This window comes from Sphingobium sp. CECT 9361, from assembly GCF_918741285.1.
Taxonomy (GTDB): domain Bacteria; phylum Pseudomonadota; class Alphaproteobacteria; order Sphingomonadales; family Sphingomonadaceae; genus Sphingobium.
In genome coordinates this window covers 108,852-165,760 of sequence record NZ_CAKKNC010000008.1, presented here as the reverse complement: position 1 = coordinate 165,760, position 56,909 = coordinate 108,852, and the positions used below count along the sequence as shown (strand labels likewise).

Sequence of the window (56,909 nt, the reverse complement as noted above, 5' to 3'; positions counted from 1 at the left end):
CGTTTCGTTCAGAGAGTTCACCCAGCGCCCCTCGCAACCAGGCCATCCACCCTAAGGGAAGACAAGCCAACTTGCGAAATAAATCACCCGCAGCTCGCCTTGGCAAGCATTAATTATGCATAAAACTCTATATGAGAGAATTTTATGGCAATATTCCGATTTTTCGCTCCATCTTAAGCGATGACAGATGAGCCTATTAGAGCAGTCATGTCCGGCAAAAGAAACGTTACGGGCTGGGCTGTTCTTATCTAGCCCTGCAGCTAAGCGTGTGCATGCGCCGATTTTGGCCGGTCACCAATATTGTTGTGCTACGTTACGGGGACGGAATGGCTTTGCAACAGTGTCGAAATAGGGAGGCTCGGCCATTCAGGGCACGGAAGCATCGACAGCCTGATGGTCAGAACCGGCGCAGCCCGCATATCTTGCCATTATGTCCACTGAAACCATCGACTGCTGCGCGCTCTGAAAGCCAATTTGGTCGCCCGGCATGCGCTTGGCTCGCCGGCCGCGACACAATTGCCGCTATCCGGCCAAGCGAAACCGCAAGGTCTATTTCGCCGGCAAGTACGCCATCTAGGGACGGAGCAACATCGTCGAACGCATGTAGCCCGACCCGTTTGTCTACTTCCCGGACAATGTCGAAAGATAAGCAACAATGTCAGCGCGCTGTGGCGCGACAGGGATCGCAATCACCATCCGAGTACCCGGCACGAGCTTGTTGGGCGCCGTAAGGAACGTGTCCAAGCTAGCCTTTGACCACACGATTGGCGCTTTCTTCATCGCGGGGGAATAAGGAAAGTCGCTCTGACTTCCGGCTTTCCGTCCTACAACCCCCAAAAGATTGGGTCCTATGGTGCCCTTCTTCCCCGGCTCTACCACATGACATATCGAACAGCGTTGCTTGAACAGAGCCGCACCCTTTGCAGCGTCCTGAGCTGAAGCCGCGGTAATCGTGCAGGCGACCGCAGTCATTGCCAACGCAGCTTTAAGAACGATCATGTGACACTCCCAATTTATGCTCTGGCATACCGAATTTAAGCCTTGGTTATCCGTGGCGAGAGATTCTCGTCAGCATTTCGGCCATGCTTCTCCGCCTCTCGATACAATCATCAAGATGAATATCAACTGTCGGACGATTCTACGATCACGGAAAAAGACACGCCGCACCCTGAAATAAATCAGGAGGGCCTTAGGCTCAATTAGGCGCCTTTGACGTATCCACCTTCTCTACCCATTCTGGATAGAAGCTCGGCTCGCGATTCGACCAGCCGGCAGCCGTAGCTGCTGCTTCGCTAATCGACTGCAGCAATACTCGGCGCTTTTCAGGATGAAGATGCGGTAGGCTGGCCGCCGCGCAAAATGCCCCAGGCAACCATGGACGCGCACCTGCGCCGATCAGGCGCTCGTACAGAAAACGATAAGCCGAAAAGCTGATCAAACGGTCCTGCCCAAGATCGAACGCAGACACTGTGACGAGGGGTACCATGAAAGGTTCGACCTGATCCAGGCCACTATCGTCAGGAACCATCGATTTGATCTGGTCCAACCGATCGTAGATACGCACCTGTGCCCGGATACTCGCCGCTTCGACGACATCACGCGACCACAATTCCATAGCGTCGCGACGGTGCAAGCCAACGTCCAGGGAACGACGGATATAGCGCTGGGTGGAGGAAGGAAAACTTGCGAACTCGCGCATTTCAGCAAGGGCCATTTGCCCATCAGCGGGTTTTGCATTCGTATTCATGTGCATGCCTCCAACCAGTTTAGGCCCAGACAAGCAGATCATGCGCCTCCCATAGTTACCGAAGGCTTAAGCGCATGTTCCACCGACATTCATATCCGAACATTCTTTTATGGCCGGATGGTGGCAAGGGATCAGATTTTGAATGTCGGCGCAACAAAATAATGCTGCAGTGCAGCAATGTGCAATTAGCGGTTGGCACTCTTATCGGTATCTTCTGGAAAGCCCGATGAAGGAACTGGGTCGCCCTTGTCACTGGGATGAGTTATCGACGGCGCATCCGATGCGTCCATGGAATCCTCAAGGGTCTCATCGAGATTTTCCTCGGTGGTCATCGGCCGATCCTGCGTATCGCTGGCGCGATCCTTGCCGTGATCCTCATCGGCATGAACATTTGGGGTTACCGTTGTCATAGCGCTCTCCTTATTCTGACCGGACAACGAATAGGCGCACCGGCTGTTCCCCCACTTTATCGACCAACTTGCGCGGCATTTCGACGGGCGCCCAGTTGAACCCACGACACGTTAAGGCTTGGCCACTAAGACAATGCTCATGACACCTTATCCTGATGAGGACGAACGGGGCATTTCGCCGATCGTCGCACTCTATTCCATTCTCGGCTTTTGGCTGTTCTATATCGGCTTGGTGACGCTCCGGTCCTTCGTTATGGGATTCGAGGCTCAAGGGGCGATGGCGGGACGCCGGATCATCGTCACCGTGATAGGAATCGTGGTGACCTGGGGACTCTATCTGGTCATCCGGCGGTTTGACACGGCGACATTGACCAAGCGGACTTTGGTCGCGTTCGGGGCTGCCATACCCTGCTCGATATTGATCGCGCTAGCCAATTACTACGTATTTTATTTCTACGATCCGGCAGGCATTTTCCCAGACCTGGCCAAAGAAAAGATTCATTCCGAACAAGGCTACGCGCTGAAGGAAATCGCGGAATTCGCCATTGGCCGCTATTTCTTTCTGTCGGCATGGGCCGCACTCTACCTGGCTTTCTCCTATGCGGCTGAAGTGCGCCGCGTGGAGCGCAGGGCCGCACGGCTTGAAAAGACCGCGCAGCAGGCCGAGCTTCGTTCCTTGCGCTATCAGGTAAATCCGCACTTCCTGTTCAACACGCTCAATTCACTGTCCAGCCTGGTGATGAAGGACCGACGCGATGAAGCCGAGCAGATGATCATGTCGCTCTCTAACTTCTACCGTGCCAGCCTGACTGGCGATCCGCTGGAAGATGTGCCGCTGTCCGAGGAAGTGCAGTTGCAAAAGCTGTACCTCGATATCGAAGCGGTGCGGTTCCCTGACAGATTGCGTACGCTGATCGATATTCCGCCGCATGTCATGAATTGCTGCGTCCCCGGTCTCATTCTGCAGCCACTAGTGGAAAATGCTATAAAATATGGCGTCTCGCGCACGTCCCGCCCAGTGACCATTGCCATTTTCGCACGAGAGGAAGACAATATGCTCATGGTCAGCGTCCGCAACGATGGCGATGTCCTTCCGGAGGATCATGATCGCGGCAGCGGTATCGGTCTTGCTAACGTTCGCGATCGCCTTTCGGCACGCTTCGGCGCGAACGGGCGGATCAATGCTCGCACACAAGAGGGCGGCGGCTTTCTGGTGGAGTTGACGCTCCCCATCGTACGACGCGCCTGCTGAAAGCGAGAGAAAGAAACCATGCAGATCCGGACCATGATCGTCGACGATGAGCCGCTGGCCATCGAACGCTTGCAGATGCTGTGCGCGCGCGAACCGAGAATCTCACTCGTAGGCACTGCCGGCGATGGAGAGGCAGCACTGCGCATGGTGGAGGGGTTGCAGCCCGATCTGCTCATGCTCGACATTGCCATGCCTTTGCTGGACGGCATCGGCGTCGCGCGCGCTGTGGGCAAGCTGGGCTTCCGCCCCGCGGTTATCTTCGTGACTGCATTCGAGGGATTTGCGGTCGAGGCTTTCGATCTTGCCGCCATCGATTATCTGTTGAAGCCAGTTGCCCATGACCGACTTGTTCGCGCCATCGATCGCGTAGAAAGCGTGCTGACGGCAGCACACGACGCCCCTGCCCCGCCATCGGACGTCGACCAGGGTGATAGCTGGGCCGAGGAATTCTGGGTTCCACATCGGTCCGAGTTAATCCGCATCGGTACCGACCAGATCGACCGCATCGAAGCCGAGCGCGACTATATGAGGCTGCATGTTGGGGCGCGGAGCTACCTATTGCACCAGACCATCACATCGCTGGAGCGGCGGCTGGACCCGGCACAGTTCATTCGTCTGCACCGTTCCCACATCGTCCGCCGCGAACATATCGACAAGTTGCGCCATGACGGCAGTGGCGTGTGGTTCGCTTGCCTTGCGCAAGGCGACGATATCCGGATCGGTCGCACCTATCTGGCCAACGCAAAGGCGATAGCGCGTTAAGCGCTGAATAAAATTTGGCCGTTTTGCTGGCTTCTGGAGCATTGTCATCAAACTGCAACGCAACTGTCACAATGGCGCGATGATCCGTCGCTAGGGCGCTGCCACGAGAAGGTCGCACCGGGGATTCGCGGCATCGTCTTTTGTGGAGGCTCCAAGTGAAGCAAATCGTTCGTCTCGCCGTTTCGGCGTTTGCGCTGTCGGCTACTCTGTCGGCATGTCAGGACAAGGCGGGAGGCGAGTCAGCCGGCCGCGATCAGATCCGCGCTGTGGGCTCGTCGACCGTCTATCCCTTCGCTACCGCCGTTGCCGAACAGTTCGTCAATGCAAACCCCGGCATGAAATCGCCAATCATCGAATCGACCGGTACAGGCGGCGGCATGAAGCTGTTCTGCGCCGGCGTCGGCTCGCAGTTCCCCGACATCGAAAACGCATCGCGCCGGATGAAGAAGTCCGAATTCGAAATGTGCGAGAAAAACGGCGTCAAGGAAATCGTCGAAATCCAGATCGGCGTCGATGGCCTGGCCTTTGCTGAATCGAAAAAAGGTCCCGGCCTGAAGTTGACGCCGGAGACCGTTTACAAGGCGCTGGCTGCCAATCCTTTCGGCAAGGGTCCGAACACGGCGCAGACGTGGAAGGATGTCGACCCGGCCCTTCCCGCCATCGCCATCTCCGTCTTCGGCCCGCCCTCGACCAGCGGAACACGCGATTCCCTCGCCGAGTTAATCTTGGAAAAGGGTTGCCAGTCGGACCCCGCCATGAAGGCGCTCAAAGACAGCAACGAAGACCAGTATAAGGCAGCCTGCACCAAGGTTCGCGAAGACGGCAAATATGTCGACTCCGGTGAGAACGACAATTTGATCGTACAGAAGCTGGGTGCCAATCCCAACGCAGTGGGCGTGTTCGGCTATAGCTTCCTCGAAGAAAATCTGAACTCGCTGAACGACATTCCGCTGAACGGCGTCGATGCCACTTATGACAATGTCGCGAGCGGTAAATATCCCGGCGCGCGTCCGCTCTACATCTACGTCAAGAAGGCGCATATTCAGGCGATACCCGGTCTGAAGGCCTATCTCGACACCTTCGCTGCCTCGTGGAACCCAGGTGGCCTGCTTGCCAAGCGCGGCATGGTTGCTGCGACAGATGCGGTTCGCAGCGCTGCTGCCGAAACCGTCAAGTCGTTGCCGGTGCTGAACGGCGCAGACCTGAAATAAGATCGTGACAGGTCCCGCCATTCTTTTGCTGCTGCTCGGCCTGGGCGTAGCGGCCTGGGTCAGCGCCCGTGCGCGCGCCACGCGATTGCAGACCGCCGCCAATGCGGGGCCAGCACGCGGCGCGATGCATAGCTTACCAAGCTACCATGGTTGGTATGTTGCGCTGTGGACATTGGTCCCCGCGCTGCTGTTTCTGGCCGTGTGGACCAATGTCATGCCGGGCCTCGTCACGGAGTCCGTGCTGGCCGACCCGGCCGCACAAAGCTTGCCGAGCGACAGCTTCGGACGGGGCGCGATCCTGAGCGAAGCGCGTAACATCGCCAGCGGCAAGCAGGCGATGGCTTTCAACCCGGCGGCTCAAGCCTTGGTAGAACCCTATCGGGCAGCGACCAGCAAGTTCGGGACCGGCGGCGTCGTTCTCGCGCTGATACTGGCCTTCGCTGGCGGCGCTTTTGCCTTCACTCGCATCCGCCCCGATTTCCGCGCGCGGACACGGGTCGAACGGCTGGTCATGGCGCTGCTGCTCGGCGCGTCGCTCCTTGCGATCGTCACCACGGTGGGCATCGTGGCTTCACTGTTGTGGGAATCGCTGCGCTTCTTCTCGATGGTCAATCCGTTCGAGTTCCTGTTCGGCACGAAATGGTCGCCGCAATCCGCCGCCATGGGCTTTGGCAATGAAGGCGCCTTCGGTGCGGTCCCGCTGTTCTGGGGAACGATCTTCATCGGCGCCATCATCGCAATGGTCGTCGCAATCCCACTGGGCCTGATGAGCGCGATCTACCTGACGCAATATGCGCGGCCCAACACCCGCAAGTGGATGAAGCCGATCCTTGAGGTACTCGCGGGCGTCCCGACGGTGGTTTACGGTTATTTTGCCGCGCTCACCATAGCTCCTGCCCTGCGCGACTTTGCGGTGGCCGTCGGGATCAGCGGCGCATCTTCCGAAAGCGCGCTTGCCGCGGGGTTGGTGATGGGCGTGATGATCATCCCCTTCGTCTCTTCCATGGCAGACGACAGCATTGCAGCGGTGCCTCAGGCCATGCGTGACGGATCGCTGGCGATGGGCGCGACCACCAGCGAGACGATCAAGCGCGTGCTGATCCCCGCAGCGCTACCCGGTGTCGTCGGCGGCGTATTGCTGGCGGTCAGCCGTGCAATTGGGGAGACCATGATCGTGGTGATGGCCGCTGGCCTTGCCGCTAACATGACCCTCAATCCCTTTTCCAGCGTGACGACAGTTACGACCCAGATCGTCCAGTTGCTCACGGGCGATCAGGAATTCGACAGCGCCAAAACCCTTGCGGCGTTCGCCCTCGGGCTGGTGCTCTTCATCGTCACGTTGCTGCTCAACATCGTCGCCCTTCGCGTCGTAAAGAAATATCGGGAGGCCTACGAATGAACGCGCCTTCGACTACACTCGCCAGCCCCACGCGCAACCCCACCGACTGGAAGGGCGCCGCGATGCAGAAGCGGATTGCTGCGCGCTATGCAGCAGAACGCCGGTTCCGCCTGCTGGGTATGGGCGCGGTATTGCTGTCAGCCGGGTTTCTGGCGTTCCTGCTGTTCACCATGATCGGCAATGGCGCGCGCGGCTTCACGCGCACCGAAATCGCTCTGCAGATCGATTTCCAGACAGCGCCAATCCTTATCGATCCCGCTACGGTCAATGCGCAGTCACTGGCAGGCGCAAACCTGCAGGCCATCACGGCGCAGGCCGCCGATAAGGCCCTCGGCGCAGGGGGCGATGCATTGATCTCACCCAATGCCTGGCTGACCGTCCGCGACGCGATTCTGGACAATCCGAAGGTCCTTTCGCAGAAAATCACGCTGTCCCTCCCGGCCTCCACCGGTATCGATCTGGCAGCCAAGGGCGATGCCAGCGAAACCGATGAAGCGGCCTATGCGCGGCTGCAGCAATCGGGCGTCGTATCCACTGGCTTCAACAGTGCCTTCCTCTCCGCCAGCGATGCAACCGATCCCACACAGGTCGGCATCTGGGGTGCGTTCAAGGGGTCATTGTTGACGATGCTCGTCACGCTGCTGCTGAGCTTCCCAATCGGTGTCGCTACGGCACTGTATCTGGAAGAATATGCGCCTAAAGCGTGGTGGACGGACATCATCGAAGTATCGATCAACAACCTTGCAGCCGTGCCGTCGATCATATTCGGTCTGTTGGGTCTGGCGATTTTCCTTAACCTGCTGGACTTCCCCCGCTCTGCCGCGCTGGTCGGCGGTATGACGCTGGCGCTGATGACCATGCCGGTCATCGTGATCGCCGGGCGCAACGCGATCAAGGCTGTGCCGCCTTCCATTCGTGATGCCGCGCTGGGTGTCGGCGCATCCCCGGTGCAAGTCGTATTTCACCATGTCCTCCCGCTCGCGCTCCCCGGCATCCTGACCGGCACGATCATTGGCATGGCCCGCGCGCTCGGGGAAACTGCGCCGCTGCTGATGATCGGCATGCGCGCCTTCATCGCAACCCCACCGGGCGGCATAACGGACCCCGCGACTGTCCTTCCCGTACAGATTTTCCTGTGGTCAGACGAAGTTAGCAAGGGTTTCATTGAAAAGACATCGGCAGCGATCATAGTGCTGCTGGCTTTCCTGTTGGCGATGAACGGTCTCGCCATCTATCTTCGCAACAAATTTGAGAAGCGCTGGTAATATGCTGACTGAAGAACAACAGGCGCTAAAGCCCAATAATCCGAAGATGACGGCGCGTGACGTCAACGTCTTTTACGGGGCCAAGCAAGCCATCAACAAGGTGTCGATCGACGTCGACATGGACAATGTAACGGCCTTCATCGGCCCGTCCGGTTGCGGCAAATCGACATTCCTACGGACCCTGAACCGCATGAACGACACCGTCGCCAGCGCCCGAGTCGAGGGGGAAATCACGCTGGATGGCGAGAACATCTACGCCCCTTCGATGGACGTGGTGCAGCTTCGCGCGCGGGTTGGCATGGTCTTCCAGAAGCCCAATCCGTTTCCGAAATCGATCTACGAAAACATTGCCTATGGCCCGCGCATCCATGGCCTTGCCAGCGCGAAAGCCGATATGGACGTGATCGTTGAAAAGTCGCTGCGCCGGGCGGGTCTCTGGGAAGAGGTCAAGGATCGGCTTAACGAAAGCGGCACAGCCCTATCCGGTGGCCAGCAGCAGCGCCTTTGCATCGGCCGCGCGATTGCCGTGGAACCGGAAGTCATCCTGATGGACGAGCCTTGCTCGGCACTCGACCCCATCGCAACGGCGAAGATCGAGGAACTGATCCACGAGCTGCGGGGTCGCTATGCGATCGTGATCGTGACGCATAACATGCAGCAAGCGGCGCGCGTGTCGCAGCGAACGGCGTTCTTCCATCTGGGAACGCTGGTAGAATATGGCGTAACATCCGACATCTTCACTAATCCGAAGGCAGATCGGACACGGGATTATATCACCGGCCGCTACGGCTGACCGGGGGAGAGAGAATAATGGTTGAACATACGGTCAAGGCTTTCGATCAAGATATCGATACGCTCCGCGGCTTGATCGCGGAAATGGGCGGACGCGCGGAAGCGAGCCTCGACAACGCGATGATGGCGCTGCTCCGCCGTGACAAGAATATGGCGCGTCAGGTCGTGCTGGACGATCCAAAGATCGACGCGCTGGAGGAACAAGTCGAGCGACTGGTGGTGCAGACCATCGCCCTGCGCGCGCCGATGGCGAACGATCTACGCGAAGTGGTCGCGGCGCTGAAGATCGCGGGCGTCGTCGAACGGATCGGCGATTACGGCAAGAACATCGCCAAGCGCGTGCCGCTGATCGTCGAAAATCGGAAGCTGGAACTGATGTCGCTGCTCCCATCGATGGGGCAAATCGCCGGCGAAATGGTGCACGATGCACTTAACGCCTTTGCTGCGCGCGATGCTGATCTTGCGATTGCCGTCATCGAGCGCGACAAGGTAGTAGACGATTTCTACAATAGCATTTTCCGCACGCTGCTAACCTATATGGCCGAAAATCCAAAGATGATTTCGGAAAGTGCGCATCTGCTGTTCGTAGCCAAGAACATCGAACGGATCGGCGACCACGCGACCAATGTCGCGGAGATGGTCTATTATGCGGCAACCGGCCAGTATCTGCCCGACCGCGAGCGCGGCGAAGCCCCCGAAGACGCGGGCAAATAAGGACAACTGCCATGGCGCGAGCCAAAATGCTGCTGGTTGAAGACGACGCGGCCCTTGCCGAACTTCTGATCTGGCATTTCAAACGCGAAGACTTTGATGTCGCGCACACCGTTGACGGCGAAGAAGCGCTCATCATGGCGCAGGAAGAAACGCCTGATATCGTCCTCCTTGACTGGATGGTCGAAAGCCTGTCCGGCATCGAAGTCTGCCGCCGCCTTCGCCGCATGAACGGTACGGCCAATGTACCGATCATCATGCTCACCGCACGCGGAGAGGAAGAGGATCGCGTGCGTGGTTTGGAAACCGGTGCCGACGATTATGTAACGAAGCCCTTCTCGCCCCGCGAGCTGGTCGCGCGTGTCGGCGCGGTATTGCGTCGCGTGCGCCCTGCACTGGCGGGCGAAACCTTGTCCTTCGCGGATATCGAGATGGACACGGTCGGCCACAAGGTCCGTCGCGCCGGTCAGACCGTTTCGCTTGGCCCCACGGAATTTCGGCTACTCAAGCATTTTCTGGAGCATCCGGGCTGGGTCTTCTCGCGCGAGCGATTGCTCGACAGCGTCTGGGGACAGGACAGCGATATCGAACTGCGTACGGTTGACGTACATATCCGTCGTCTCCGCAAGGCAATCAATGGCGAGAGCCATCGCGATATCATCCGCACGGTACGCTCGGCGGGCTATGCGCTGGACACAGACGGCCCCAACTGATCCGCGATTGAACCGCTAACGGAACGAATTTTCGTTTCGTGCGTCCTTATTTCATGCGCCTGCCCAAGCGGCAGGTCCAAGAGGGGCGAGGACTTCAATTGCGTACTATGTCATGGTGGGCGAAGGGCCTGCTCATTATTGGCACATTTGCGATTATATTGCTCATCGCACTGGCCGCCTTCCCTTGGGGAGTCCTGCGCGAAACCATAGAACACCGTTTATCTAAACGGTTGGGCCGACCTGCCCAAATCGCCGTAATGGAGCGTGCTGACCGCTTCTCCTTCCATCCCGAAGTTATCGCCCGTGGCATCACCATACCCCAGCCTGCATGGGCCGGAAAAGGCGATCTCGCCCGAGTGGCGCAAGCACGGTTGCAGTTCAACGCACTCTCCCTTCTGACCGGAAAAATGTCGGTCGAGGCGTTCGATGTGGACGGCATGACGCTGACGCTCATTCGCGACAAAAACGGCCGCGAGAGCTGGAACGATGGTGACACATCGGACGGCGACGGGCAGCGCCCCCAGTTCTCGCGCCTTAAAATCGCCAATAGCCGCGTCCTGTATCGCGATGCAAAACGCGGCCGCAGCTTCGACCTGAAAGTCGAAGCCGATGTACGCCGCGGTCTCGCCATGCGGGGCACTGGGCAGTTAAAGGGCAATCCCGTCGCCGTGTCCGTCGATGGCGGCCCCATTGCGGGCGACGCCGCCAACAAGACATGGCCCTTCCGTGCGCAGATAAAGGGCCAGACGGTCGGTGCCACCTTTGAAGGGACAATGGATCGCCCTCTCGACGTCGGCCACCTGACTGCCAGCGCCACGGCTTACGCCAACGATCTGGCGTTGCTGGATGTCATCATCGAGGCCGGGTTGCCGGGAACCCAGCCTGTGAAACTTGCCGCCAAAGTCCGCCGCGACACGCCCGACTGGAAGATCGCCAATTTGCGTGGAACGATCGGACGATCCGATATCGCAGGCAATGCGACGATCAAAAAGCGCGACGGTCGAACACGGATCGACGGCGAAGTAACCTCACGGCAATTTGATTTCGATGACCTGGCAAGCGTCGCTGGAAAGGCGCGCGGCAGGGCCATGGAAGCAAGGTTCGGTGACCGGCTTGTGCCTGCTACTGCCATCGATCTAAAGAACGTTGGCAAGACCGATGGAAAGCTACGGCTAACCGTCGGGAAATTGCTATGGCCTGGATCTTCCCCCTTTCGCAGCCTGCGTGCCACCCTGATGCTCGAGAGATCGCATCTCGTTATGGACCCGTTGGAATTGGGCCTGACGCGCGGCCGGTTCGCGGGCCGCTTGTCGATCGATCAACGTCAAGGCAAATCCATCGCGTCGTCCCCTATGTTGAATATCGCGATGAATGTGCGCGATGCCCGGCTGATAGACTTTTTCCCTCATGCGCAAATCGACGGACGACTTGAAGGAAAACTGCGCCTGGCCGGGCGTGGACGCACCATCCGTGGCGCCATTGCACGATCCAACGGCGTGGTCGCCCTCGTCGCGCGGGATGGCAAGATCCCTGCACGCACAGCGTCTCTGCTCGGTCAGGACGTAGGCCGTGGCATATTGACGGGGAAAGACGAAATGGCGTCCCTTCGCTGCATCATTGCACGGCTGGATGTGCGGAATGGGGTCATGCGTACCAATCCCGTCCTGATCGACACGACACGCGCACTTACAAAGGCGAATGGTACAATCACACTGAATGATGAACGAATGGCGCTGGCGCTTACCGGCGCACCAAAGACGCGAAGTATATTGCGGCTGGACGGATCGGTTCCAATACTGGGAACGATCAAGCAGCCCAGCATAGTGGTACCGAAGGAAACAAAGTCGGTCGGCAACGTGGTAAAAATGGTTGGCCGGGCCATCGCCGGAAAGCAGGGACCGACAGCATCGGACACCGATTGCCGTGCCATGGCCGCAAACGTCTTGCGCTAAAAATCGAGTTCCGCGCGTAGGCTCACCGTGTCTATACCGTAGTCGGCGCGTGTGTCGGCCAGAATGGCTGCGTCGGCATAGTCCAGATGAGCGTAATTCATGTTGAAGCGCAGATAGTTGATCGGAGCCCAGACGAGTGCGGCGATGTAAGCATTCTGCGTTCCGCCAACTATCGCGCCGTCATTCAGATCGAGATAATCATACCGTAAAGTAAGCTGTACAGCGCCCAGCCCGCCCGCCGTTACAGGGTTCTTTGGATCGGTCCGGCCGAAAATGCCGTCGGCCAGCGGTCGGCTGTCTCCTTTGGTCAGGAAATACCCCACTTCGGCATAGGCGCCGAAAAACTGCGGATCGGAAAGCCCCGACCGGACGCTGCGTAGCCAATGGCCTTCGCCTGCGAAGCTGAAACGCCCCTGGCTACCCGCCACTTCGAAACCGTAATGCCGCTCGCCCGTGGCGTTGATGGCGGGCGTCGAGAGGAAGCGGCTGTTCGAACTGTGGATATAGGGGCGCTGGCGATAACGGACCGGGGCAGCGGCCAGGCGGTTAAAATCGCGCCAATGGTACGAACCGCCAAAGTGAAGTTGCATATCGCCGACCTTCGGCATGACCACGATGCGACCGTCCAGTCCGATGCTGTTGTTTTCGTCGCCTCCAGTCACACCGTCGCTGCTGTTGGTGAGCGAGTCAGCGCTGTCCGAAAAGATACCCCCCTGCACCAGCACCGCTTTGCCACGATACTGCGCCGAAAGGCCGAGGCGCCGCTCAAACGCGAAAGCATCGGTAAAAGCCGCACGTTCCATGACCGAGCCGGTAGTGTCCCCGGTTAACTCGTCGAGAGACTGGAACTCGTTCTGATTACCCAAGGTGATCAGCCATTTGCCACGCTCATAGGTTATGAAGGTGTCGACCAGATCGATGCTGTTATCGGATAATTCGGTTTCCAGCTTATACCCAAAACCACCGCCAAGAGTGCCTTCGCCGCCCAGCCGCAGGCGCCGCAGCTCGTTGGAATATCCTTTGGAAAGATCGGCCACATCCTTAGGCACCGATAGATAGCTGGCATCATACTGGATGCGCCCTTTGACCTTGAAACTCGCGCTACCCAAGCTGAACTGCGGCGACCCTTTCCACTTGATGGTAGTGGTCGGCTTGGCTGGTGCGGCCGCAACGACGTTGACTGGCGCGGAAGTCGCCGACGGTGCCAATTGCGTCGCAACCTGCTGCTGCGTGCTGTCGAGCCGTGCTTCGAGGCGTTCGACCTGTGCCTTCAATGCCGACAGTTGCGCGCGCAAATCCGCCGCCTCCTGCGCAGTGAGCGCCTGAGCCGATGCAATGCTCGGCATTGCAACAATTACGAGCGCGGAAGCGACAGTCCAGGGTCGATAGGTCATCGGAACTCCGTGATTCCCCGCAGGGTCGCTTGTGTGATTGATCGAGCGAGCGGCAGTTATGACAATTATGTTTCAATTGCGCGGACTTTTTGTTGCTGTTTTGCGACAAAATGACGAGTCCGTATTAGCGTATTGTGATGGTAATACAGTTGGTGTAATTGATCTTTCGAATTTCAGGAGAGCGCAATGTACAGCGAGAGTGACCTACAAGCGGCTGTGGAAGCGGGCGCCATCAGCCAAGAGGCAGCCGACGCATTGCGCAGCCATGCGGCCGATAGGCGCGCCAGTCCCTTGGTGGACGAAGAACATTTTCGTTTGCTAACAGGATTTAACGACATCTTCGTGGCAATTGCCAGTGTCATTCTGCTGGTTGCGGTAGGCTGGCTCGGACAGGATATCAGCGGCGGCCTGGACTCAGGTAAACCGACGGTTCTTGCCGGGATACTTGTTACGCTGGCATCGTGGGGACTGGCCGAGTATTTTACCCGCGTGCGCCGTATGGCGCTGCCCAGCATATTACTTTTGCTCAGCTTTGCCGGCGGCTTTGCCTTCACCTTGTTCGCCGCCGCATTTCGATTGTTTCCAGATGCAGGATCGCGGATCGGTGCCCTCATCACAGCAGGCATCGCGCTGGCCACTGCCGTGGCGATCTGGGTGCATTGGCGACGGTTCATGGTGCCGATCACGGTGGCAGCGGGTGCCGCCGCAATGGCGGGCGTTGCCATTACCCTGACGCTTTCAGCGTTTCCTGACATCGGGGACACCATTTTCTGGGTCGTGATGGCGGCAGGCGTTGCAATCTTCGCTTTCGCCATGTGGTGGGACATGAGCGATCGCGCCCGCACTACGCGTCGGTCGGACGTGGCGTTCTGGCTGCATCTGGCGGCTGCACCGATGATCGCCCACAGCCTGTTCCGCTTGCTTGGTGTGCTAAGCGGCACAGTTACGCCAGGTACGGCGGTCGCCGTTATTGGCCTGTACATCCTGTTCGGACTGGTCGCGCTGGCGATCGACCGTCGCGCCTTGCTGGTGTCGAGCCTCGCTTATGTGCTCTGGGCCTTGAGCGCTCTATTTCGGCAGGCGGGCGCAGTGGAAACATCCTTTGCGCTCACTGCCTTGGTCATCGGGTCGGCCCTACTCCTGCTATCGGCATTCTGGCACAAAGCGCGCAAGCTGGTTGTCGAAGGATTGCCGCAGGACATAAGCGGTCGCCTGCCGTATCTCGACCGCGATGTCGTGACCGTCTGAATGCCACCTGCCTTCCCGCTTCCGGCGGGAAGGAAAGGCTATTCCTCGACCAACTTCATCAGTTTGCGTTCGACCGGGGCAAGCACCGGACCAAGATCCGCACCGCGCTTGAGCACAGCGCCCGCTTCCCCGATCAGCGCCCACATGCCTTGACGGTTACGGAGCGAAGGCCGCTTTTCTATCCGATATTCCGGTCGCTCCGCCGCACGGCGAAAAGCGGAAAAGACCGCCGCATCCTTCCCCATATCGATGGCATAGTCCCGCCAATGCCCAGCCGACACCATACGACCGTAAAGGTCCATAATCCGCGTCAATTCCTGTCGGTCGAACAATGTTTGCGTGGGTAATCCACCCTGCCGGAACGGCGTGACATTACCGGGATGAAACGTGCTGCTCATCAGGCGCAGCCACGCTCCTGCACAGCATCATCCGAATCCGGCTTGCCCTTGCCCTGCTCCGCAATCAGCGCCGCCAGACGCTTTTGCAGTTGCTCGATCTCGCACTGCATCAGTTCCAGCTTTTGCGTCGCGGGATCGAAATTATCGCTGCAAGGGGTACCGTAAGGCAGAAAATCCCGCTGATAGGCAGTGACGTCGACCAGCATCTGTCGTGCGGGAATGCCCACCATAGTGGCAGCCTCGGGCACATTCTTCGTAACCACCGCATTGGCGCCGATCCGCGCACGCGGCCCGACTGTAACCGGCCCAAGCACCTGCGCGCCCGATCCGATGATGGTGCCATTCCCGATGGTCGGGTGCCGCTTGCCCGCGATGCCGTTCGCCGGGTCCGTGCCACCCAGCGTCACATTCTGGTAAATGGTGACATCGTCGCCGATCTCGGCAGTTTCACCGATAACGGTAAAACCGTGATCGATGAACAGATTTTTGCCGATCTGTGCGCCGGGGTGAATGTCGTTCGCGGTGAGGAAACGCGACATATGATTGACGGCGCGCGCAAGAAAAAATAGCTCAGCTCGGTACAGCCGATGTGCGATACGGTGAAACGCCAGCGACCAGACACCGGGATACAGAAGAATTTCTGCACGCGACCGGGGGGCAGGATCACGGGACTTCACCGAATCCAAATACGTAATGAGACGATTGAGCATAGAACGCCCTTCAACCTGAACCGATATACAGAATAGGCGTTCTTGTTGCGATATTCCAGATGCAGACCGTTTTTGCCTTCGCCAGACCCAAGAGAAACTTGTTTGGCGATCCGATAAAAGCAAAGCAATGCGGTAGACAATAACGGCATGAGGGGCATGAATGATCGATTCGATCCTGGCAATGGGGGCTACCCACGCGGACGCCATTTGGCCGTTCGTACTCGTCGGCTTTTTCGCGCAGATGGTGGATGGCGCCCTAGGCATGGCCTATGGCGTGATTTCCAGCACCTTGCTGCTCGCCCTCGGTGTCCCCCCTGCGGCAGCATCTGCTGGCGTCCACGCGGCTGAAACCTGCACCACCGGCGTTTCAGCGATCAGCCACATTGCCCATCGCAATGTCGATTGGAGCCTGTTTCGCCGTCTGGTCGTTCCCGGCGTGATCGGGGGCGTGCTAGGTGCCTATGTTCTTTCAAACATCGACGGCAACGTCATCAAGCCATTCATTCAAGTCTATCTTCTGTCCATTGGGGTCTATCTCATTTGGCGGTCTCGTCATGTATTGCCCCAGCACAGCAATCCGAAAATCGTAGCTCCGCTGGGTCTCGTTGGCGGGTTTCTGGATGCGAGCGGCGGCGGAGGCTGGGGTCCGGTGGTAACCTCCAACCTTCTCATTCAGGGGTCCAGCCCGCGTCACACCATTGGCACAGTGAACAGCGTCGAGTTTATTCTGACACTCAGCATCTCGATCACCTTCTTCCTTAACGTCGGTTGGGAGGCCTTCACTGTCGCGACATCTGGCCTGCTGATCGGCGGCGTAGTGGCTGCGCCTTTGGGCGCAATGTTGGCGCGACATGTGGCTCCCAAGATATTGATGACTTCGGTTGGCATCATTCTGACGCTCACGTCGTTGTTCGGCATTGCCAAGTGGCTTGGATATATCGGCTAGAGCGATTATATTTCCCTCGTCAATCGAGGGAGCCAATCATATGTCGAGCTACATGCCGACTCTGAAGCAACTGCAATATCTGGTATCGCTCAAGGAACAGGGGCATTTCGGCAAAGCCGCCGATGCCTGTTTCGTGACCCAATCGACATTATCGGCTGGCATCCGCGAACTGGAATCGCTGATCGGTGTGACACTGGTCGAGCGTACCCGGCGTGTGGTGCGATTTACGGCTTTGGGCGACCGCATCGTGGAAAAGGCACATCGCGTCCTACGCGAAGCCGAGGAACTCGCCGGTATCGCTCAGGCCGCCGGCAAGCCGCTATGCGGCGAATTGCGGATGAGCGTCATCCCTACCATTGCACCTTTTCTGCTCCCGCAACTGCTGCCGAAGCTACGCGCTGACAAGCCCGAACTCAAACTTTATCTGCGCGAAGAGACGAGCGGCCAGGCGATCGAATCCCTTCGCCATGGCCAGGTCGATTGCGTGCTGCTCGCCTTGCCCTATGCGACCGGTGACGTGGATAGCGAGATACTGTTCGCCGATCGCCTGTTCGTGGCTTTCCCAAAGGACGATCCACGCGATCCGCCCGAGCATATCGACGCAGACATGATCGACGAAGCGCGACTGCTGTTGCTGGAAGACGGCCATTGCTTGAAGGATCACGCCCTCTCCGCTTGCAATCGCCCCGAACTCCGCGCGGAAGCCACGATGATGGGCACTTCGCTCCACACGTTGGTGCAGATGGTGGATAATGGGCTGGGCCTGACCATGCTGCCGGAAATGGCGATCACCGGCGGAATATTGGAGAATACGCAGATCGTCGCGCGACCGCTCAACACCGACAATGCGCAGCGTCAGATCGCCCTTGTGTGGCGCAAGAACAGTCCGCGCGACAAGGAGTTTCGGATGCTCGCCGAGATACTGCGCGAAGCCGCTAAAGCGCCGCGCAGGCTACGAAGCAAAGTCCCCGCTTAAGGTGTCGGCGATAGCCATTCTGATGCTTTGGCATCGTCCTCCGCCTTCGCTTCGACCCAGCTTTCGCGCCCGTCCGCAAAGCTTTCCTTTTTCCAGAACGGGGCGTGGCTCTTGAGCCAGTCGATCAGGAAGGCGCAGCTTTCCAGCGCAGCCTTCCGATGGCGCGACGCCGTTCCCACAAAAACGATGCGGTCGCCGGGCCGTAAGGTGCCAACGCGATGGACGATGCGGATACCCAACAGGGGCCAGCGCGCCATTGCGTCCGCTGCGATCCGCTCGACCTGCATCTGGGTCATGGCCGGATAATGATCGAGATGGAGCGTAAGCAAGTCCCCCTCCCCCCGCACAATCCCGGTAAAGCTAGCCACCGCCCCGCCGCCCAGTGCTTCCAGCGCCGACAACTCGACGGCGGCATCGAAATCGTCGGTCCGGACGGAAGCGGTGATGCTCATCCCCCGGTTACGGGCGGGAACAGCGCCAGTTCCCGTGCATCGCCAATCACCGTGTCGAGCGGCACGAACCGCTGATCGAGCGCCGCTCGCAACCGCGTCGGCTGGCCCAAGGCTTGCGCGTAGCCACCGCCGCGCGCCGCCAGGCTTTCGATCAATGCTGCGATGCTAGTGTCACGCGCAGGAGTGTCGATCCGCTCGCCATCGCGACCGATGCCATCGCGCACCCAGGCGAAATACAGTATGTCCAAGCCCGCCACCGTCGGATCAGTCCATATGCTTCAGGCCGACGCGCAAATAATCCCAACCCGTCACCGCGGTCAGGATCGCGGCGGCCCACAGGGTTGCGATGCCGGTCCATTGAATGAAGGGATAGGCCGGCAATGCACCGGCAAGGATCAACGCGCCGAAACATATAAGCTGAAACGTCGTCTTCCATTTCGCTAATTGCGAAACCGGGACGGACACTTGCAACCCCGCCAGAAACTCGCGCAATCCAGACACGGCGATTTCGCGCAGCAGGATCACCAAAGCCGCAATGATGTGAATACCCGTGATGTCCCGCGTCGCAACCAGCATCAGGATAACTGCTGCGATCATGATCTTGTCGGCGATCGGATCGAGAAAAATACCCAGTCGGGAGACCGCGCCGTTGGCGCGCGCCAGATAACCGTCGAAATAATCGGTAATGCCCATCAGGCAATATAAGGCAAAGGCGAAGGCATATCCTGCCTGCCATTGCGGCCACCACAACAGGCCGACCAGCAACGGCACGGCGAAAATGCGCGAAAGCGTCAACAGATTGGGCAGCGTTAGCATGTCACTCCGCCTGCCACAGCCGTCTCCCGGTGACAAGCGGTCGTGGCGTAACTTCAGCGCGGACCCATCATATCGCCCTTGTAACAAGGTTCGACTTATCGCAGCGAAGCAGACGAGGTTGGACAGCGGCATTGGCAGCGGCTAGACCCCGCCTCAATTAGCGCAACAGCGAGAAGTCATCGCCTTTATGCAAGCCTCGGTCAGGCTCCTTACCAAGCGGCGGTTCCTTCCGCTGTTCGTCACACAGCTTTTGGGCGCCTTTAACGACAATCTGTTCAAGAACGCGATGGTCCTGTTCGTGGTCTATTCCGTCTATAATGACGAGAAGGCCGAGACGTGGTTCAGCGCCATCGCGACCGGCATATTCATCCTCCCCTTCTTCCTGTTGTCCGCCTTGTCAGGGCAGCTTGCCGATCAGCGGGATAAGGCCCGCATCATTCGCATCGTCAAAGCTGCGGAAATCGGCATCATGACTGTGGGTGCGATCGGACTGGCGCTCGCATGGATGGGCATAACGATACACAGCATCGCCATTCCGCTGATGCTGCTGGCTCTGTTCGCTATGGGGATTCACTCGACATTCTTCGGACCGATCAAATATGCCATCCTGCCCCAACATCTGCACGACGATGAAGTGCTGGGCGGCACCGGTCTGGTCGAAGCCGGAACCTACATCGCCATTCTTGCCGGCACCATTTTGGCCGGTCTCATTTCGGTCGAAGTCGCTGCGGCTGTCGTCATTATGACAGCAATAGTGGGCTATTTAACAGGTCGAGAAGTGCCGCCCGCGCCACCGATGGGACGCTGCGATCCAGTGGATTATCACTTCATCCGCGCATCGATCAAACTGGTGAAAGGCACGATGCACGTTCCGCGCCTGTATCTTGCGATCTTATCGATCAGCTTCTTCTGGACCATCGGGTCTATCCTTTTCATTCAGTTTCCGCCGCTGGTCAAAAATGTACTCACCGCCGACAAAGCGGTCGCCAGCCTGTTCCTTGCTATTTTCTCCATCGGCATTGCAATCGGCTCGGTCGCGATCAATCGCTTGCTCAAGGGCGATGTCTCGGCCAAATATGCGCCTGCTTCCGTAATCGGAATGGGCGTTTGCTTGATGGGCTTCCACTTCGTGTGCGCCAATTGGGCTGGTGCGACCGACGGGCAATTGCTGTCGCTGGCGGATTTTCTCAAACACCCGGATGCCTGGGAACTGACAGGCGCGCTGTTGGGGGTGGCGACGTTCGGCGGCATGTTCGTTGTGCCGCTCTATGCGTTTTTGACGACGACCGTTGAAAAGTGCGAAGCCGCGCGCACCATCGCCGCAAACAACATCGTGAATTCTGGCGCCATGGTGATTGGATCGTTGGTGGCAGTGGGCCTGACGATGCTGGGGTTGGCGCCCGTCAACCAGTTGCTTCTTGCTGCTGCCTTATGCCCCATCTCGGCATGGCTTGCCTGGCGGCTGCACAGTGCCTGCCGCGATGGGCAGTGCATAGTCCACTAAGTTCTACGCTATGAAGCTGTAGAAAGCGGTAAAGAACGCCGCAAAGCTCAGGCCAAACAGTTTCCAGTCCTGATCGTCGGATTTCACCGGCAGATCATGCTTCGGCATGACCAGCACATGCGGCGGAAGACTGGCCCGAAATGGATGTCGGGCAGATTCGGTAGTCAGGACAAGGGCGCGACGTTTTCTCATGATGCGATGTTAACGCATCATTTACCTTTTAGCCCATGGTTAAAGAGGGTTAACATTTGCTCGTCCCGGTCTGGCACAACCGATACCTACCGCCTCCTAGAAGCGATCCTCAAATAGCGCGACGATTGGGTAGATATTCTCGACCTGACTGCGGTGGATATGCATTTCCACATCGTAGCGGTGCTGAAGCAAAGTGATCTGGTTGCGATCCCGCTCGATAAGCTTCGCCACCGTGACCACCTGTTTACCATCGTTCGTGTTCAGCGCGACGAAAACATCGCCCCCGATCGCAGCAGGCCTGACCTTGTCGATCAACACCATCTCACCTGCGCGAAAGCGCGGCTCCATGGCGTCGCCCGGCATATACGCCGCGAAGAAACGCTCTTTATCCATCACCGCCAATTGCGGAATCTGCTGCGTCTTGCTGTCTTCAAGATTGGCGGCGTAAAATTCGAAATCCGCCGGAACGGTCATTTGCGCATCTGCAGATGCGTCCGCAAGCATACCCAAGGCGAACACTGAAATGGTCGCCGAAGGTTGCGCTATGAAGGGCTGTCGCATGTCAGCCACACGCGGCGCAACATCGTCTAGATCGGGCGTGGGAAACACGGCACGGATTTTCGCTAGCGTCCGGGTCGACAAAGTGTAATTGACGGTTGGCTGAGGATAAATCCGTGTCAATGTGGACGGCGAAAGCCCCGCTTTCCGCGCGATTTCCGTAACGGACCATCCCGTTGCGCTGACGATGCGGCCTATCAGCTCCCGCGCTTTTTCCTGTTCGACATCCTGCATATCCAAAACCGGCTCTGTTTCAGCAGATGCCGTGCCCTTCCTTTCGCGTTGAGATATCGAAAATGCTATCATCGATAAATTAGCCTCCAAAATGCACATTTCGATATGTGAAAAGTGCCATTATGTCTCAGGATGAACCATTTTATACGATTGAAAATAAGCATATTTTTTTCCGTAACGCATCACAGCATAGTTGCATCCAAAATGAATGCAAATAAAATTGCTTTTCCGCAAGTCTCCGCTCAATAAAGAAGCGGCGCAATAAAAGGATCCGCTTGCGCACTTTCGACAGCCGGAGACCATGGAATGAAACATGATTTCGAGGCTTGGAAAGGCCACGAAGATCCGTTGGACTGGCCGAAATCGGAAAGCGATTCCACGGATATAGTCATTCAGCGCCTATCGCGCCTTGCGGGACCGGCGGCTCTGATTGTGGGATATCTTGCCACTTATGCGCTGTGGCGCTACTTTTTCACATAAAGTAGCGCATCGTCTGCTTTAACATTTTCATATAGCTACCCGATATTTTATAAAGGCTTGGTACCAGCCTTCATCCGCGGAGCCACGCTTACCATGACACCGCACGCAGTGCCATGCTCCGCCATGCGCCTTAACGGCTTAAACGCACAGCCAATCGCCTCCCGCTACTGCCCATCGCGCAATAGGATGTGCACAAAGGCATAGACCATGCCGTTTTTTGTACGCGCCTTAGGCCTTGGCTGGTGCCTCGATCACCCGGATATTGAGTTCACGCAGTTGCTTTAGCGCGGCGGGGCTCGGCGCCCCCATCAACAAATCCTCCGCGCGCTGGTTCATCGGGAACAGTGTAACTTCACGCAAGTTCTGCGCACCCACCAGAAGCATCACAATGCGATCCACACCCGCAGCCATGCCACCATGCGGCGGTGCGCCATACTGAAACGCGCGATATAGACCGCCGAAACGGTCTTCGACATCCGCTTGCGAAAGGCCCACGAGTTCGAACGCTTTCACCATCAGTTCTGGCGACTGGTTACGAATCGACCCCGATGCAATCTCATATCCGTTGCAGACCATATCGTACTGATACGCCTTGATCGTCACCGGGTCCTGCCCGTTCAACGCCTCCAGTCCCCCTTGCGGCATCGAGAACGGATTGTGCGCAAATTCGATCTTCTTTTCGTCCTCGTCATATTCGTAGAACGGAAAATCAACGATCCAGCACAATTCGAAGCGATCCTTGTCGATCAGGTCGAGTTGCTCACCCACACGGATACGCGCCAGCCCGGCCAGCTTCGCCGCTTGGCTTTCCTTGCCGGCTGCAAAGAACACGCCGTCATTAGGGCCAAGGCCCAGCGCCGCAATCAACTTCGCGGTTGCTTCCTCCCCATGGTTCTTGGCGATGGGGCCGCCCGGCACGCCGTCCTTGATGTTGATATAGCCCAGCCCGGAATAGCCTTCGCCCCGCGCCCAGTTATTCATATCGTCAAAGAACTTGCGACTGCCAGCACCGGCACCCGGTGCAGGGATCGCGCGGATCACGTTGCCACTCTCGACCAGTGACGCAAAGATGCCGAATCCCGACCCATGGAAATGCTCGGTCACATCGGTAATTTCGATGGGGTTGCGCAGATCGGGCTTGTCGCTGCCATATTTCAGCATCGCTTCGGCGTGTGGAATGCGCGGGAAGCTGCCCGCAGGCGTCACCGGCTTGCCCTCGGCAAATGCCTCGAACACCTGCGCGATGACAGGCTCCATCGTGTTCCACACATCTTCCTGCGTGACGAAGCTCATTTCCAGATCGAGCTGGTAGAACTCGCCCGGCAAGCGGTCGGCGCGCGGATCTTCGTCGCGGAAACACGGCGCAATCTGGAAATAACGGTCGAACCCCGCCACCATCAGCAATTGCTTATACTGCTGCGGCGCCTGCGGCAGCGCGTAGAATTTGCCGGGATGAATGCGGCTAGGCACCAGGAAATCGCGTGCGCCTTCCGGGCTGCTCGCGGTCAGGATAGGTGTCGAATATTCGGTAAATCCTGCGCCTTCCATCCGGCGGCGCATGTCGGACACGATTTTCGTGCGCGTCACAATATTGGCGTGCAGCTTTTCCCGGCGCAGATCGAGGAAGCGATACCGCAAACGGATATCCTCGGGATATTCCTGCTCACCCGCTACCGGCAGCGGCAATTCCTGCGCGGCGGATTGAACCGTCACACTATCCGCCACCACTTCGATGGCGCCGGTCGCAAGGTTCGCGTTGGTCGCTTCAGTCCCACGGCTCACAACCGTGCCGTCAATCGTCACAACCGATTCGAGCCGCAGCCCCTCCAGCACCCGCAACGGATCGCTGTCCGCCCGCGCGACAATCTGCGTCAGGCCATAATGATCGCGCAGATCGACGAACAGCACGCCACCATGGTCGCGCTTGCGATGCACCCAGCCGGACAGGCGAACGGTCGCGCCCACGTCGCTTTCGCGGAGGGCGGCGCAGGTGTGGGTGCGATAAACGTGCATGGCTTCGATTTCTTTCAACGCTTTAGAGCAAACCAACGATCTAAAGTGATCGATCCAATGGAATTGGACAACAACCACTCTAGGCAAATGACAAACCCGTGGATCGGGGCTATGGCCGAATATGTCGATACCGACGCGCCCGCCAGGGAGCGGGCCAGCCCATAATAAGATCGAAGACCATATGCAAATTCATCCGCTGATAAGCGACAGTAAGACCCTCGCCGAATTTTGTGAACGCATCGCCAAATCGCCCTATATCGCCGTCGATACGGAGTTCATGCGCGAAAACAGCTATTGGCCCGACCTGTGCCTGCTGCAAGTCGCCGACCCGCATGAGGCCGCCGCGATCGACCCAAAGGCTCCCGGCCTCGACATGACCCCATTGCTCGACCTCATGGTCGACAATCAGGACGTACTGAAGATTTTCCATGCCGGCGGGCAGGATCTGGAAATCATTCACAACATGACCGGCAAGACGCCCTATCCCATGTTCGATACGCAGATAGCGGCCATGGCGTTGGGTCTGGGCGAACAGATCGGTTACGGCAATCTGGTCGATGCATGGCTCGGCATCACGCTCGACAAGGGCGCCCGCTTCACCGACTGGGCACGCCGCCCGCTCGACAAGCGGCAGATCGACTACGCCATCGGCGACGTCACCTACCTCATTCAGATTTTTCCAATGATGCTGGCGGACCTGAAAAAGACCGGGCGCGGCGGCTGGCTCGATCAGGAAATGGAGCGGATCAGCGACCCCTCCAACTATGTGAATGAGCCGTCCGAATCCTGGAAGCGCGTTCGCATCGCCAGCCGCAAGGCCGACGTACTGGGTCGTCTCAAGGCGCTTGCCGCGTGGCGAGAGATCGAAGCGCAGGACAAGAACCTGCCCCGCGGCCGCATCGTCAAGGATGAGACGCTGGCCGACATCGCCTCGCATCCCCCACGCAGTCAGGACGATTTGGTCAAGGTGCGCGGACTATCTGCGGGCTGGAAGAACAACGACATCGGCACCCGCATGATGCAGGCGCTGGCCAATGCCAAGCCGCTCGACCGCGACGAGATGCCCGAACGCGATCCCAAAAAGCCGGGTCTCGGCAAAGACGGTGCGCTGGTCGCCGATCTGCTCAAGCTGCTGCTCAAGATTCGCTCGCGCGAGATCAACGTCGCTTCTCGCCTGCTGGCGCGAACGGACGATCTGGATGCACTGGCTGCGGGCGAACGCGACGGGCTCTCCATTTTGGAAGGCTGGCGCTACGAGCAATTCGGCCGCGATGCTGTCGATCTGGTTGAAGGGCGCGTTGCGTTTGCGGTGAAGAACGGCCGGCTAAAAATGACTCGCACCCTCGCCTCGGTAGAAACGCCGCCAACCGAACTGGCCACACCTCAGGCCGTCCTGTCCGAGCCCCCGACCGAAGAGGATTGAACGATGCGCAGTAAAGCTCTTCTGATCCTGATGGCATTGGCTCCGACGGCCTGCATGACCGCCCCCATGACGCCTCAGGTTGCAAGCGGCAGCACTACCTGCACAAACGAAGGCCTTGATCGCTTCATCGGCCAGAGGGCTTCCGCCGAACTCGGCGCAGAAGCCATGAAAACGTCCAGAGCCCGCACCATGCGTTGGGGTGCCCCCGGTATGGCCATGACGATGGACTATCGCGAAGACCGCCTGACAGTGAGCTACGATGAGGCGATGTTGGTCACCTCGGCGCGGTGCGGTTGAGGATAGCCTGAACCTGCTCCATATCCAATCAGCAGGTGCGCTAACCGCTTAGCAGGCGCTCTCCAAACGCTTGCATCCGTTCATCTTGTAAAACGGAAACTGCGCTGCCATTTCCCCGCCGTTCGATACTGCAAGAGGATAAATCATGACCGCCACTACCGCAGGAGCCACTGAGACCCACGCATTCGAAGCGGACGTATCGAAGCTGCTCCACATGATGGTTCATTCCGTTTATTCTGATCGGGACGTCTTCCTGCGCGAGTTGATCTCCAACGCCGCGGATGCCTGCGAGAAGCTGCGCTATGAGGGAATTGCCAATCCTTCCCTGCTGGGCGACGATCCGCAGCCGCGCATTGCGCTCATTCTGGACGCCGATCAGGGCCGCCTTATCATCGAGGACAACGGCATCGGCATGACCGCCGCCGACATGGGCGAGACGCTGGGAACCATCGCCCGCTCTGGGACCAAGGCGTTCATGGACCGGATCGCGGGCGACGCTGGCAAGGAAGGCTCGCAGCTAATCGGACAATTCGGTGTCGGTTTCTACTCTGCCTTCATGGTGGCGCGCGAGGTAGAGGTTTTCTCCCGGCGCGCAGGCACGGATGAGGCCGCACGCTGGAGTTCGGACGGCCAGGGCACCTACACTATCGCACCAGCCGATCTGGCGGACACTCCGGCACGGGGTACGCGCGTTGTCCTCCACCTTCTGGACGATGCCAAATCCTATGCTGAACGCCACACCGTCGAACGGATCGTCAAGGCGCAGTCAGGCCATGTGCCGGTGCCCATCACCTTGTTCGAAAAGTCCGATGCGGAAGGTGCATCCATCGCAGACGGCGCGGCGCTCTGGCTGAAGCCAAAGTCGGAAATCAGCGAAGAGGACTATAAAGATTTCTACCGCAGCGTGGCGGGCCAATATGACGCCCCCGCCCTGACCATTCATTATCGCGCGGAGGGACGCTATGAATATTCCGTCCTGATCTTCATCCCCGAAAACAAACCATTCGACCTGTTCGATCCGGATCGCAAGGGCCATATCAAGCTCTATGTGCGCCGGGTGTTCATCACCGACGAAGCGCAAATCCTGCCCCGTTACCTGCGGTTCGTGAGAGGCCTTGTCGATTCTTCCGATCTGCCCCTCAACATGTCGCGCGAGATGATTCAGGACAGCCCCGTGCTGGCGGCGATCCAGAAAGGCGTGGCCGGCCGCGTGCTGACCGAACTGCAGAAGCTCGCCGACAGCGACGCAGACGCCTATCTCAAGCTCTGGGAGACGTTCGGCGCGGTCATCAAGGAAGGGTTGTACGAGGATTTCGAGCGGCGCGACGCTCTCCTCTCCCTTGCCCGCTTCAAGACCACGACATCGGGAGACGGCTGGCGGTCGCTCAAGGACTATGTCGCGGACATAAAGGACAATCAGACTGCCATCTATTATGCGACCGGCAGCGATCTCGACCGGCTGGCCACTTCGCCGCAGATCGAAGGGTTCCGCGCGCGTGGAATAGAAGTGCTGCTCCTCCCCGATCAGGTCGACAATTTCTGGACCACAATGGGCGTCGATCATGAAGGCAAGCCCTTCAAGTCGGTGACGCAGGGCGCAGCGGACCTCAGTCTGATCCCCTTGGGCGACGATGCGGAAAAGCCCGTCCCGGCAGACAGCGGGGCGGTGAATGACTTCCTTACCTTCGCCAAGACGGCATTGGAAGGCGCCGTGTCAGATGTGCGCGCATCCGAGCGGCTCACCACCAGCGCCGTGTGCCTTGTCGCACCCGAGAGCGGCATGGACCGGCATCTTGAGAAACTGCTCGCCAGCGCTGGGCAACTGACGCAGACCGCCCTTCCCGTCCTGGAGCTCAATGCCGGTCATGCACTTATCCGCAAACTGGCGGCAATTGACGATGGAGATGTGCTTAAGGCGGACCTAGCCCATCTGCTGCTGGATCAGGCCCGAATCGCGGACGGAGAGCAGCCTCGGGATGCACAGGCCTTTGCGGAGCGGCTGGATCGACTCATGAGCCGAGCTGTCGAATAGACCTCAAGCGCCTCGCTGGAGAAAATACGCGGCCTGTGCGCCCTAGCTTGCTTGACGCGACATATGTCAAACTCTCTTGTCTGTCGCATTCCCAACCATGACAATGCGGTGTAAGGAACAATTGACAGGTTCGAGAGTCGTAATCGAGCGTTGTCCGCATAACGCGATATAATTCGTGATAGGAGCTAGGGAATGCAGCGTATTTCTTCGAAAGGATTTGGCCGCATGTCGCTGGGCTTGGCCGTCTCGGCCCTTGCCTTGACCGCATGTTCGGAAAAAAGCAGCACGTCCGAAACGGCACAAACCGCGCCGACGGAAACCGCTGCACCCGCCGCCAATACGGCTGCACCAACTGCCGCGCCTGCAGCAGCCGGGAAACCGGATGCCAGCAATGTCGATACGCTCAGCGGAGCGAAGTTCGCTGATTTCACTGGCGACGCTGCCAAGGGGGAAAAGGACTTCGCCACCTGCAAAACCTGCCATGCTATCGAAGAGGGCGTGAACAAGATCGGGCCATCTCTCCACGGTGTCGTCGGTCGGGCCGCCGGGTCGATTGCCGGATTCAATTATACGCCCGCCAATAAGGATAGCGGTATTACCTGGAGCAAAGAAAAGCTGTTCCAGTATCTGGAAAATCCCCAGCGCGTAGTTCCGGGCACGAAGATGGCTTTCGCGGGTTTCAGCGATCCGCAAAAGCGCGCAGATGTTATTGCCTATCTGGCCGCCAATTAAGCCAGACACACCCATTTTACGGAAAGCCCGGTAGTGATGCCGGGCTTTTTTGTGTTCATCTCCGCCGACGCAGATCGGCAAGGTGAACGGGAAAAGAGAGCAGCAACGCAGCGGAAACCCAGTACCACGGCATGTCGGTCAGGGCGAAACGCACCGCCAGCAGCATCAGCACGCCCGGTGCAAGGCGCAGTATTGCGCTGGACACATCCCAGCCGCTCCGGGCCACGAGCCATATCCCCTCGATAACGATGATGAAAAGAACGATATCTACGGCATGGCCGCTCGCAAACAGCTCTTTCACCGCGCAGCGATCATCCGAACGGCCCGTTCAGCCGCACGATCGTCATGTTGAGATAGCCCGCAAACGTCACCCAGCAGATATAAGGCACAAGCAACAACGCTGCGGCCATCGATCGCGGCCAGGTAAACAGGATCAGCGATCCAACCGACAGCCACAGCAGCATCACTTCGAACAGTGCCCAATCGGGACGATGTAGCCGGAAGAACAACAGGCTCCACAAGATATTGAGAAAGCCGTTCAACGCGAACAGGCCGATCAACTTGTCGGCTTCGTCCCGCGTACGTGTCGCATGCCATCCCGTGACCGCTGCAAGCGCAGTCAGCGAATAGATGATCGTCCAGCCAATTCCATATGCCGCATCCGGTGGCGCCCACCGGGGCATGACCAAACTACGATACCAGGGGCCGATGTCTGTGATCGTCGCGCCTAAAGCAGCCACAGCGATGGCAATGCACGCGGCAATCAGGATCGGAAACAGCCAGGCGCGGATCATCGCGAAGCGGAGGCCGATCCCAGCCCGAGCAAATGCCGCATATCGTTTAGGAAAATGCGCATATGCGCCATCGGCCTTTTGCGGACCAGTTCCTTGTTCATATACGCATCCCAGGTCAGTTGCTGCACATCGGGATCCTTGCAGATTTTGACGAAGCTATCACGCCGCTTGTCGCTGCTATACCAGAAATACTGCATGATCCCCAGAATCCAGAAGACCCGCCCATGCTTACGCATGAAGGTTTTGCGCGCCTGTTTTAACGCAGCCGCGCGGCCCGTGCTGAGGAACGCGTCGATGGCTTGCGCGGCGCAACGGCCGCCGAACATCGCATAATAAATGCCTTCGCCCGATGCAGGTGCGACGACACCGGCTGCATCGCCCGTCACCACCAGATCGCGGCCATTGTCCCAGCGCTTGAGCGGCTTGAGCGGTATCGGCGCACCTTCGCAGCGTATGGTTTCGCACGCGTCCAGCCCGGTCTGCTGCCGCAACCGCGCCACTGCATCGCGCAGATCGAAGCCTTTATTCGCGCTGCCTACGCCGATGCTGGCCGTGTCACCATGCGGGAATACCCACGCATAAAAATCCGGAGACAAATGCCCCTGATAGAATATGTCGCAGCGCCCCCCATCGAAATCGGCGGCAGCGGCCAGTGCGGCTTGCGGTGCCAGTATGACTTCGTGATAGGCAAAGACACATGGATTGCGGGCAGCCCCTGCCAATTCGGCACGCGCCACGCCGGACCTTGCGCCATCTGCGCCGATGACGCTGCGCGTATGCAAGCGCAATTCGCGGCCGCCGCGCCGCTCAGTATAGATCACACTGATGCGGCCATCGGCATCGCGCTCTATCCGATCGAATGTACCTGTGCGCCTCTCTGCGCCGTTTGCAACCGCGCGAGCCCGCAGCCATTCGTCGAATATATCGCGATCGACCATCCCGACGAAGCCGTTGCCTACGGGCATATCGACTGCGGTATCAGAGGGGGCGATCATCCGGGCGGACGTTGCGTGGGCCACCAACAGGTGATCGGGAATATCGAAATCGCGGATCAGCCGCGGTGGGATAGCGCCGCCGCAAGGTTTGATCCGCCCTGCCTTGTCGAGCAGCGCCACACTGCGCCCTGCCCGCGCCAGATCGTCTGCTGCGGTGGCACCCGAAGGTCCGCCACCGATCACCACCACGTCATATTCGCGCATATGGGTCATGTCGCCAACTTTCCTGCAAGCTGTGTGATTGCCGGGCGCGACGGGCGCGCGACGTGGAGCGCCAACCATGCAGCGCCGAGGAACAGCATCGCCTCCACTCCGAACACCATCGTGAACGCGCGCTCGGTCGATCCGCCCAAAGCGCGGGCGACATCGACGCCGACTGCGCCGGTCAATCCGCCCAGACCAAAGGCTATGGCCTGTGCAGCGCCCCACACGCCCATGCGCACGCCTTCGCGCGGGCCAGTATCTGCGCCGCCACCTGCACCCGCCAAGGCCATCATCGTGCCGATCGCAGCGACCGCAAACATTCCGTTGGCAAAGCCCAGAAACGCGACATTCGCGGCGAGCGGCCAGCCCTCGCCCACCCGCGCCGCAATGGAGAGGCCGAGCAGCGCCATCGCCGATCCAAGGCATCCGGCGAAAATCCACAAGCGGAGCGCCGCGGGCGAACGCCCGAAATAGCTGCCGCCGACACCGACAAGGATCATACCCGCCAACACGCCACCATGCTGCACACCCGATAGCTGAGTCGATTGCCCGGGCGTCATGGCGAACAAGAGGCCCGCAAAGGGTTCCAGGATCAGATCCTGCATCGAATAGGCCAACATCGAGAGGAAAATGAACAGCGTGAACCGGCGGGCATCGTCATCCGCCAGAATGTCTGCAATGGCAGCGCGGAAATCGGGCGCGGGCGCATCGCGACGTCGCGCGACGGGTGCAGCTTCGCCTTCGATACCCCAGATCGCAATGATCGACAGCAGAAAGGCCGACAGCGCTACACCACCCGAAACCATCGCAAGGCGAGGTAGCGAGAAGGGGTCAAGGAGGCTGCCAGCGACCCCCGCCGTGATAACGATGCCGGAAATCATCATGATCCAGGTGATCGATGCCGCCGCGGCCCTCCGTTCAGGCGCAACGCGCGTGGCCAGCAGCGCCAGCAGTGAAGTCCCTGCCGCGCCGACACCCGCGCCGATCATCGAAAATGCCACGACCATCAGCAAATAACCCGACACCTGTCGGTCGGTGAGCAGCGTCAGCGCATCCACCGCCAGCAAGGCGCCAAGCGCCAACATTCCCATACCGCCGATGATCCATGGCGTCCGCTGACGCCCCTTGTCGGACTTATGGCCCCATGCCGGGCGCGACAATTGGACGGCATAATGCCACGCTACAAGCCCTGCAGGCAGCGCAGCGGGCAGCGCATATTCGACCACCATCACGCGATTGAGCAGCGATGTCGCCAACATCACGATGGCGCCAATGGCACTTTGCACCAGCCCCATGCGGACGATGCCAACCCAGCCGAGCGGAGGTGCGGGCTGCACGACCTTCACAGCCCCCATGCTCCGCCGAGACCAAAAGCCGACGCCAACATGCCAAATACATAAAGCGTCGTGCCGGTGGCATTATACCACGGCGTGTGCTTGAGCGGATCGCGCAGCAGGCGGATCATCAGCCCCAATTGCCCCACCAGCAACGCCGCCACGATAGCGGCAACGACCGCATGTCCCCATTGCGCCAGCAGCGCCACGACGATCACTTGCGGCGCGGCCATGATGATGCAGGCCAGCCGCGCCGCCGGGTCCACTCCCATAACAGCCGGCAACGACCGTATGCCCATAGCACGATCGCCCTCTACTGCTTTGAAATCGTTTAGCGTCATGATGCCGAACGCCCCTGCGCTATACAGCGTCAGAACGATGAGCACCGGCACCGAGGGCAAGGAACCCGCCATGACCGCGGCCCCCGTAAACCATGTCAGCCCTTCATAGGTGAGCGCCACCACCGCCGGTCCCCAGATGCCGCTTACCTTAAGTCGCGCAGGGGGCGCGCTATAGGCCCAGGCGCACTGGACACCCAGACATGTCGCCGCGAACACCCACGGCCCGGTCGCCCATGCCACGATCAGCGACAGCAGCGAGCCGATGATGGCGATCCGCAGACCCCAGTTGCCAGCAATCCGCCCCGAAGGGATCGGCCGCTTCGGCTCATTGATCGCATCGACATGCCGGTCGAACCAGTCGTTCACCGCTTGGCTGGTCCCGCACACCAGCGGTCCTGTCAGCAAAATCCCGGCGCAAAAGAACGGCCAGCGTTCGGATATGGGCGCGCCGGAGGAGACGACGCCGCACATAAACGCCCAGATCGGCGGAAACCAGGTGATAGGTTTGAGCAATTCCAGCACATCACGTGGGGCCGGAATGGGTGTCGCCGAGGCGGTGGGGAGTGTCTGCGCCATATGTGCAAGCTATGCCTGACATACCATGTCGTCAAACAGAATTGACACTCATAACATCGAAAACGACGCGCAGCGGATCAGTTGCTGGCAGGTACCAGATTGCCCAGCCCATGCCGGTGCAATTTCGAGTAGAGACTCTGGCGGCTAAGCCCCAATATTTCCGCAGCAGAAGCCCGATTGTCGGAGGTGAACGTCAATGCCGCCTCGATACACAGACGCTCGATCAGATCGGTACTTTCACGCACGATGTCCTTAAGCGGCATCCGCCCGACCAGTTCGGTGAGCTGATCGACCGAGCGCGGCAAGTCCCGCTCGACCGGCGCCAATGTCCGTACACGGCGCCCGACATTGCGGATCGTGAAGCCAAAGCAAATGCCATCGTCCATCGGCGCCATCACGCCCGACACTTCGACTTCTTCCTGTCCGCCTGCCGAACCGCGCACAATCGTTGCAACATTGCGCACCGATCCATGTTCGCGCAATTGGTTGACGATCAGGTCGAGATCGATTCCGGGACGCCCCAGCCAAGAACCCAGATTTTCGCCCGCCACCCGGTCCGCCACTGGCATTTCGCTCAATTCGACGAATGCTTCGTTGGCGGTCAGAATGTTGAGATCGCCATCCGCCAAAACGAACGCATCGGGCATCCGCTCGACGATATTGCCCAATATCGCATCCTGCTTGGTCGGCTCCCGTGCGCCATCGACCACTTCGATGCGCACCAGCACAAGTGCGGTGCGGCCCTGCCGGAAAAGCCGCGCGGAAAATTGCGCTTCGATCATGCTGTTGGCCAGATGGCCCATCACGGGCGCAACGTCATCGACGACACCTGCAGCGCCCAGATGCGCGATAAAGGCTTCGCGGTCTGCGGCATCCAATATACTGCTGACAGGCTGATTGGACAGTCCGCCTTCCTTCACACCCAAAAGGCGCTCGGCGGCAGGATTAGCTTCGGTAATCCGTCGCGTGCCTGCATCGACGATCAACACAGGTTCGGATGCCATATCGAACAGCAAGCGATAGCGCGCTTCGGCCTGACGCAGCCGCACATAATCGCGTTCGAGCGATTGCTGCGTCTGGAGCAAGCGCTGCTGGATAGCCGCCGCGCTCAACATATCGCGACCGATTGCGATGGAGCGCCCACCTGTGCCGGTGCCGGACAGCATATACCGCACCGGAATTTCGCCTGCGCCCGTCGGATGATTGACTTGCCGCCACTGCATCGCATGGCCGTGCGTCAGCAATTCGGCGATCTTTTCCCGGCTTTCGCTACTGACGGTATCGATCCATGCCTTCCCCACCCAACCGGCGAAGCCATATCGCAGCAATTCGGGATTGGAGACGGCAACGTCGAGAATGACGCCCTTATCGTCCAGCACAAAGGCCACATCGCCCACCGATGCAAGCAATGCAGACGTGACATCGCCCGACAACATCCCAGACAGCGCATCGGGGAACGCAAATGCACTCGTCAGGGCGTTAGGATTGTGCCTGTTCATCGACGCGGTGCTTAGCTCCCGAAAGACAACTAACTCAGTAAGTTGCCTCCCTTTCATGGGTAGCAACCAATTTCCCCGCCAGCTTGACCGCCAGCTTTGCATCAGGGGCAGTACCGTCAGCACCCACTTGTGCCGCGAGGTCAGGATTATTAACGAACGTGGGCCCTCCAACCATTATGCACAACCGCGGATTGCGAGATACGCTCCGAAGCCCCTTTATGGTCGTGGGCAGCGCTCCGATATGGTAATCATAGCCAATCGTCAATCCGACAAAATCGAACCATTCCTCGCTTACCCGGCCCAACAGTTCCGCAGTGGTCACCTCGCTTAACCGGTCGGTTATCCAAGAGTCGCGGATAAACATTTCGTCCAGCAGCAGCGCGCCGAAGCTATGCTTGTCACCGGGCATCGACGCGATCAACGCGCGGCGCCCTCCGGCGGCACATTGACGGGCAGCGGGCGTTCGTGCGGAGATTTCGTGGACAATTTCCTGCAGCCGCCACAAACCCATTGTTACTTCAACGAAATCACATTCGTCGCGCTTCCAATATTCGCCCAGCAACCGCGCCGTCGGGGCCAGAAGATCGACCATCAGCGTTTCCACTGACACGCCACGAGCGAGGATCGCTTCGACGCGATCCAGCAGATCGGCTGCCTCCACGCGCAGGGAAAGCGGCGCAAACGCTTCAACTTCATCCTGCGTGATGGTGTCCATGCCATCGACCGAAACCAGGGGAGGCGCATCGGTTGCATGGGCGACGAGCAACCGCGGAATTATTTCGCCCTCGATCAGCTTCGTAATGGAAAAGTCATGGTCGTGACCCAGGCGGACCTGAAAGGCCGGAAGGCTTTGTGCGCTGTCTATACGTCGCTGGAAGTCACCGCGGTTAGCGGGTTGCGATGACCTTGCCAAACCAAGCATCGACGACATCCCGGACTCTCCTAGCCAGGCGACAGCCTTGTTGGCTGCAAGCTCGAGTTGCCCGTCTGGCTCCCCTGCCGACTCGAATGGTATGCCTGTTAAGCGAACTTGACAACAAGGAACGATGCCGCACCGCAGCATGTGTAAATATTTTTGGATGTCTAATTTAGTTGACACTTTACACGACGCTGACCTACTCTTCTGCCATAACGAAAGCAGAGGCGGGAACGGATGCGGTCGGACACCCCATCACTGGAAAGGCAGACGGAGCGTACCATCGTCCCGCTCTACACGCCCGAACAGCGCCGCCGCCGGGACGAGTCCCGCTGGACGCTAGTGCAGGGGACATTGGCTCCCGTCCAGTTCCTGATTTTCCTCGTTAGCCTGGCGCTGGTCCTGCGCTACCTTTCCACCGGCGCAGGTGCCAGCGCTGCCACGCTCTCCATCGTGGTCAAGACTATCGCGCTCTACACCATCATGATCACTGGCTGCATCTGGGAGAAGATCGTCTTCGACAAGTGGCTGTTCGCAGAGGCGTTCTGGTGGGAAGACTTTTTCAGCATGTTCGTGCTGGCGCTGCACACGGCGTATCTCACCGCGCTTTTCCTCGATTGGGGGACGGAGCGTGAGCGGATGCTGATCGCGCTTGCCGCTTATGCCACCTACGCCATCAACGCGACGCAGTTCATCCTGAAACTGCGCGCCGCCCGCCTGCAAAGCGCGCGCGACGCCGGTAACGCCGCGATGGTGACCGCATGACCCCCGCGCTTCCTGCCGCTGTCCCAGCCAGCACCGATTGCGTGCCCGTCCTGCGCCAGCGGGGACAACGAGAAGTGTTCTGTGGTCTCACCGGCATAATCTGGCTGCATCGCAAGATTCAGGATGCCTTCTTCCTCGTAGTCGGATCACGAACCTGCGCGCACCTGTTGCAATCGGCGGCAGGGGTGATGGTGTTCGCCGAACCGCGTTTCGGCACGGCGATCATTGAGGAACGCGATCTGGCCGGGATGGCCGATTGCAACGAGGAACTGGACCGCGTCGTCGACCGCTTGCTGACGCGCCGCCCCGATATCAGGATGCTGTTCCTCGTCGGCTCCTGCCCGTCGGAAGTCATCAAGCTGGACCTCTCGCGCGCCGCGCAGCGCCTGTCCGGCAAGCATAGCCCGAACGTCCGCATCCTCAATTATTCGGGCAGCGGCATCGAAACCACCTTCACCGAAGGCGAAGACGCCTGCCTCGCCTCACTGGTGCCGGAGCTTCCCGCAGAACCGGCCAATGCCGCGCCTGCCTTAATGATCGTCGGTGCGTTGCCCGATGTGGTCGAGGATCAATTCCTGCGCATCTTCGCGCAGCTCGGCATCGCCCCCGTCCATTGCCTGCCTGCGCGGAAATCCGCCGATCTGCCCCCGGTTGGACCCAATACCCGCTATCTGCTGGCACAGCCGTTCCTTGGCGAAACCGCCCGTTCGCTTGAAGATCGCGGCGCGCAACGGCTCGATGCGATGTTCCCCTTCGGCGCGGAAGGCACGACAAGCTGGCTCCACGCCGCCGCACAAGCCTTCGGCATCGACGAAATGCATTTCCGCAGTGTCATCGCGCCGGGCCGCGAACGCGCCAAGCGCGCCATCGAACATTGCCGCGAACAGCTGGCAGGCAAGAGCATCTTCTTCATGCCCGACTCACAACTCGAAGTACCGCTCGCGCGCTTCCTGAGCCAGGAACTTGGCATGGTGCCGATCGAAGTCGGCACGCCCTACCTCCACCGCCGCCATCTGGCGCAGGATCTAGCGCTGCTGCCCAGCACCACGGTTATCAGCGAAGGTCAGGATGTTGATCGTCAGCTTGATCGCGTACGCGCCGCGCAACCCGACATCACCGTTTGCGGCCTCGGCCTCGCAAATCCGCTGGAGGCCGAAGGGCTAACGACCAAATGGGCCATCGAACTGGTGTTCTCGCCCATCCATGGCTTCGATCAGGCAGGCGATCTGGCCGAATTGTTCGCACGACCTCTGCGCCGCCGCGATGTGTTGAGGGTGTGAGGATGATGGTTCAGCACATTCTCTCCTCCGTTCGGGCTGAGCTTGTCGAAGCCTTTCACTTCCTTGTTACTCGTCTGCCTGAACGAGAAGGAAAGCCCTTCGACAGGCTCAGGGCGAACGGAACAGAGGCGGGTGCAACATGCAACTGACCGTCTGGACATATGAAGGCCCGCCCCATGTCGGGGCCATGCGGATCGCCACCGCGATGGAAGGTCTGCATTATGTCCTGCACGCGCCGCAGGGCGACACCTATGCCGACCTCCTCTTCACGATGATCGAACGGCGCGGCAAGCGCCCGCCCGTCACCTACACAACCTTTCAGGCGCGCGACCTCGGCAAGGACACTGCCGAACTCTTCCAGACAGCAGCCCGCGAAGCCTATGCCCGTTATCAACCGCAAGCGATGATCGTCGGCGCGTCCTGCACCGCCGAACTTATTCAGGACGATCCGGCGGGGCTCACCGATGCGATGCGCCTGCCGATTCCGGTCATTCCGCTCGAACTGCCCAGTTATCAGCGCAAGGAAAACTGGGGCGCGGCCGAAACCTTCTACCAGATCGTACGCAAACTGGCCGACAAGGATGCGCACCCCGCCCCCCGTGAAAACCGTCGCCCACGCGCCAATCTGCTCGGCCCCACGGCGCTGGGTTTCCGCCATCGCGACGACATCATCGAGATCACGCGCCTGCTCGACAGCATGGGCATCGACGTCCATCTTACCGCACCGCTGAGTGCTTCGCCCGCCGACATCGTGCGGATCGGAGAAGCGGATTTCAACATCCTCCTCTACCCCGAAATCGGCGATACTGCCGTCCGCTGGCTGGAAAAGACCTTCGGCCAAAAGACCGTCCGCACCGTCCCCATCGGCTATGGCGCGACCAAGGATTTCATCCGCGAAGTCGCCGCAATCGCAGACGTCGATGCAGCCCTGGCGCTGGATGACTCCCGCCTCCCCTGGTGGAGCCGCTCGGTCGATTCGACCTATCTTACCGCAAAGCGCGTCTTCATCTTCGGCGACGCCACCCATGCCATTGCCGCTGCCCGCGTAGCGCGCGACGAACTGGGTTTCACCGTCGTCGGCCTCGGCTGCTACAACCGCGAATTCGCTCGCGACCTGCGTGACGCGGCCAAGCTCTACGGCGTCGAACCACTCATCACCGACGATTATCTGGAAGTCGAAGACGCCATAGCCGCCCTGCAGCCCGAACTGGTACTCGGCACACAGATGGAGCGCCACATCGCCAAGCGCCTGCGCATCCCCTGCGCCGTCATTTCCGCGCCGGTCCATGTGCAGGATTTTCCCGCGCGCTACAGCCCGCAAATGGGGTTCGAAGGCGCGAACGTCCTCTTCGACACCTGGGTCCATCCGCTCGTCATGGGACTGGAAGAGCATCTGCTCACCATGTTCCGCGACGATTTCGAATTTAGCGACAGCGCGGGTGCCAGCCATCTGGGCCACGGGCGTGTCGCCCTGGCCACCCCCTCCCCGTTCGTCCCGAGCGAAGTCGAGGGACCGATACCGGGCGCAGCGGAAAGTCCCTCGACTACGCTCGGGACGAACGGCGGTTTGAATGGAGTTTGGTCCGCCGAAGCCGAAAAGGAATTGCTGAAAATCCCGTTCTTCGTTCGGGGGAAAGCGCGTCGGAATACCGAGCGTTTCGCCACCGAGCAGGGTCTCGCCGCTATCACGCTCGAGACACTCTATGATGCGAAGGCCCATTATGCGCGCTGAAGCTTCCTCCCCCACGCCCCCCGTCCGCGTCGTCATCGTCACGCTGGACAATCACCTGTCGGGTGCCGTCCGCCGCGCCGAAGCACAATTTGCTGCAGCGGGCCAGAACATCAGCATCGGCTTCCACGCCGCCGCCGACTGGGAGGAAAAGCCCGAAACGCTGGCCGCTGCCCGCGCCGACATTGCGCGCGGCGACATCATCCTGTGCACCATGCTGTTTCTGGAAGACCACATCAACGCCGTCCTCCCCGATCTGACCGCACGCCGCGAAGACTGCGATGCGATGGTCGGCCTGATGTCCGGCACCGAAATCGTGAAGCTGACCCGGCTGGGCGATTATCGCATGGACAAGCCCGCCAGCGGCCCGCTCGCACTGCTCAAGAAGCTGCGCGGATCGTCCAAGCCCGGCGCCAGCTCCGGCGCGAAACAGATGACGATGCTGCGCCGCCTGCCCAAGATCCTCCGCTTCATCCCCGGCACCGCGCAGGACGTAAGGGCTTACTTCCTAACGCTGCAATATTGGCTGGCCGGGTCGGACGACAATGTGGTCGACCTGATCCGCGCGCTGATCGGGCGCTATGCCGCCGGGCCGCGCCAGCCGCTGCGGGCGATGATGAAGGCCGTAGCCCCGCGCGAATATCCCGATGTCGGCGTCTATCATCCTGCGCTCAAGCAGCGAATGAGCAAGCTGGCATCCGACCTGCCGATGAAGCGCAACGCGACCGGCGCCGTTGGCGTCCTGATGCTGCGTTCCTATGTGCTGGCCAAGGATGCGGGCCATTACGACGGCGTAATCGCAGCGCTTGAAGCGCGCGGCCTCAATGTCATTCCCGCCTTCACCGGCGGTCTGGATGGACGTCCCGCCATCGAAACGCTGTTCATGCGCGACGGTCATGCGACGGTCGATGCCGTAATAAACCTCACCGGTTTCAGCCTGATCGGCGGCCCTGCCTATAACGACGCTGCCGCTGCCGAGGATATCCTCGCACGGCTGGACCGCCCCTATATCGCCGCGCATCCGGTTGAGTTCCAGACGCTGCAAAGCTGGGGCGCGAACCGTCAGGGTCTGCTCCCCCTGGAATCCACGATGATGGTCGCCATTCCAGAACTGGACGGCGGCACTGTGCCGATGGTCTTCGGTGGCCGGTCGGACGGATCGGACACCCCCTGCACCGGCTGCACGCGCGGCTGCGTCTTCCCTGCGGGCGGAGATGTTCGCGCCATGCAACCCTGCAGCGAACGCGCCGAAACCCTCGCGGGTCGCGTCCTCAAGATGATCGAACTGCGCCGCGCCGAAACCGCCGAGCGCCGCGTAGCCATCGTCCTCTTCAACTTCCCGCCCAATGCAGGCGCAGTCGGCAGCGCGCAATTCCTCGCCGTGTTCGAATCCCTCCACGCCACGCTGCGCCGCCTCGCCAGCGAAGGCTATACGGTCGATGTCCCCGCCAGCGTCGACGCCCTGCGCGACGCCATCCTCAACGGCAATGCCGCCCGCTATGGCGCGGATGGCAATGTCCACGCGCGGGTCAGCGCGGATAGCATCGTCGCCAATGAAACCTATCTCGCCGATATCGAACGCGAATGGGGTCCGGCCCCCGGCAAGCTGCAGGCCGATAGCACATCGGTGCAGATCCTCGGCGCGCGCTTCGGCAATGTCTTCGTCGGCATTCAACCTGCCATCGGCATCGAAGGCGATCCGATGCGGCTGCTGTTCCAGGGCCGCTTCGCCCCGACCCACGCCTTTGCAGCTTTCTACCGCTGGCTGCGCGAAGATTTCCGCGCCCATGCCGTGTTGCATTACGGCACGCATGGCAGCCTGGAGTTCATGCCCGGCAAGCAGACGGGCCTCAGCGCGATGTGCTGGCCGGACCGCCTGATCGGCGACTTGCCCAACATCTATCTCTACGCCGCCAACAATCCGTCCGAAGGCGTACTCGCCAAGCGTCGGTCGGGCGCGACACTCATCAGCTACCTCACCCCCGCGCTCATCAATGCAGGCGTCTATAAGGGGCTGGCCGATCTCAAGGCTTCGGTCGATCGCTGGCGCGGTGCAGATCACGATGCCGACGACATGACCGGCCTAGCCGATGTCATTGCAGAGCAAGCCACCGCACTGGACCTCGACGGCACCGACATTCCCACCCTTGCCGCGCGCCTCTACGAAATCGAGCGCGAACTCATCCCGCAGGGTCTGCATGTTGCAGGCGCAGCGGCGACCCGCGAAGAGCGCATCGAAATGCTGCTCGCTTCAGCCAGCGCACGCGAAACCCCGCTGGATCGCGAAACCGTCATCGCCCTGATGGATGGCACCATCGCTGCCGACACACCGCTGCTGCAGGAACTCGCCGCACTCGACATCGCACTGTCATCCAATGGCGAACTCGACGGCATCGTCGATGCGCTGAACGGCAAATATATCCGCCCGGTATCCGGCGGCGATATCCTCCGCACCCCGGATATCCTCCCCACCGGACGCAACATCCACGGCTTCGACCCCTTCCGTATCCCCTCCGCCTTTGCCGTGCGCGATGGCGCGGAACAGGCGCAGCGCCTGATCGAACGCAGCATGACGGACTCGGGCCATCTGCCCGAGACCGTCGCAATGGTCCTGTGGGGGACCGACAATCTCAAGAGCGAAGGCGCACAGGTCGCGCAAGCCATGGCGCTGATGGGTGCCCGCCCCCGCTTCGATGGTTACGCCCGCCTCGCCGGGGCCGAACTGATCCCGCTTGACGAACTCGGTCGCCCCCGCATCGATGTGATCGCCACCTTGTCCGGCGTGTTCCGCGACCTCATGCCGCTCCAAACCCGGATGCTCGCCCAAGCCGCATTGCTCGCCGCGCAGGCCGACGAACCGCTGGAGATGAACTTCATCCGCAAACATGCGCTCGCGCATCAGGCCGAACATGATTGCGACATCGATACCGCCGCCCTGCGCGTCTTCTCCAACGCGGAAGGAGCCTATGGCGCCAACGTCAATCTGATGATCGACACCGGCGCATGGACCGATCCCAACGAACTGGCCGACAGTTTCGAACGGCAAAAAGGCTATGCCTATGGCGTGTCCGGCGCGCCGGCGCGGCAGGCCGCGATCCTCGCTTCCGCGCTCAAGACTGTCGATTGCGCCTATCAGAACCTCGAATCCGTCGAACTCGGCATCACTGCCATCGATCAATATGTCGATGCGCTGGGCGGCATCAGCCGCGCCGTCACCCGTGCCAAGGGTGGTGCCACCGCGCCGGTCTACATCGGCGACCAGACGCAGGGCGCAGGCAAGGTCCGCAGCTTGCAAGAACAGGTCGCACTCGAAACCCGCACCCGCATCCTCAACCCCGTCTGGACCGAAGGGCTGCTCCGCCACGGCTACGAAGGCGTCCGCCAGATCGAAGGGCATGTGACCACGACGATGGGCTGGTCCGCCACCACCGGCGAAGTCGATCCCTGGGTCTATCAGCGGATCAGCGAAACCTATGTGCTGGATGCCGCCATGCGCGAACGCATCGCGGCCCTCAATCCCAAGGCATCGGCGCGCGTCGCCAACCGCCTGATCGAAGCATCGGAACGCCAATATTGGACGCCCGATGCCGCTACGCTGGCGGCGCTCCATGCCGCCAGTGACGAACTGGAAGATCGCCTCGAAGGCGTCGTGGCTCAAGTCCCTCAAAAAGTCGCGGCGTAAGGATAAAAGAACATGGCATTACTCGACCCCCCTTCAAAACTGCGCCTCGACGGTGACGGCAGCGTTCAGGTCCAGATGGATCCCAACGACCGCATCGGAAACGCCAAGGTATTCGCGGTGTACGGCAAGGGCGGGATCGGCAAGTCGACCACCTCGTCGAACCTGTCCGCTGCCTTCTCGCTGCTTGGCAAGCGCGTGCTGCAGATCGGCTGCGACCCCAAGCATGACTCGACCTTCACGCTGACCAAAAAGCTGATGCCGACGGTGATCGACGTCCTCGAAACCGTCGAGTTTCACGCCGAAGAATTGCGCCCCGAAGATTATATGTTCGAAGGTTTCAACGGCGTGATGTGTGTGGAGGCCGGTGGCCCGCCCGCTGGCACCGGCTGCGGAGGCTATGTCGTCGGACAGACCGTCAAGCTATTGAAACAGCATCACTTGTTGGAAGAAACCGACGTCGTAATCTTCGACGTGCTGGGCGATGTGGTATGCGGCGGCTTTGCGGCCCCCTTGCAACATGCCGAGCGCGCGGTGGTCGTCGCCGCCAATGATTTCGACAGCATCTTCGCGATGAACCGCATCGTCGCCGCCATCAAGGCGAAGTCGAAGAATTACGATGTGCGCATGGCCGGCGTCATCGCCAACCGCTCCGCCGCCACTGACGAGATCGACCGCTTCAACGAAGCCACCGGACTCAAGCGCCTTGCCCATTTCCCCGATCTCGACGCGATCCGCCGCAGCCGCCTGAAAAAATGCACGCTCTTCGAAATGGATTCGACGCCCGAAGTCGATGCCGCCTGCCTCGAATATAAGCGCCTCGCCGCGCAGATGTGGGCAGGCTGCGATCCGCTCGACGCGCAGCCGATGAAGGATCGCGAGATCTTCGAATTTCTGGGGTTCGAATAATGGCCACCGCGACCTACGCTTCCTATCGCAGCCGCCTCGAAACCTATTTCGACCGCACGGCGAGCAAGACCTGGGAACAGCTCACATCCGACGCCCCGGTCAGCGGCATCCGCGCCACGGTGCGCGCCGGTCGCAACCGGATGCGCGACACGCTGCTTTCCTGGCTCCCAGCCGACATGACGGGTATGCGCCTGCTCGACGCGGGTTGCGGCACTGGCGCGCTGGCAGTCGAGGCGGCCCAACGCGGCGCGCATGTCGTCGCCATCGACGTTGCGGGCAGCCTGGTCGACATCGCCAAGCGCCGCGCGCCAAAAGGGCTGTCGATCGACTGGCGCGTGGGCGACATGCACGATCCAGCGCTTGGCACCTTCGACCATGTCGTCGCAATGGACTCGCTGATCCACTATCCCACCTTCGACATCGTCGATGTGCTGAAGGGGCTGGCGGAACGCACCAACGGCTCAATGCTCTTCACCTTCGCACCGCAGACGCCCTTGCTGATGGCGGCGCTCGGCATGGGTCGGCTTTTCCCCCGCGGCGACCGTTCGCCAGCGATCCTGCCCGTCAAGGAACGCCTGCTCCGCACCCTCATCGTCAACGCCATGCCCACTACCCGATTGGGCCGTGACCTGAAGGTACAGGGCGGTTTCTACACCAGTCACGCCCTGGAGGTCGTCACGCTATGACCACGAGCCGTACCCACGCATTCTGGAACAAGGTCGGGATGAAGTTCCTGCCCTTCGCCGATGCGGCGACAGCGGAGTTGCCCCTGGGCCGCCTGCTGCGCCTGTCGCTGTTTCAGGTTTCCGTGGGCATGGCCGCCGTGTTGCTGACAGGCACCCTCAATCGCGTAATGATCGTCGAACTGGGCACGTCGGCGACGCTCGTCGCGCTGATGGTGTCGCTGCCCTTGGTGTTCGCACCACTACGCGCGCTCATCGGCTTTAAGTCCGACACGCATACCTCAAAGCTAGGCTGGAAGCGGGTTCCCTACATCTGGTTTGGCACCTTGCTGCAATTTGGCGGCTTTGCGATCCTCCCATTCGCGCTGCTGGTGATGACGGGCGAAGGCCATGGTCCAGCCGTATTCGGCCATGCAGGCGCGGCGCTGGCTTTCCTGATGGTCGGCGCGGGAATGCACACCACGCAGACCGCCGGATTGGCGCTCGCCACTGATCTCGCGCCCGAAGCGGCCCGCCCCCGCGTCGTCGCGTTGCTCTATGTCATGCTGCTCCTCGGCGTGATGATCAGCGCGCTGGTGATCGGCCAGCTTCTCAGCAACTTCACCCCCACCCGCCTCGTCCAGATCATTCAGGGTGCGGCGCTGCTGACGGTCATCCTCAACATGACCGCTCTCTGGAAGCAGGAAGCCCGCAACCGTCAGGCCACTGCAGAGCAGGACAACCGCCCGACCTTCCGCGAAGTCTGGTCGCTGTTCATCGTCCGCCCCACGACAAAGCGCCTGCTGGCCTCCGTCGGTCTGGGCGCAGCCGCGTTCAGTATGCAGGACGTGCTCCTGGAGCCCTATGGCGGACAGATCCTCGGCCTCTCGGTCGGCGCCACCACTTCGCTGACCGGCCTGTGGGCTATGGGTATGCTCGGCGGCTTCTCCCTCGCCGCGCAAAAGCTCTCGACCGGTCGCGACCCGCACCGCCTTGCCAGCATCGGCGCACGCGCTGGCATCTTCGCTTTCCTCCTCGTCATTTTGGCGGCTCCGCTGCAATCGGGCGCTATCCTCGCCATCGGCGGTATGCTCATCGGCTTTGGCAATGGCATGTTCTCGGTCGGCACCCTCACCGCCGCGATGGCCATATCGAACGAAGGCAAGAACGGCCTCGCGCTTGGCGCATGGGGCGCGGTGCAGGCGACGTGCGTGGGCCTAGCCATCGCCATCGGCGCCTTTGCCCGCGACATCATTTCCAGTGCCGCCGTCAACCGTGCACTGGGCGGCGCCTTTGCCGCCCCCGCCACCGGCTACGCCTTCGTCTATGTCGCCGAGATACTGATGCTGTTCGGCACCATCGCCGTGCTGCGCCCACTCGCCCGCCCCACCATCAAGCAATGGGACGGAGCGCAACAGCGCTTTGGCCTCAGCGAATTTCCAATCTGACGGCCCAAGGAAGGGAAACTGGTCATGAACCCGCAAATCACCCAAGGAATCGATGTTGCATCATTGACGCTCTATGCGTTCTTCCTCTTCTTTCTGGGCCTCGTCTTCTATCTCCGCCGGGAGGACCGACGCGAAGGTTATCCGTTGGAGGACGAAATGTCGGGCCGCATCGACACCCCCGGCGGCCCCCTCTCGACTGCCAGCCCCAAGACGTTCCGCATGCCCTTCGGTCATGGCACCGTGACGGTCCCCAATAACAAGCGCGATCCCTTCGATATCAAGGCTTACCGCACCGATCGCTTCGGCGGCGCACCGATTGCCCCCACCGGCAACCCGCTGATCGACGGCATCGGCCCGGCAGCATGGGCCGACCGCGCCAAGCGCCCCGATGTAGATTATGAAGGCCATGCCCGCATCGTGCCCATCAGCGCAGCGCCCGGCTTCACCATCGCCAAAGGCGATCCCGATCCGCGCGGCATGCCGGTATTGGGTGCCGACGGCCAGCTTGCCGGAACGGTCCACGACATCTGGATCGACAAGGCCGACCGCCTGATCCGTTACCTTGAAGTCGAAGTCGGCGGGATCGCAGGCAAGCATGTCCTGGCCCCGATGATGATGGCCATGATCAACAAGAGCCAGCGCACCGTCACCATCGACGCGCTCCTCGCCAGCCAGTTCGCCGACGCGCCGGTCATCGACGCAGCGGACACGATCACGCTCTACGAAGAAGAACGCGTGCAGGCCTATTTCGGTGGTGGCTATCTCTACGCCACCCGCGAACGTCAGGAGCCACTGCTGTGAGCGAATATGAGAATGAGCCGATCCCCGGCCTTCCCGGCAACCTGCCCGCAGGCGAGCATATCGTGTGGCAGGGCGCACCCGACTGGCGCATCCTGGCCCGCACGGCGTTCCATACGCGCCTGATCGCCGGATATTTCGGCGTCCTCACAGTGGTCGCCTTGGTCGAGGCTATCCGCGCCACCGCCGCATCCCCAACGCACTTCATGGGCGTGGCGACGACGATCGTCGTGGGGATTGCAGGTGTCGGCTTATTGCATCTGCTGGCATGGGGAACCGCCCGCACGACGATGTACACGCTGACCAATCGCCGCGTGGTCATGCGCATCGGCATGGCCCTGCCCAAGTGCATCAATCTGCCGCTGGGTCAGGTCGGTCGCGTGGATTTGAACGTCCGGGCCGACGGTTCGGGCGACTTGCCGCTCACCCTCACCAGTGCACAGCGGCTGGGTTACGCAGCCTTATGGCCCCATGCCCGTCCGTGGAAGATTTCGACGCCGCAACCGATGCTGCGCGCCATTCCCGACGCCACCAATGTCGCAGCATTAATCGCCCGCACCTGCCTTGCGGCCAATCCGGGCGGAGCAATGTCAACCGTGGAAGCGCCCACCGCATCGATCCCCCATTATGGAGAGGCAGCAGCCGCATGAGCGCCACCCACAGCCATGAAGGGATGCTGCCCCGCGGCACGCTGATGATCGCAGGGGCGCTTGTCGCCTTTGCCCTTACCGCGACAACCGCAGTCCGCGTCTTCCACATTCCGCCGGTCGCTTCGCCGGTCGCACTGCGGACAGCCGAACATATCGCCCCGGTCCAGACCCGCAACATTCGCTTCATCGACCGGAAGGACGGTGCCGTCGTCATTCAGGACAGCGACACCGGCGCGACGGCTTATGTCATAGAGCCGGGCATGAAGACCGGGTTCGTCCGTGCTGTCATGCGCGGCCTTGCTCGTGACCGGATGATGCGCGGCATCGGCTCCACCCCGCCGTTCACGCTGACACTGTGGAAAGACGGCCAATTGTCGCTGACCGACACCGTGACCAAGCGCACCACCGAAATGACCGCATTCGGCACGGACAATCGCGCCGCGTTCCTCATCCTGCTCGCCAACGCAGGCAAGACGCAGTGATGGCCTTCCGCCGCTCCAGCTTCGACACCGCCTGTCGCATCGAAGTCGAACATAGCGACGCGCATCTGCACGCGCATGTGGAGTTGGCGGACGGCATCGCCATGCATCCGGGCGACAAGGTGCGCGTCCATGGCGAACCCATCAGCGTCGGTTTTGGCGAGCGGCGCGTGTTCGACCGCATCGCAACCGTCGAGCGCGCCAGCCTGATCGAACGGCTGTGGACCAAAGTATCGGGGCATTTCGAACTGTCCGAACTGTATGAAGTCAGCTTCACTTCGCGGAGGATCTCATGAACGCCATCACCCCCATCGCGGCCGCCGAAGCGATGGAAATCGCCCAGCAGGACACGATCCTCGCCCCGCGTTTCTACACCACCGATTTCGATGCCATCGACCGGATCGACGTGTCGCCAGTGCGTACCGAGTGGGACAAGCTGATCGCGGAAATGGCCGCCGATCCCAACAAGCTGCACTTCAAGCGGACGCAGGCATTCGACGGTGTGATCGAGAGCCTGCCCGATGGCGTGCGGCAGGAATTTGTCGACTTCCTCGTCAGCTCGATGACGTCGGAATTTTCAGGCTGCATCCTTTATGCCGAAATCGCTCGCCGTGCGAAGAACCCCGACATCAAACAGCTTTTCCGCCTGATGAGCCGCGACGAAAGCCGCCATGCCGGCTTCATCAACGATACGCTGAAGGACTCCGGCATCGGTATCGATCTGGGCTTCCTGACCAAGACCAAGAAATACACCTATTTCCGTCCCAAGTTCATTTTCTACGCGACCTATCTGTCGGAGAAGATTGGCTATGCGCGGTACATCACCATCTACCGCCACCTCGCCCGCCATCCGGAGCTGCGCTTCCACCCGATCTTCAACTGGTTCGAAGAATGGTGCAATGACGAGTTCCGCCATGGCGAAGCCTTTGCGATCCTGCTGCGCACCGATCCGAAGCTGCTGAGCGGCATCAACAAACTGTGGATCCGCTTCTTCCTCGTCGCGGTGTACGCCACTATGTACGTCCGCGATCACAACCGCCCCGCCTTCCACAAGGCGCTGGGTGTCGATCCGACCGAATATGACCATAAGGTCTTCTCGCTGACATCCGAAATCACGCGGCAGGTTTTCCCGGTGGTGGTCGACAATGAAGGTCCACGCTTCCGCCGGGGGTTGGAACGGATGCGCATCCTTGCCGCGAAGATCGACGATGCAAAGGCGCAGGGTGGCATCATTGGCGGCATCAAACGCGCAGCCCTGACCGCGCAAGTGGCCGTCGCTTTCCTCAACCTCTACCTCACCCCCGTCGTCGCCAACGAAGCGCCCGCCGATGTGCGCCTGGCGCCCGTCTGGTGAGCATAGCCCCGCTCTTCTTCGCGCTCCTGATGTGGTTCATCGGCACGGCGGCGGTCGTGTGGCTGGACAGCCGCCCGCAGCACACCTTCGCCACCAGCTTCCGCCTGTCCGGACTGGTGGCGCTGGCGGCAACTGGCGCCGTATGGTTCACCGCCGGAGAGCAGGACGCGCATGGCGCCTATGTCGGTTTCGGTGCCGCCATCCTCATCTGGGGCTGGCACGAAATGGGGTTCCTGATGGGCTTCGTGGCCGGATCGCGTCGCGATCCACTCCCCGAAGGCGTGACAGGCTGGCCGCGCTTCCGCATGGCCGCCGCCACGGTAATGCACCATGAAATCGCGCTGGCGCTGACGGCCTTGGCACTGTTCGCGATAACCTGGGGCCAATCGAATCAGTCCGCGCCGCTCACTTTCCTGCTGCTGTTCCTGCTGCGCCTCAGTGCCAAGTTCAACCTGTTCCTGGGCGTGCCGAACCTGTCGGACGAAGTGTTCCCCGCGCATCTCGCCTACCTCAAAAGCTATTTCCGCAAGCGCAGGATGAACGCACTTTATCCCTTCTCGCTGATCGGCACCGGCGCCATTGCCGCATGGGCATGGATTGCTGCGGAAAGCGCGCCGTTCGGCGGCGAGGCAGCAGTCACCGCCACCTTGCTTTTCGGTCTTGCAGCGCTGGGCATCATAGAGCATCTGTTTCTCGTGCTGCCACTGCGCGACGCGAAACTTTGGACGTGGGCTTCTTCGGAGGCTCCGTCTTCCAGGACGACTGCAACAACCGCGGCGAAGACCGCTATAACAGACTAGACTATCGGAGGGCATGCACATGGATTTCGAAGCATTTTTCACCGGCGAACTCGATACGCTCAAGGGTGACGGACGCTACCGCATTTTCGCGGAGCTGGAGCGCAAGGCGGGTGCCTTCCCGCAGGCACATCACCATAATGAAGGCGCCGTCAGCGACGTAACCGTGTGGTGCTCGAACGATTATCTGGGCATGGGCCAGCATCCCAAGGTGCTGGACGCGATGCACGCGACGCTCGACAAATGCGGCGCAGGCGCAGGGGGCACGCGCAACATTTCCGGCACGACCCACGCCCATGTGCAGCTCGAACATGAACTGGCCGATCTGCACAACAAGGAAGCGGCGCTCCTGTTCACTTCCGGCTATGTATCGAACTGGGCAGCGCTCGGCACATTGGCTGCGCGGATTCCCGGCTGCATCGTCCTGTCCGATGCGCTGAACCACGCTTCGATGATCGAAGGCATCCGCCACAGCCGCGCCGAATGCCACCGCTTCACTCACAATGATCCGGTGGATCTAGACCGTCGCCTGTCGGCAATGGACCCGGCCCGCCCCAAGCTGGTCGCCTTCGAAAGCGTCTATTCGATGGACGGCGACATCGCCCCTATCGCCGAAATCTTGGACGTCTGCGAAAAGCATGGTGCCATGAGCTACATCGACGAAGTCCACGCCGTCGGCCTCTACGGTCCGCGCGGCGGCGGCATCGCCGAACGTGAAGGGCTGATGGATCGCATCACCGTGATCGAAGGTACGCTGGGCAAGGCCTATGGCGTGATGGGCGGCTATATCGCTGGGTCAGCCGCGGTAGTCGACTTCGTCCGCAGCTTCGCCAGCGGCTTCATCTTCACCACGGCTTTGCCCCCGGCATTGGCCGCCGGTGCCTGCGCCAGCATCCGGCACCTGAAGGACAGCACTGCCGAACGCGAAGCGCACAAGGAACGCGTGGCGCAGGTGCGTCGCCGTCTCGACGCCATCGGCATCCCGACGATCGACAACCCCAGCCACATCATCCCGGTGATGGTGGGCGACGCGCACAAGTGCAAAATGATCAGCGACTGGCTGCTGGAAAATCATGGCATCTACGTACAGCCGATCAACTATCCGACCGTCCCCGTCGGCACCGAGCGCCTGCGCCTGACGCCTTCACCCGTGCACACCGATGGTGACGTCGACCGTCTGGTCAGCGCACTATCGGAAATCTGGTCGCATTGCGAACTCGCGCGACGCGCCATGGCCGCCTGACGGCAGCGTCCCACATACAAAAGCCCGCTTCCCATACCAGGGAAGCGGGCTTTTCTTTGCCGCCAATCAGTCTTCGATGAAATGCCGTCGCAACCGCCGCACAAGCAGCCACACGACCAGCAGCACCACCGGCACGGACGCGCCCATTGCGATGTCATGGTGCACGCCGGAGATAAGCCCGAACACATATCCCAGTAACGCCACCAGATAGTAGCTGATCGCCACCACCGACAGTCCTTCGACCGTTTGTTGTAGCCGCAATTGCAATTGGGTGCGTTTGTTCATCGAGGTCAGCAGATCGCGGTTCTGCATCGCAAGCGCTGTATCGATCCGCGTGCGCAGCAATGCGCTCGTCCACGCCGCCCGTTGCGACAGGTCGTCCAGCCGGTCGGAGAAGGAAATACAGGTCCGCACCGCCGGCATCAACCGCCGCTCGGTAAAATCGGCCAACGTCTGATACCCCGTCATCGCGCCAACACTCAGGCTATGCAGTCTTTCCGTACTGATCTGGGAATAGGCCCGCGTCGCGCTCATACGATAGCGCGTTTCCGCGATCAGGCGCGCTAGCTCGGCCGACAGGAACGTCAACTCGTCCAGCAACTGATCGTCCCGAGATACGCGCTCGGACACCGCATGGGTCAGCGCTGCCAACCGCCGCTCCAGCCGCGAGACGTCAGGGCTGAGCCGCTGCGCCAGCGGCAGGCCCAGCAAGGCCATGTTGCGGTAATTGCCCAGTTCCTGAAGGCGCGCCATCAATTGCGCCGCTTCATCCCGCGCCAGCCCCTGATCTATGACGAGCAGCCGCCCGAACCCATCGGCGTGCAGGCGGAAGTCCGACATCATCAGCGCCTTACCCTGCAACACTTCGCACAGGATCAGGGCTTCATCGTCGAACCATTCGTCGCGCGTTGCTCTGTCTGGAACCGGCGTACCAAGGGGATAGAGAGCGATCTGTGTCGCCCGGATGACCTCGCCGGGCATATTCGCGAATATCTCGGACGACAGCGGATCGAACGTGTCGGTTGCGAACGGCTCACCGAACGGCCCATGGAGAATAAGCGTGTAGCTTGCAAATTCGGTATGCCGTTCCCAAACCAGTGTCATGCTGCCCAGATCGATGACGGCATATTTGGCGTGGGGGGGCAGGTTCATGCCGCGTTTGAGGGCAATCGGTTCGATATGCGCCCGCGCTTCGCTCGCCGCCGTCTCGCCCAGCACAGTGACAACCTGCAGCAATCGGCATGGCGCCGACATGCGCGGCAGGCGACGGACATGCATTTCTTCGGAAAGCGATGCCCGCAACGGGTGGCTTCTGGCTGTCAGATTATCCACGCCAGAAGCCTCCTTTTGCTATGTTAATTGTATCAAGCCAGTGGCGTCACTGCGTTGCCTTGGTCGTATCCGTCATCGCCGCCGGCGTGTTGAAAGCGTCCGGCACGGTTTCATCCGCATTCGGCCCGCCTTCAGCAGGGACGACCGCAGCTTGTGCTATCGGCGGCCCTTTTAGCACGGGATTGTCCGCAATCATGCTCTTCCCGCCCAGGGGCTTGGAAAGACCCTGATGGCAGGTCATGCAGTTGACTTTGTACGGATCGCCCAACGGTCCCTTGCGATACGCCGGGAATACCGACTGCAGCGAGGAAATATATTGGTCGTTGGTATCACGCACCATGCGGATGCCATAATAGGCCGTGGCGCGCTGCGCCCGGCTGAGTGACCAGGATCGGAACGACTGCGAGTTATGGCAGTAGGTGCAGTTCACCCCCAAGGAGGAACTGAGGTGCATCATCAGGCCGTAGCTGCTCTCTGCCGCCTTGATCGACACGACATGGTTCTTAGAGGGATAGGCGCTGCTTGACGCGACCCGGATCTGATTGGCGTTCTGGAAGTAGTCCGTGAAGCCCTGCGACGGCAGCGATGCGTATCCGACATTGGGATCGGGCGCATTCTGTCCGAACTTCGCGCCCCGAATACGTCCGGGATTGGGTGAAGCCACCGCATCCGTCCACTTATATTGCGGCACCGCATTGCCTGCGTGACAGGTATAGCATGTCACGCCCGTCTGCTTCACATGGCTGGCGTATTTCGTGTTGATGTTCCAGGTCATCTGAATCATCTTGCGCGCGACGATCTTCGTATATTTCTCGTCGGACGCCAAATTCTCGGGGTTGTGGCAGTAATTGCACCCTTGCGCCGGCGGCGCGACCCATTGGGTGATCGCTGCCATCAGATGATTGAACCGTTCGGCACTCACCCCACCCAGAACCTGAACATTCTGATAGGACTCGGAGGCCAGCGGTCCGGTATCTTCCGGCACCGCATAAGGCGCAGCGGGAATGGCGGCAGCCTTTGCCATATGATCGGGATCGTTGATCTGATTAAGGCCTGCGCCGCGATAACCGACTTGTGACACCGTTTTGGGCCCCAGTTCACAGCCTGTCAGCAGAACCAGCGAACCCAGCGTCACACCGAAAGTGACGGTCTTTGCATATGTGCTCATTGGGGCGCTCCCGGCAGAGTGGCAGGATCGATGGTTCCGGTGCCGGGGTAGCTGGGGGCATAGCCATGCTGGATCGCCCAGAGATACCAGTTATCGACAACAGTGCCGGTCAGCAGGATGCCGATGCCGCCGGTCAGCGGGGTGAGGACGGCAAACCACCAGGCCCAGCGATGGATCGATTCCATCGTCGCGTTGAACCCCATGGTCCAGCGCCAGAACAAAGCCGCGCGTTCGGATGCCGTACCGCGGTCGGTGATCTGCTCGATCTCGCGCTCGCCGCCGTAACGACCGACCGCAAGGATCGTCGCACCATGCATCGCGAACAACAGCGTCGAACCGTAGAGGAACGCGATGGAGAGGCAGTGGAAGGGATTGTAGAAGAGATTGCCGTAGCGGATCGAAAAGGCTGCGGTCCAGTCAAGGTGTGGGAAGATGCCGAAAGGCACTGCCTCTGCCCAGCTTCCCATCAACATCGGCCGCAGGAAACCCAGCACGACCATCAACCAGATGGCGCTCATGAACGCCCAGAATATGTGCGTACCCATGCCCAGCTCTCTGGCACGGCGATAGGTCCGCGCCGCCCACAGCAGCACCGATGTCGTCATGAAGAAGCCGGCCATCTGCCACCATCCCCCTTCGGCCAGTGGCACGAAGAGCTGGAAGCCATATTTGGGTGCAGGCGGTTCCAGCGCGAGCCAGAAGAGCTGACGGGCGAACTGCACCGGGTCCCAGTTGACCGACGCCCACATGTTGAGGCCGATGATCTCGAACGCGAGGAAGCCGCAGACCAGCGAAGCCATGCCCAGAGTGCCGAGATAGATCGGCCCGATCTGCGCATTACCGAACTTGCCCATCCAGTAATTGAAGAAGCCCTTTCCGATGCGATCGAAGCTGCCAGGGGGAAGCGCGGGGCCCATTTCGGGTGCAGCGCGAAGCTGAACCTGAGTGAAAATGTTTTGATAGCGTGCCATGTTCCTCGCTCCCCTCAAGACCAGATCGGCAAGTTGAGCCACCAGGTCCACCATTCCGGCCAGCCGCGCGCCCATAGCGGGCCGCTGATGATGATGCAGATCGCGCTCCAGAAGCCTGCCGACAGGGCCAGGAACAGGCCCAGGCGATGAATGCCTAAGGTGCCGACCGAATAGCCGATGGTGTCGCGGAAGAAGGTGTCTTCATATTCCGGCGACTTCACTTCGCCATTACCCGGACCCTTGGGATCGGGATTGACTGCCGACAGGACCAGCCCGCCATGCAGCGCCAGCGCGAAGGTGGTGGTGAAGAAGAAACTCACCGCCAGCATGTGCGCCGGGTTATAATGGAAGTGCAGATACTGGTATCCGGTGTTCGATACCCAGTCCAGATGGCTGAAAATGCCATAGGGAAAGCCGAATCCCCATGCGCCCAGCATCCACGGGCGGATCACCACGAGCGACACATAAGCGAAAATCGCGACGCCAAAGGCAATCGGCACATGATAGCCGATGCCCAGCTTTCGGCAGATTTCCGCTTCGCGCAAGGCCCAGGACGTAAACGCCCCGACCGCGCACATGGTAATGATCTGCCAGAACCCACCTTCGCGTAAGGGCGCGAGGCCAAGGCCATAGCTGATGTCAGGGGGTGCGATGCTGATGAGCCACGGGTTCCACGTCGGCCCCAGCGAAGCTGCGTAAAAAATCAATGCCGTCCCCAAACTCGCGAAGATCGCCGTGGTGACGCCAAAGAACCCGACGTAAAATGGACCTACCCAATAATCGAACAGGTCGCCGCCGATGAGCGTGCCACCCCTGACTCGGTATTTCCGTTCGAAGCTAAGCAACGCCATTGCGATCTCTCCCCCCGCGACACTTTCGACGGGTCGTTTGAGTAGTTCTGTTCAAGTGGACGAGGTCGACCTAGCCCGCCCTCGCCCACTCGCAATTGCAGCAAAGGCGCCCGTCAGGTTGCCGGAGGTGCTGCAGGAGCCTCCATCGCCGCCGGTGCCTTTGCAGGACCGTCGAGCCAGTTGAACCGGTCGGTGCTGAGCAGGATGAAGTGAATCAACAGTGCCAGCACGAACAGGAAAATCGCGAGGGCGGTAAGCGTCCTGCGCGGGTCGAAGATCATCCATAATCTCCACATGAGATGGTCTCCTTATGCCAAGAGGGATGTGATGGCGTTGCTCGCCACGGCCACGCCGTGATCGACCATCGCATAGCCTTCGGGACCGGGCAGCCAGGGCCGCCAGCTCCATGCGAGGAAGTGCGCAATCACCGCCACTATCGTGAAGATAATGAAGCTGGTGATGAAGATCTTGTGGAACTCCTTCGCCTCTTCCGGGGTCAGGTATGTGCCCGGCCCCAATCTATCGTCTCTATTGTCGCTCATGTTTCGTCTCCATTCTGCCCGACGTGTGCGGAAGCGTTGAAACGACGCTTCCCGGCGGCATCTACGCAGCGACGACCGCCGCGAAGATCGGTTGGCCCACACATCCCCGGCGGGGACTCAGCGGGAATGGCGGTGCGGACGGTCATGCGGTCCGGCTTTCGGTTATGGCGCTGGCAAGCCGCTGCGCACTGACAGAGGCTTCGCCTGCGCGCCGTGCGCCACGTTCGGCGGCATCGCGGATACGCTTGGCGGCGGAAATGCGGACAAGGACCGGTTCACGCTCGACCACGTCGTCCAGTTGCGATTTGGCATCGTCGTCCCACAGCAATTCGGACTGCAACCGAGCCGGGGTCGGCTCTGCCTTATCCAACTGGCTGGCAAGCGGGATGATGTGGAAAAGCGCATCGAAGAGCGCATTGCACACTTCCTGCACCAGATAGGTCGCACCGGCATAGCCCATGAAGGGCGTGCCGGTATGGCGGCGGATGATCGCACCGGGGAACGAAGCGGGGATGTAGACGCCACGCGCGCCGGTTTCCGCCATATACATCCGCTCATTGAAACTGCCGAACACCAGCAGCGGCGGATTGGTGGCGATGGCTTCCTTCACCGCCGCATTGTCCGGCTTTACGCCTGCATTGCGCTGGAAAGCGAAGTTGCAGGGCAGGCCCATATCGTCTTCCAGGAACTTGCGGATGCCTCGGCTGTATGTTTCCGTGGCGACGATGCCGAAGCTCGCCGTGCCGAAGAAATCCTGCGTGACGGAGCGCCACAGATCCCATAACGGCTTGATCGTCGTATGCTTTTCCCGCTCGATAAACGGTTCCGGGTCGAGGCCCGTCAACTCGCCCAGCTTGCGCAGGAACAGCGTGGTCGATTCCAGCCCGATGGGTGCCTGCAGGAAAGGCCGCTCCAACGCTTCGCACAGCCCGCGACCGAATTCGCGATACATGCAGACGTTGACCTGCGCCTTC

General features: G+C 60.3%; 57 protein-coding genes (1 of these 57 only partly in view). 31 read left to right on the top strand and 26 right to left on the bottom strand.

Annotated elements, in window-relative coordinates:
* Window positions 1-621 precede the first annotated feature (621 nt).
* The 3 genes from LQ220_RS13420 to LQ220_RS13410 form a co-directional block, all read right to left on the bottom strand.
* Entirely contained in the window at window positions 622-972 is a 351-nt protein-coding gene (locus LQ220_RS13420) for a c-type cytochrome (protein WP_230188855.1), read from the bottom strand.
* A 223-nt stretch (window positions 973-1,195) separates the two neighbouring features.
* Complete coding sequence (locus tag LQ220_RS13415; protein ID WP_230188803.1) at window positions 1,196-1,747, bottom strand: hypothetical protein; 552 nt, start codon at window positions 1,745-1,747, stop codon at window positions 1,196-1,198.
* 185 nt (window positions 1,748-1,932) lie between these two features.
* The gene (locus LQ220_RS13410) at window positions 1,933-2,157 is read right to left on the bottom strand and encodes a hypothetical protein (protein ID WP_230188802.1); all 225 of its coding nucleotides are present in this window, start codon (window positions 2,155-2,157) and stop codon (window positions 1,933-1,935) included.
* A gap of 139 nt (window positions 2,158-2,296) precedes the next feature.
* Here LQ220_RS13410 and LQ220_RS13405 point away from each other — a divergent pair, with 139 nt between their 5' ends.
* The 9 genes from LQ220_RS13405 (at window position 2,297) to LQ220_RS13365 (ending at window position 12,214) form a co-directional block, all read left to right on the top strand.
* Window positions 2,297-3,409 (top strand): histidine kinase, encoded by a 1,113-nt coding sequence (locus LQ220_RS13405; RefSeq protein WP_230188801.1) that lies wholly within the window; start codon window positions 2,297-2,299, stop codon window positions 3,407-3,409.
* Window positions 3,410-3,427: 18 nt separating this feature from the next.
* Window positions 3,428-4,171, top strand: coding sequence for a response regulator transcription factor (locus tag LQ220_RS13400; RefSeq protein ID WP_230188800.1), 744 nt, complete (start codon window positions 3,428-3,430; stop codon window positions 4,169-4,171).
* Between the two features lie 155 nt (window positions 4,172-4,326).
* Window positions 4,327-5,382 (top strand): substrate-binding domain-containing protein, encoded by a 1,056-nt coding sequence (locus LQ220_RS13395; RefSeq protein ID WP_230188799.1) that lies wholly within the window; start codon window positions 4,327-4,329, stop codon window positions 5,380-5,382.
* A 4-nt stretch (window positions 5,383-5,386) separates the two neighbouring features.
* A complete protein-coding gene (gene pstC / locus LQ220_RS13390; protein ID WP_230188798.1) occupies window positions 5,387-6,781 on the top strand; it encodes a phosphate ABC transporter permease subunit PstC in 1,395 nt (464 codons plus the stop codon).
* A complete protein-coding gene (gene pstA, locus LQ220_RS13385) occupies window positions 6,778-8,046 on the top strand; it encodes a phosphate ABC transporter permease PstA (protein WP_230188797.1) in 1,269 nt (422 codons plus the stop codon). The genes pstC and pstA overlap by 4 nt, the downstream gene beginning before the upstream one ends.
* 1 nt (window position 8,047) lies before the next feature.
* Complete coding sequence (gene pstB, locus LQ220_RS13380; RefSeq protein ID WP_230188796.1) at window positions 8,048-8,839, top strand: phosphate ABC transporter ATP-binding protein PstB; 792 nt, start codon at window positions 8,048-8,050, stop codon at window positions 8,837-8,839.
* A gap of 17 nt (window positions 8,840-8,856) precedes the next feature.
* Window positions 8,857-9,552, top strand: coding sequence for a phosphate signaling complex protein PhoU (phoU, locus tag LQ220_RS13375; protein ID WP_230188795.1), 696 nt, complete (start codon window positions 8,857-8,859; stop codon window positions 9,550-9,552).
* Window positions 9,553-9,563: 11 nt separating this feature from the next.
* On the top strand, window positions 9,564-10,262 hold the full coding sequence (gene phoB / locus LQ220_RS13370) for a phosphate regulon transcriptional regulator PhoB (RefSeq protein ID WP_230188794.1): 699 nt from the start codon (window positions 9,564-9,566) through the stop codon (window positions 10,260-10,262).
* A gap of 107 nt (window positions 10,263-10,369) precedes the next feature.
* Complete coding sequence (locus tag LQ220_RS13365) at window positions 10,370-12,214, top strand: AsmA family protein (RefSeq protein WP_230188854.1); 1,845 nt, start codon at window positions 10,370-10,372, stop codon at window positions 12,212-12,214.
* Here the strand turns inward: LQ220_RS13365 and LQ220_RS13360 are convergent.
* The gene (locus tag LQ220_RS13360) at window positions 12,211-13,608 is read right to left on the bottom strand and encodes a porin (protein ID WP_230188793.1); all 1,398 of its coding nucleotides are present in this window, start codon (window positions 13,606-13,608) and stop codon (window positions 12,211-12,213) included. The two genes, LQ220_RS13365 and LQ220_RS13360, sit on opposite strands and share 4 nt — an antisense overlap.
* Before the next feature lie 186 nt (window positions 13,609-13,794).
* On the opposite strand from LQ220_RS13360, the gene LQ220_RS13355 reads away from it, so the two are divergent.
* A complete protein-coding gene (locus LQ220_RS13355) occupies window positions 13,795-14,856 on the top strand; it encodes a hypothetical protein (RefSeq protein ID WP_230188792.1) in 1,062 nt (353 codons plus the stop codon).
* Window positions 14,857-14,894: 38 nt separating this feature from the next.
* Here the strand turns inward: LQ220_RS13355 and LQ220_RS13350 are convergent, their stop codons facing one another.
* Together LQ220_RS13350 and epsC are read right to left on the bottom strand one after the other, a co-directional pair.
* Complete coding sequence (locus LQ220_RS13350; RefSeq protein WP_230188791.1) at window positions 14,895-15,254, bottom strand: DUF2794 domain-containing protein; 360 nt, start codon at window positions 15,252-15,254, stop codon at window positions 14,895-14,897.
* The gene (epsC, locus tag LQ220_RS13345; protein ID WP_230188790.1) at window positions 15,254-15,964 is read right to left on the bottom strand and encodes a serine O-acetyltransferase EpsC; all 711 of its coding nucleotides are present in this window, start codon (window positions 15,962-15,964) and stop codon (window positions 15,254-15,256) included. Before epsC ends, LQ220_RS13350 begins: the two co-directional genes overlap by 1 nt.
* 160 nt (window positions 15,965-16,124) lie before the next feature.
* On the opposite strand from epsC, the gene LQ220_RS13340 reads away from it, so the two are divergent.
* Both LQ220_RS13340 and LQ220_RS13335 read left to right on the top strand, forming a co-directional pair.
* Window positions 16,125-16,910 carry a sulfite exporter TauE/SafE family protein gene (locus LQ220_RS13340; RefSeq protein ID WP_230188789.1) on the top strand — a complete coding sequence of 262 codons (786 nt, stop codon included), beginning with the start codon at window positions 16,125-16,127 and terminating at the stop codon, window positions 16,908-16,910.
* A 40-nt stretch (window positions 16,911-16,950) separates the two neighbouring features.
* Window positions 16,951-17,886, top strand: a complete 936-nt coding sequence (locus LQ220_RS13335; RefSeq protein WP_230188788.1) for a hydrogen peroxide-inducible genes activator — start codon at window positions 16,951-16,953, stop codon at window positions 17,884-17,886.
* On the opposite strand, the gene LQ220_RS13330 is transcribed toward LQ220_RS13335, so the two are convergent.
* The 3 genes from LQ220_RS13330 to pgsA are packed head-to-tail and all read right to left on the bottom strand — an operon-like array spanning window position 17,883 to window position 19,154.
* Complete coding sequence (locus LQ220_RS13330) at window positions 17,883-18,338, bottom strand: molybdenum cofactor biosynthesis protein MoaE (protein ID WP_230188787.1); 456 nt, start codon at window positions 18,336-18,338, stop codon at window positions 17,883-17,885. The genes LQ220_RS13335 and LQ220_RS13330 overlap by 4 nt on opposite strands.
* Window positions 18,335-18,595 (bottom strand): MoaD/ThiS family protein, encoded by a 261-nt coding sequence (locus LQ220_RS13325; protein WP_230188786.1) that lies wholly within the window; start codon window positions 18,593-18,595, stop codon window positions 18,335-18,337. The genes LQ220_RS13330 and LQ220_RS13325 overlap by 4 nt, the downstream gene beginning before the upstream one ends.
* A gap of 7 nt (window positions 18,596-18,602) precedes the next feature.
* Entirely contained in the window at window positions 18,603-19,154 is a 552-nt protein-coding gene (gene pgsA / locus LQ220_RS13320) for a CDP-diacylglycerol--glycerol-3-phosphate 3-phosphatidyltransferase (protein ID WP_230188785.1), read from the bottom strand.
* Between the two features lie 187 nt (window positions 19,155-19,341).
* Between pgsA and LQ220_RS13315 the strand changes: the two genes are divergently transcribed.
* Window positions 19,342-20,658 carry an MFS transporter gene (locus tag LQ220_RS13315; RefSeq protein ID WP_230188784.1) on the top strand — a complete coding sequence of 439 codons (1,317 nt, stop codon included), beginning with the start codon at window positions 19,342-19,344 and terminating at the stop codon, window positions 20,656-20,658.
* 3 nt (window positions 20,659-20,661) lie between these two features.
* On the opposite strand, the gene LQ220_RS13310 is transcribed toward LQ220_RS13315, so the two are convergent.
* The 3 genes from LQ220_RS13310 to aspS all read right to left on the bottom strand — a co-directional run bounded on the left by LQ220_RS13310 (window position 20,662) and on the right by aspS (window position 24,135).
* Window positions 20,662-20,850 (bottom strand): hypothetical protein, encoded by a 189-nt coding sequence (locus LQ220_RS13310; protein WP_230188783.1) that lies wholly within the window; start codon window positions 20,848-20,850, stop codon window positions 20,662-20,664.
* Between the two features lie 96 nt (window positions 20,851-20,946).
* Entirely contained in the window at window positions 20,947-21,642 is a 696-nt protein-coding gene (locus LQ220_RS13305) for a S24 family peptidase (protein ID WP_230188782.1), read from the bottom strand.
* A 708-nt stretch (window positions 21,643-22,350) separates the two neighbouring features.
* On the bottom strand, window positions 22,351-24,135 hold the full coding sequence (aspS, locus tag LQ220_RS13300; RefSeq protein ID WP_230188781.1) for an aspartate--tRNA ligase: 1,785 nt from the start codon (window positions 24,133-24,135) through the stop codon (window positions 22,351-22,353).
* Between the two features lie 181 nt (window positions 24,136-24,316).
* Between aspS and rnd the strand changes: the two genes are divergently transcribed.
* From rnd to LQ220_RS13280, 4 genes are all read left to right on the top strand, one after another.
* Window positions 24,317-25,558: a ribonuclease D gene (gene rnd / locus LQ220_RS13295; protein WP_230188780.1), complete on the top strand. Its 1,242-nt coding sequence runs from the start codon at window positions 24,317-24,319 to the stop codon at window positions 25,556-25,558.
* Window positions 25,559-25,561: 3 nt separating this feature from the next.
* On the top strand, window positions 25,562-25,855 hold the full coding sequence (locus LQ220_RS13290; protein ID WP_230188779.1) for an I78 family peptidase inhibitor: 294 nt from the start codon (window positions 25,562-25,564) through the stop codon (window positions 25,853-25,855).
* A 145-nt stretch (window positions 25,856-26,000) separates the two neighbouring features.
* Window positions 26,001-27,887: a molecular chaperone HtpG gene (gene htpG, locus LQ220_RS13285; protein ID WP_230188778.1), complete on the top strand. Its 1,887-nt coding sequence runs from the start codon at window positions 26,001-26,003 to the stop codon at window positions 27,885-27,887.
* Between the two features lie 192 nt (window positions 27,888-28,079).
* Window positions 28,080-28,619 carry a cytochrome c family protein gene (locus LQ220_RS13280; RefSeq protein WP_230188777.1) on the top strand — a complete coding sequence of 180 codons (540 nt, stop codon included), beginning with the start codon at window positions 28,080-28,082 and terminating at the stop codon, window positions 28,617-28,619.
* 55 nt (window positions 28,620-28,674) lie between these two features.
* Here LQ220_RS13280 and LQ220_RS13275 read toward each other — a convergent pair whose 3' ends face one another.
* The 7 genes from LQ220_RS13275 to LQ220_RS13245 all read right to left on the bottom strand — a co-directional run bounded on the left by LQ220_RS13275 (window position 28,675) and on the right by LQ220_RS13245 (window position 35,293).
* Window positions 28,675-28,920, bottom strand: coding sequence for a hypothetical protein (locus LQ220_RS13275; RefSeq protein ID WP_230188776.1), 246 nt, complete (start codon window positions 28,918-28,920; stop codon window positions 28,675-28,677).
* 10 nt (window positions 28,921-28,930) lie between these two features.
* A complete protein-coding gene (locus tag LQ220_RS13270; protein ID WP_230188775.1) occupies window positions 28,931-29,413 on the bottom strand; it encodes a TspO/MBR family protein in 483 nt (160 codons plus the stop codon).
* Window positions 29,410-30,621, bottom strand: coding sequence for a geranylgeranyl diphosphate reductase (locus LQ220_RS13265; RefSeq protein ID WP_230188774.1), 1,212 nt, complete (start codon window positions 30,619-30,621; stop codon window positions 29,410-29,412). Before LQ220_RS13265 ends, LQ220_RS13270 begins: the two co-directional genes overlap by 4 nt.
* On the bottom strand, window positions 30,618-31,967 hold the full coding sequence (locus LQ220_RS13260) for a BCD family MFS transporter (protein ID WP_230188773.1): 1,350 nt from the start codon (window positions 31,965-31,967) through the stop codon (window positions 30,618-30,620). The genes LQ220_RS13265 and LQ220_RS13260 overlap by 4 nt, the downstream gene beginning before the upstream one ends.
* Window positions 31,955-32,863, bottom strand: a complete 909-nt coding sequence (gene chlG / locus LQ220_RS13255) for a chlorophyll synthase ChlG (protein WP_230188772.1) — start codon at window positions 32,861-32,863, stop codon at window positions 31,955-31,957. Before chlG ends, LQ220_RS13260 begins: the two co-directional genes overlap by 13 nt.
* Window positions 32,864-32,940: 77 nt before the next feature.
* Window positions 32,941-34,362, bottom strand: a complete 1,422-nt coding sequence (gene ppsR / locus LQ220_RS13250; protein ID WP_230188771.1) for a transcriptional regulator PpsR — start codon at window positions 34,360-34,362, stop codon at window positions 32,941-32,943.
* Between the two features lie 34 nt (window positions 34,363-34,396).
* Window positions 34,397-35,293 (bottom strand): cobalamin B12-binding domain-containing protein, encoded by an 897-nt coding sequence (locus tag LQ220_RS13245; RefSeq protein ID WP_230188770.1) that lies wholly within the window; start codon window positions 35,291-35,293, stop codon window positions 34,397-34,399.
* A gap of 222 nt (window positions 35,294-35,515) precedes the next feature.
* Here LQ220_RS13245 and bchF point away from each other — a divergent pair, with 222 nt between their 5' ends.
* From bchF to hemA, 14 genes are all read left to right on the top strand, one after another.
* On the top strand, window positions 35,516-36,043 hold the full coding sequence (bchF, locus tag LQ220_RS13240; protein WP_230188769.1) for a 2-vinyl bacteriochlorophyllide hydratase: 528 nt from the start codon (window positions 35,516-35,518) through the stop codon (window positions 36,041-36,043).
* The gene (locus LQ220_RS13235; RefSeq protein WP_230188768.1) at window positions 36,040-37,323 is read left to right on the top strand and encodes a ferredoxin:protochlorophyllide reductase (ATP-dependent) subunit N; all 1,284 of its coding nucleotides are present in this window, start codon (window positions 36,040-36,042) and stop codon (window positions 37,321-37,323) included. Before bchF ends, LQ220_RS13235 begins: the two co-directional genes overlap by 4 nt.
* Window positions 37,324-37,462: 139 nt before the next feature.
* Window positions 37,463-39,055 carry a ferredoxin:protochlorophyllide reductase (ATP-dependent) subunit B gene (gene bchB / locus LQ220_RS13230; protein WP_230188767.1) on the top strand — a complete coding sequence of 531 codons (1,593 nt, stop codon included), beginning with the start codon at window positions 37,463-37,465 and terminating at the stop codon, window positions 39,053-39,055.
* A complete protein-coding gene (locus tag LQ220_RS13225; protein WP_230188766.1) occupies window positions 39,045-42,734 on the top strand; it encodes a magnesium chelatase subunit H in 3,690 nt (1,229 codons plus the stop codon). The genes bchB and LQ220_RS13225 overlap by 11 nt, the downstream gene beginning before the upstream one ends.
* A gap of 12 nt (window positions 42,735-42,746) precedes the next feature.
* Window positions 42,747-43,640 carry a ferredoxin:protochlorophyllide reductase (ATP-dependent) iron-sulfur ATP-binding protein gene (gene bchL, locus LQ220_RS13220; protein ID WP_230188765.1) on the top strand — a complete coding sequence of 298 codons (894 nt, stop codon included), beginning with the start codon at window positions 42,747-42,749 and terminating at the stop codon, window positions 43,638-43,640.
* Window positions 43,640-44,326: a magnesium protoporphyrin IX methyltransferase gene (bchM, locus tag LQ220_RS13215; protein WP_230188764.1), complete on the top strand. Its 687-nt coding sequence runs from the start codon at window positions 43,640-43,642 to the stop codon at window positions 44,324-44,326. Before bchL ends, bchM begins: the two co-directional genes overlap by 1 nt.
* Window positions 44,323-45,750: a BCD family MFS transporter gene (locus LQ220_RS13210; protein WP_230188763.1), complete on the top strand. Its 1,428-nt coding sequence runs from the start codon at window positions 44,323-44,325 to the stop codon at window positions 45,748-45,750. Before bchM ends, LQ220_RS13210 begins: the two co-directional genes overlap by 4 nt.
* A 24-nt stretch (window positions 45,751-45,774) precedes the next feature.
* The gene (gene puhA, locus LQ220_RS13205) at window positions 45,775-46,551 is read left to right on the top strand and encodes a photosynthetic reaction center subunit H (RefSeq protein ID WP_230188762.1); all 777 of its coding nucleotides are present in this window, start codon (window positions 45,775-45,777) and stop codon (window positions 46,549-46,551) included.
* Window positions 46,548-47,198 (top strand): photosynthetic complex putative assembly protein PuhB, encoded by a 651-nt coding sequence (gene puhB, locus LQ220_RS13200; RefSeq protein WP_230188761.1) that lies wholly within the window; start codon window positions 46,548-46,550, stop codon window positions 47,196-47,198. The genes puhA and puhB overlap by 4 nt, the downstream gene beginning before the upstream one ends.
* The gene (gene puhC, locus LQ220_RS13195; RefSeq protein ID WP_230188760.1) at window positions 47,195-47,680 is read left to right on the top strand and encodes a photosynthetic complex assembly protein PuhC; all 486 of its coding nucleotides are present in this window, start codon (window positions 47,195-47,197) and stop codon (window positions 47,678-47,680) included. Before puhB ends, puhC begins: the two co-directional genes overlap by 4 nt.
* Window positions 47,677-47,973 carry a hypothetical protein gene (locus tag LQ220_RS13190; protein ID WP_230188759.1) on the top strand — a complete coding sequence of 99 codons (297 nt, stop codon included), beginning with the start codon at window positions 47,677-47,679 and terminating at the stop codon, window positions 47,971-47,973. The genes puhC and LQ220_RS13190 overlap by 4 nt, the downstream gene beginning before the upstream one ends.
* The gene (acsF, locus tag LQ220_RS13185) at window positions 47,970-49,031 is read left to right on the top strand and encodes a magnesium-protoporphyrin IX monomethyl ester (oxidative) cyclase (protein WP_230188758.1); all 1,062 of its coding nucleotides are present in this window, start codon (window positions 47,970-47,972) and stop codon (window positions 49,029-49,031) included. Before LQ220_RS13190 ends, acsF begins: the two co-directional genes overlap by 4 nt.
* Window positions 49,028-49,831, top strand: a complete 804-nt coding sequence (gene puhE, locus LQ220_RS13180; RefSeq protein ID WP_230188757.1) for a putative photosynthetic complex assembly protein PuhE — start codon at window positions 49,028-49,030, stop codon at window positions 49,829-49,831. Before acsF ends, puhE begins: the two co-directional genes overlap by 4 nt.
* 19 nt (window positions 49,832-49,850) lie before the next feature.
* A complete protein-coding gene (gene hemA, locus LQ220_RS13175) occupies window positions 49,851-51,071 on the top strand; it encodes a 5-aminolevulinate synthase (RefSeq protein ID WP_230188756.1) in 1,221 nt (406 codons plus the stop codon).
* A gap of 66 nt (window positions 51,072-51,137) precedes the next feature.
* Here hemA and LQ220_RS13170 read toward each other — a convergent pair whose 3' ends face one another.
* The 7 genes from LQ220_RS13170 to bchZ form a co-directional block, all read right to left on the bottom strand.
* Window positions 51,138-52,403 (bottom strand): DUF3422 domain-containing protein, encoded by a 1,266-nt coding sequence (locus tag LQ220_RS13170; protein ID WP_230188755.1) that lies wholly within the window; start codon window positions 52,401-52,403, stop codon window positions 51,138-51,140.
* A gap of 46 nt (window positions 52,404-52,449) precedes the next feature.
* On the bottom strand, window positions 52,450-53,571 hold the full coding sequence (gene pufC, locus LQ220_RS13165) for a photosynthetic reaction center cytochrome PufC (protein ID WP_230188754.1): 1,122 nt from the start codon (window positions 53,569-53,571) through the stop codon (window positions 52,450-52,452).
* On the bottom strand, window positions 53,568-54,542 hold the full coding sequence (pufM, locus tag LQ220_RS13160; protein ID WP_230188753.1) for a photosynthetic reaction center subunit M: 975 nt from the start codon (window positions 54,540-54,542) through the stop codon (window positions 53,568-53,570). The genes pufC and pufM overlap by 4 nt, the downstream gene beginning before the upstream one ends.
* A 14-nt stretch (window positions 54,543-54,556) precedes the next feature.
* Window positions 54,557-55,393: a photosynthetic reaction center subunit L gene (pufL, locus tag LQ220_RS13155; RefSeq protein ID WP_230188752.1), complete on the bottom strand. Its 837-nt coding sequence runs from the start codon at window positions 55,391-55,393 to the stop codon at window positions 54,557-54,559.
* A 113-nt stretch (window positions 55,394-55,506) separates the two neighbouring features.
* Window positions 55,507-55,689, bottom strand: a complete 183-nt coding sequence (gene pufA / locus LQ220_RS13150) for a light-harvesting antenna LH1, alpha subunit (protein ID WP_127691325.1) — start codon at window positions 55,687-55,689, stop codon at window positions 55,507-55,509.
* A 12-nt stretch (window positions 55,690-55,701) separates the two neighbouring features.
* Window positions 55,702-55,935 carry a light-harvesting antenna LH1, beta subunit gene (pufB, locus tag LQ220_RS13145; RefSeq protein WP_230188751.1) on the bottom strand — a complete coding sequence of 78 codons (234 nt, stop codon included), beginning with the start codon at window positions 55,933-55,935 and terminating at the stop codon, window positions 55,702-55,704.
* A gap of 142 nt (window positions 55,936-56,077) precedes the next feature.
* On the bottom strand, window positions 56,078-56,909 hold the 3' portion of the coding sequence (gene bchZ, locus LQ220_RS13140) for a chlorophyllide a reductase subunit Z (protein WP_230188750.1). Its footprint extends 614 nt past the window's final position; 832 of the gene's 1,446 nt are visible here — the last part of the coding sequence; its start codon lies off the right edge, out of view; the stop codon is at window positions 56,078-56,080.

Bases quoted from the DNA above. Each gene is read 5' to 3' on its own strand.
- pstB (WP_230188796.1), top strand. From the start codon at position 8,048: ATGCTGACTGAAGAACAACAGGCGCTAAAGCCCAATAATCCGAAGATG.
- LQ220_RS13280 (WP_230188777.1), top strand. From the start codon at position 28,080: ATGCAGCGTATTTCTTCGAAAGGATTTGGCCGCATGTCGCTGGGCTTG.
- LQ220_RS13225 (WP_230188766.1), top strand. From the start codon at position 39,045: ATGCGCGCTGAAGCTTCCTCCCCCACGCCCCCCGTCCGCGTCGTCATC.
- LQ220_RS13360 (WP_230188793.1), bottom strand. From the start codon at position 13,608: ATGACCTATCGACCCTGGACTGTCGCTTCCGCGCTCGTAATTGTTGCA.
- hemA (WP_230188756.1), top strand. From the start codon at position 49,851: ATGGATTTCGAAGCATTTTTCACCGGCGAACTCGATACGCTCAAGGGT.
- LQ220_RS13310 (WP_230188783.1), bottom strand. From the start codon at position 20,850: ATGAGAAAACGTCGCGCCCTTGTCCTGACTACCGAATCTGCCCGACAT.
- LQ220_RS13420 (WP_230188855.1), bottom strand. From the start codon at position 972: ATGACTGCGGTCGCCTGCACGATTACCGCGGCTTCAGCTCAGGACGCT.
- aspS (WP_230188781.1), bottom strand. From the start codon at position 24,135: ATGCACGTTTATCGCACCCACACCTGCGCCGCCCTCCGCGAAAGCGAC.
- LQ220_RS13410 (WP_230188802.1), bottom strand. From the start codon at position 2,157: ATGACAACGGTAACCCCAAATGTTCATGCCGATGAGGATCACGGCAAG.
- rnd (WP_230188780.1), top strand. From the start codon at position 24,317: ATGCAAATTCATCCGCTGATAAGCGACAGTAAGACCCTCGCCGAATTT.
- pstA (WP_230188797.1), top strand. From the start codon at position 6,778: ATGAACGCGCCTTCGACTACACTCGCCAGCCCCACGCGCAACCCCACC.
- bchF (WP_230188769.1), top strand. From the start codon at position 35,516: ATGCGGTCGGACACCCCATCACTGGAAAGGCAGACGGAGCGTACCATC.
- LQ220_RS13305 (WP_230188782.1), bottom strand. From the start codon at position 21,642: ATGCAGGATGTCGAACAGGAAAAAGCGCGGGAGCTGATAGGCCGCATC.
- bchB (WP_230188767.1), top strand. From the start codon at position 37,463: ATGCAACTGACCGTCTGGACATATGAAGGCCCGCCCCATGTCGGGGCC.
- LQ220_RS13330 (WP_230188787.1), bottom strand. From the start codon at position 18,338: ATGAGCATCACCGCTTCCGTCCGGACCGACGATTTCGATGCCGCCGTC.
- ppsR (WP_230188771.1), bottom strand. From the start codon at position 34,362: ATGAACAGGCACAATCCTAACGCCCTGACGAGTGCATTTGCGTTCCCC.
- bchL (WP_230188765.1), top strand. From the start codon at position 42,747: ATGGCATTACTCGACCCCCCTTCAAAACTGCGCCTCGACGGTGACGGC.
- LQ220_RS13245 (WP_230188770.1), bottom strand. From the start codon at position 35,293: ATGTCGTCGATGCTTGGTTTGGCAAGGTCATCGCAACCCGCTAACCGC.
- LQ220_RS13210 (WP_230188763.1), top strand. From the start codon at position 44,323: ATGACCACGAGCCGTACCCACGCATTCTGGAACAAGGTCGGGATGAAG.
- LQ220_RS13365 (WP_230188854.1), top strand. From the start codon at position 10,370: ATGTCATGGTGGGCGAAGGGCCTGCTCATTATTGGCACATTTGCGATT.
- pufA (WP_127691325.1), bottom strand. From the start codon at position 55,689: ATGTGGAGATTATGGATGATCTTCGACCCGCGCAGGACGCTTACCGCC.
- LQ220_RS13290 (WP_230188779.1), top strand. From the start codon at position 25,562: ATGCGCAGTAAAGCTCTTCTGATCCTGATGGCATTGGCTCCGACGGCC.
- puhC (WP_230188760.1), top strand. From the start codon at position 47,195: ATGAGCGCCACCCACAGCCATGAAGGGATGCTGCCCCGCGGCACGCTG.
- LQ220_RS13315 (WP_230188784.1), top strand. From the start codon at position 19,342: ATGCAAGCCTCGGTCAGGCTCCTTACCAAGCGGCGGTTCCTTCCGCTG.
- LQ220_RS13235 (WP_230188768.1), top strand. From the start codon at position 36,040: ATGACCCCCGCGCTTCCTGCCGCTGTCCCAGCCAGCACCGATTGCGTG.
- epsC (WP_230188790.1), bottom strand. From the start codon at position 15,964: ATGCTCAATCGTCTCATTACGTATTTGGATTCGGTGAAGTCCCGTGAT.
- LQ220_RS13265 (WP_230188774.1), bottom strand. From the start codon at position 30,621: ATGACCCATATGCGCGAATATGACGTGGTGGTGATCGGTGGCGGACCT.
- pufL (WP_230188752.1), bottom strand. From the start codon at position 55,393: ATGGCGTTGCTTAGCTTCGAACGGAAATACCGAGTCAGGGGTGGCACG.
- LQ220_RS13355 (WP_230188792.1), top strand. From the start codon at position 13,795: ATGTACAGCGAGAGTGACCTACAAGCGGCTGTGGAAGCGGGCGCCATC.
- phoB (WP_230188794.1), top strand. From the start codon at position 9,564: ATGGCGCGAGCCAAAATGCTGCTGGTTGAAGACGACGCGGCCCTTGCC.
- LQ220_RS13415 (WP_230188803.1), bottom strand. From the start codon at position 1,747: ATGAATACGAATGCAAAACCCGCTGATGGGCAAATGGCCCTTGCTGAA.
- htpG (WP_230188778.1), top strand. From the start codon at position 26,001: ATGACCGCCACTACCGCAGGAGCCACTGAGACCCACGCATTCGAAGCG.
- LQ220_RS13270 (WP_230188775.1), bottom strand. From the start codon at position 29,413: ATGATCCGCGCCTGGCTGTTTCCGATCCTGATTGCCGCGTGCATTGCC.
- bchM (WP_230188764.1), top strand. From the start codon at position 43,640: ATGGCCACCGCGACCTACGCTTCCTATCGCAGCCGCCTCGAAACCTAT.
- LQ220_RS13400 (WP_230188800.1), top strand. From the start codon at position 3,428: ATGCAGATCCGGACCATGATCGTCGACGATGAGCCGCTGGCCATCGAA.
- pufM (WP_230188753.1), bottom strand. From the start codon at position 54,542: ATGGCACGCTATCAAAACATTTTCACTCAGGTTCAGCTTCGCGCTGCA.
- LQ220_RS13405 (WP_230188801.1), top strand. From the start codon at position 2,297: ATGACACCTTATCCTGATGAGGACGAACGGGGCATTTCGCCGATCGTC.
- phoU (WP_230188795.1), top strand. From the start codon at position 8,857: ATGGTTGAACATACGGTCAAGGCTTTCGATCAAGATATCGATACGCTC.
- LQ220_RS13350 (WP_230188791.1), bottom strand. From the start codon at position 15,254: ATGAGCAGCACGTTTCATCCCGGTAATGTCACGCCGTTCCGGCAGGGT.
- LQ220_RS13335 (WP_230188788.1), top strand. From the start codon at position 16,951: ATGTCGAGCTACATGCCGACTCTGAAGCAACTGCAATATCTGGTATCG.
- puhA (WP_230188762.1), top strand. From the start codon at position 45,775: ATGAACCCGCAAATCACCCAAGGAATCGATGTTGCATCATTGACGCTC.
- pufC (WP_230188754.1), bottom strand. From the start codon at position 53,571: ATGAGCACATATGCAAAGACCGTCACTTTCGGTGTGACGCTGGGTTCG.
- chlG (WP_230188772.1), bottom strand. From the start codon at position 32,863: ATGGCGCAGACACTCCCCACCGCCTCGGCGACACCCATTCCGGCCCCA.
- pgsA (WP_230188785.1), bottom strand. From the start codon at position 19,154: ATGCTAACGCTGCCCAATCTGTTGACGCTTTCGCGCATTTTCGCCGTG.
- acsF (WP_230188758.1), top strand. From the start codon at position 47,970: ATGAACGCCATCACCCCCATCGCGGCCGCCGAAGCGATGGAAATCGCC.
- LQ220_RS13260 (WP_230188773.1), bottom strand. From the start codon at position 31,967: ATGGGGGCTGTGAAGGTCGTGCAGCCCGCACCTCCGCTCGGCTGGGTT.
- pufB (WP_230188751.1), bottom strand. From the start codon at position 55,935: ATGAGCGACAATAGAGACGATAGATTGGGGCCGGGCACATACCTGACC.
- LQ220_RS13340 (WP_230188789.1), top strand. From the start codon at position 16,125: ATGATCGATTCGATCCTGGCAATGGGGGCTACCCACGCGGACGCCATT.